General features: G+C 55.4%; 56 protein-coding genes and 1 other RNA gene (2 of these 57 only partly in view). 28 read left to right on the forward strand and 29 right to left on the reverse strand.

Going from position 1 to position 56,072, the window contains the following annotated elements:
• The 3 genes in view from dxs to xseB are tightly spaced (at most 19 nt apart) and all read right to left on the reverse strand, a layout consistent with a single transcriptional unit that may run on beyond the window.
• Positions 1-1,441, reverse strand: the 5' portion of a protein-coding gene (gene dxs / locus SB719_RS12065; RefSeq protein ID WP_304236269.1) for a 1-deoxy-D-xylulose-5-phosphate synthase. The gene continues 425 nt to the left of window position 1, outside the view; the window shows 1,441 of its 1,866 coding nt (coding positions 1-1,441); its start codon is at positions 1,439-1,441; its stop codon lies beyond the left edge, outside the window.
• Between the two features lie 19 nt (positions 1,442-1,460).
• The gene (gene ispA / locus SB719_RS12070) at positions 1,461-2,360 is read right to left on the reverse strand and encodes a (2E,6E)-farnesyl diphosphate synthase (protein WP_304236267.1); all 900 of its coding nucleotides are present in this window, start codon (positions 2,358-2,360) and stop codon (positions 1,461-1,463) included.
• A complete protein-coding gene (gene xseB / locus SB719_RS12075) occupies positions 2,360-2,602 on the reverse strand; it encodes an exodeoxyribonuclease VII small subunit (protein WP_039382972.1) in 243 nt (80 codons plus the stop codon). Before xseB ends, ispA begins: the two co-directional genes overlap by 1 nt.
• Positions 2,603-2,836: 234 nt before the next feature.
• Here xseB and thiI point away from each other — a divergent pair, with 234 nt between their 5' ends.
• Entirely contained in the window at positions 2,837-4,285 is a 1,449-nt protein-coding gene (gene thiI / locus SB719_RS12080) for a tRNA uracil 4-sulfurtransferase ThiI (protein ID WP_293004883.1), read from the forward strand.
• A 252-nt stretch (positions 4,286-4,537) separates the two neighbouring features.
• Here thiI and yajL read toward each other — a convergent pair whose 3' ends face one another.
• Together yajL and panE are read right to left on the reverse strand one after the other, a co-directional pair.
• Positions 4,538-5,149 (reverse strand): protein deglycase YajL, encoded by a 612-nt coding sequence (gene yajL, locus SB719_RS12085; protein ID WP_065649958.1) that lies wholly within the window; start codon positions 5,147-5,149, stop codon positions 4,538-4,540.
• Complete coding sequence (gene panE / locus SB719_RS12090; RefSeq protein WP_065649957.1) at positions 5,103-6,023, reverse strand: 2-dehydropantoate 2-reductase; 921 nt, start codon at positions 6,021-6,023, stop codon at positions 5,103-5,105. The genes yajL and panE overlap by 47 nt, the downstream gene beginning before the upstream one ends.
• A gap of 124 nt (positions 6,024-6,147) precedes the next feature.
• On the opposite strand from panE, the gene SB719_RS12095 reads away from it, so the two are divergent.
• A complete protein-coding gene (locus tag SB719_RS12095) occupies positions 6,148-6,639 on the forward strand; it encodes a YajQ family cyclic di-GMP-binding protein (RefSeq protein ID WP_039382976.1) in 492 nt (163 codons plus the stop codon).
• On the opposite strand, the gene SB719_RS12100 is transcribed toward SB719_RS12095, so the two are convergent.
• On the reverse strand, positions 6,636-8,405 hold the full coding sequence (locus SB719_RS12100; protein ID WP_292969431.1) for a sigma-54-dependent Fis family transcriptional regulator: 1,770 nt from the start codon (positions 8,403-8,405) through the stop codon (positions 6,636-6,638). The genes SB719_RS12095 and SB719_RS12100 overlap by 4 nt on opposite strands.
• A gap of 249 nt (positions 8,406-8,654) precedes the next feature.
• On the opposite strand from SB719_RS12100, the gene SB719_RS12105 reads away from it, so the two are divergent.
• Together SB719_RS12105 and adhP are read left to right on the forward strand one after the other, a co-directional pair.
• Positions 8,655-10,175: an aldehyde dehydrogenase family protein gene (locus SB719_RS12105; RefSeq protein WP_304236260.1), complete on the forward strand. Its 1,521-nt coding sequence runs from the start codon at positions 8,655-8,657 to the stop codon at positions 10,173-10,175.
• Between the two features lie 29 nt (positions 10,176-10,204).
• On the forward strand, positions 10,205-11,245 hold the full coding sequence (gene adhP, locus SB719_RS12110; protein WP_304236258.1) for an alcohol dehydrogenase AdhP: 1,041 nt from the start codon (positions 10,205-10,207) through the stop codon (positions 11,243-11,245).
• Between the two features lie 33 nt (positions 11,246-11,278).
• Here the strand turns inward: adhP and SB719_RS12115 are convergent, their stop codons facing one another.
• The 8 genes from SB719_RS12115 to SB719_RS12150 form a co-directional block, all read right to left on the reverse strand.
• Positions 11,279-12,643 carry an MFS transporter gene (locus tag SB719_RS12115; protein ID WP_412159260.1) on the reverse strand — a complete coding sequence of 455 codons (1,365 nt, stop codon included), beginning with the start codon at positions 12,641-12,643 and terminating at the stop codon, positions 11,279-11,281.
• Between the two features lie 202 nt (positions 12,644-12,845).
• The gene (cyoE, locus tag SB719_RS12120) at positions 12,846-13,733 is read right to left on the reverse strand and encodes a heme o synthase (RefSeq protein ID WP_039382978.1); all 888 of its coding nucleotides are present in this window, start codon (positions 13,731-13,733) and stop codon (positions 12,846-12,848) included.
• A gap of 13 nt (positions 13,734-13,746) precedes the next feature.
• Positions 13,747-14,076 (reverse strand): cytochrome o ubiquinol oxidase subunit IV, encoded by a 330-nt coding sequence (locus SB719_RS12125; protein ID WP_039382979.1) that lies wholly within the window; start codon positions 14,074-14,076, stop codon positions 13,747-13,749.
• Positions 14,076-14,690 carry a cytochrome o ubiquinol oxidase subunit III gene (locus SB719_RS12130; RefSeq protein WP_039382980.1) on the reverse strand — a complete coding sequence of 205 codons (615 nt, stop codon included), beginning with the start codon at positions 14,688-14,690 and terminating at the stop codon, positions 14,076-14,078. The genes SB719_RS12125 and SB719_RS12130 overlap by 1 nt, the downstream gene beginning before the upstream one ends.
• Positions 14,690-16,672 (reverse strand): cytochrome o ubiquinol oxidase subunit I, encoded by a 1,983-nt coding sequence (gene cyoB, locus SB719_RS12135; protein WP_314688916.1) that lies wholly within the window; start codon positions 16,670-16,672, stop codon positions 14,690-14,692. The genes SB719_RS12130 and cyoB overlap by 1 nt, the downstream gene beginning before the upstream one ends.
• A 4-nt stretch (positions 16,673-16,676) precedes the next feature.
• Positions 16,677-17,600, reverse strand: a complete 924-nt coding sequence (cyoA, locus tag SB719_RS12140; RefSeq protein WP_039382982.1) for a cytochrome o ubiquinol oxidase subunit II — start codon at positions 17,598-17,600, stop codon at positions 16,677-16,679.
• A 436-nt stretch (positions 17,601-18,036) separates the two neighbouring features.
• Positions 18,037-19,524, reverse strand: a complete 1,488-nt coding sequence (gene ampG / locus SB719_RS12145) for a muropeptide MFS transporter AmpG (protein WP_314689725.1) — start codon at positions 19,522-19,524, stop codon at positions 18,037-18,039.
• Positions 19,525-19,580: 56 nt separating this feature from the next.
• On the reverse strand, positions 19,581-20,159 hold the full coding sequence (locus tag SB719_RS12150; protein WP_039382984.1) for a lipoprotein: 579 nt from the start codon (positions 20,157-20,159) through the stop codon (positions 19,581-19,583).
• Positions 20,160-20,424: 265 nt separating this feature from the next.
• On the opposite strand from SB719_RS12150, the gene bolA reads away from it, so the two are divergent.
• From bolA to SB719_RS12195, 9 genes are all read left to right on the forward strand, one after another.
• On the forward strand, positions 20,425-20,739 hold the full coding sequence (gene bolA / locus SB719_RS12155; RefSeq protein WP_039382985.1) for a transcriptional regulator BolA: 315 nt from the start codon (positions 20,425-20,427) through the stop codon (positions 20,737-20,739).
• 301 nt (positions 20,740-21,040) lie between these two features.
• Positions 21,041-22,345: a trigger factor gene (tig, locus tag SB719_RS12160; RefSeq protein WP_412159261.1), complete on the forward strand. Its 1,305-nt coding sequence runs from the start codon at positions 21,041-21,043 to the stop codon at positions 22,343-22,345.
• A 335-nt stretch (positions 22,346-22,680) separates the two neighbouring features.
• The gene (gene clpP / locus SB719_RS12165) at positions 22,681-23,304 is read left to right on the forward strand and encodes an ATP-dependent Clp endopeptidase proteolytic subunit ClpP (protein WP_065649947.1); all 624 of its coding nucleotides are present in this window, start codon (positions 22,681-22,683) and stop codon (positions 23,302-23,304) included.
• Between the two features lie 127 nt (positions 23,305-23,431).
• Positions 23,432-24,703, forward strand: coding sequence for an ATP-dependent protease ATP-binding subunit ClpX (clpX, locus tag SB719_RS12170; protein ID WP_039382987.1), 1,272 nt, complete (start codon positions 23,432-23,434; stop codon positions 24,701-24,703).
• Between the two features lie 189 nt (positions 24,704-24,892).
• A complete protein-coding gene (gene lon, locus SB719_RS12175; RefSeq protein ID WP_065649946.1) occupies positions 24,893-27,247 on the forward strand; it encodes an endopeptidase La in 2,355 nt (784 codons plus the stop codon).
• A 211-nt stretch (positions 27,248-27,458) separates the two neighbouring features.
• Positions 27,459-27,731 (forward strand): nucleoid-associated protein HU-beta, encoded by a 273-nt coding sequence (hupB, locus tag SB719_RS12180; RefSeq protein WP_065649945.1) that lies wholly within the window; start codon positions 27,459-27,461, stop codon positions 27,729-27,731.
• A gap of 235 nt (positions 27,732-27,966) precedes the next feature.
• Positions 27,967-29,835, forward strand: a complete 1,869-nt coding sequence (gene ppiD, locus SB719_RS12185) for a peptidylprolyl isomerase (protein WP_304232077.1) — start codon at positions 27,967-27,969, stop codon at positions 29,833-29,835.
• A gap of 139 nt (positions 29,836-29,974) precedes the next feature.
• The gene (locus tag SB719_RS12190) at positions 29,975-30,295 is read left to right on the forward strand and encodes a helix-hairpin-helix domain-containing protein (RefSeq protein ID WP_412159262.1); all 321 of its coding nucleotides are present in this window, start codon (positions 29,975-29,977) and stop codon (positions 30,293-30,295) included.
• A gap of 101 nt (positions 30,296-30,396) precedes the next feature.
• The gene (locus tag SB719_RS12195) at positions 30,397-30,801 is read left to right on the forward strand and encodes an acyl-CoA thioesterase (protein ID WP_412159263.1); all 405 of its coding nucleotides are present in this window, start codon (positions 30,397-30,399) and stop codon (positions 30,799-30,801) included.
• A gap of 42 nt (positions 30,802-30,843) precedes the next feature.
• Here the strand turns inward: SB719_RS12195 and queC are convergent, their stop codons facing one another.
• Both queC and SB719_RS12205 read right to left on the reverse strand, forming a co-directional pair.
• The gene (gene queC, locus SB719_RS12200; RefSeq protein ID WP_412159264.1) at positions 30,844-31,539 is read right to left on the reverse strand and encodes a 7-cyano-7-deazaguanine synthase QueC; all 696 of its coding nucleotides are present in this window, start codon (positions 31,537-31,539) and stop codon (positions 30,844-30,846) included.
• Between the two features lie 27 nt (positions 31,540-31,566).
• Positions 31,567-33,276 (reverse strand): SgrR family transcriptional regulator, encoded by a 1,710-nt coding sequence (locus tag SB719_RS12205; protein WP_412159265.1) that lies wholly within the window; start codon positions 33,274-33,276, stop codon positions 31,567-31,569.
• A gap of 93 nt (positions 33,277-33,369) precedes the next feature.
• On the opposite strand from SB719_RS12205, the gene cof reads away from it, so the two are divergent.
• Positions 33,370-34,191, forward strand: coding sequence for an HMP-PP phosphatase (gene cof / locus SB719_RS12210; RefSeq protein ID WP_412159266.1), 822 nt, complete (start codon positions 33,370-33,372; stop codon positions 34,189-34,191).
• A 35-nt stretch (positions 34,192-34,226) separates the two neighbouring features.
• Here the strand turns inward: cof and SB719_RS12215 are convergent, their stop codons facing one another.
• Positions 34,227-35,261, reverse strand: coding sequence for a PLP-dependent cysteine synthase family protein (locus tag SB719_RS12215; protein ID WP_065649939.1), 1,035 nt, complete (start codon positions 35,259-35,261; stop codon positions 34,227-34,229).
• A gap of 115 nt (positions 35,262-35,376) precedes the next feature.
• Between SB719_RS12215 and SB719_RS12220 the strand changes: the two genes are divergently transcribed.
• The 5 genes from SB719_RS12220 to amtB all read left to right on the forward strand — a co-directional run bounded on the left by SB719_RS12220 (position 35,377) and on the right by amtB (position 41,296).
• The gene (locus tag SB719_RS12220; protein WP_065649938.1) at positions 35,377-35,838 is read left to right on the forward strand and encodes an Lrp/AsnC family transcriptional regulator; all 462 of its coding nucleotides are present in this window, start codon (positions 35,377-35,379) and stop codon (positions 35,836-35,838) included.
• 22 nt (positions 35,839-35,860) lie between these two features.
• On the forward strand, positions 35,861-37,648 hold the full coding sequence (locus SB719_RS12225) for a SmdA family multidrug ABC transporter permease/ATP-binding protein (RefSeq protein WP_314687972.1): 1,788 nt from the start codon (positions 35,861-35,863) through the stop codon (positions 37,646-37,648).
• Positions 37,641-39,404 carry a SmdB family multidrug efflux ABC transporter permease/ATP-binding protein gene (locus SB719_RS12230; RefSeq protein ID WP_412159267.1) on the forward strand — a complete coding sequence of 588 codons (1,764 nt, stop codon included), beginning with the start codon at positions 37,641-37,643 and terminating at the stop codon, positions 39,402-39,404. Before SB719_RS12225 ends, SB719_RS12230 begins: the two co-directional genes overlap by 8 nt.
• 231 nt (positions 39,405-39,635) lie before the next feature.
• Positions 39,636-39,974, forward strand: coding sequence for a P-II family nitrogen regulator (gene glnK / locus SB719_RS12235; RefSeq protein ID WP_003850469.1), 339 nt, complete (start codon positions 39,636-39,638; stop codon positions 39,972-39,974).
• A gap of 32 nt (positions 39,975-40,006) precedes the next feature.
• The gene (amtB, locus tag SB719_RS12240; protein ID WP_065649935.1) at positions 40,007-41,296 is read left to right on the forward strand and encodes an ammonium transporter AmtB; all 1,290 of its coding nucleotides are present in this window, start codon (positions 40,007-40,009) and stop codon (positions 41,294-41,296) included.
• A 41-nt stretch (positions 41,297-41,337) separates the two neighbouring features.
• Here amtB and tesB read toward each other — a convergent pair whose 3' ends face one another.
• Positions 41,338-42,201 carry an acyl-CoA thioesterase II gene (gene tesB / locus SB719_RS12245; protein ID WP_304232098.1) on the reverse strand — a complete coding sequence of 288 codons (864 nt, stop codon included), beginning with the start codon at positions 42,199-42,201 and terminating at the stop codon, positions 41,338-41,340.
• Positions 42,202-42,404: 203 nt separating this feature from the next.
• Here tesB and SB719_RS12250 point away from each other — a divergent pair, with 203 nt between their 5' ends.
• Complete coding sequence (locus SB719_RS12250; protein WP_065649933.1) at positions 42,405-42,962, forward strand: YbaY family lipoprotein; 558 nt, start codon at positions 42,405-42,407, stop codon at positions 42,960-42,962.
• Between the two features lie 36 nt (positions 42,963-42,998).
• Here SB719_RS12250 and SB719_RS12255 read toward each other — a convergent pair whose 3' ends face one another.
• Positions 42,999-43,310, reverse strand: coding sequence for an MGMT family protein (locus SB719_RS12255; RefSeq protein WP_304232100.1), 312 nt, complete (start codon positions 43,308-43,310; stop codon positions 42,999-43,001).
• 153 nt (positions 43,311-43,463) lie between these two features.
• Between SB719_RS12255 and ffs the strand changes: the two genes are divergently transcribed.
• Positions 43,464-43,560: signal recognition particle sRNA small type (gene ffs / locus SB719_RS12260), an RNA gene on the forward strand.
• Positions 43,561-43,664: 104 nt separating this feature from the next.
• On the opposite strand, the gene SB719_RS12265 is transcribed toward ffs, so the two are convergent.
• The 3 genes from SB719_RS12265 to SB719_RS12275 form a co-directional block, all read right to left on the reverse strand.
• Entirely contained in the window at positions 43,665-43,883 is a 219-nt protein-coding gene (locus SB719_RS12265; protein ID WP_065649931.1) for an HHA domain-containing protein, read from the reverse strand.
• A 24-nt stretch (positions 43,884-43,907) separates the two neighbouring features.
• A complete protein-coding gene (tomB, locus tag SB719_RS12270) occupies positions 43,908-44,285 on the reverse strand; it encodes an Hha toxicity modulator TomB (protein WP_039383003.1) in 378 nt (125 codons plus the stop codon).
• A gap of 145 nt (positions 44,286-44,430) precedes the next feature.
• A complete protein-coding gene (locus tag SB719_RS12275) occupies positions 44,431-44,784 on the reverse strand; it encodes a hypothetical protein (RefSeq protein ID WP_293006400.1) in 354 nt (117 codons plus the stop codon).
• A gap of 327 nt (positions 44,785-45,111) precedes the next feature.
• On the opposite strand from SB719_RS12275, the gene SB719_RS12280 reads away from it, so the two are divergent.
• Genes SB719_RS12280 through SB719_RS12290 form a run of 3 tightly spaced genes read left to right on the forward strand, consistent with a single transcriptional unit; the run spans position 45,112 to position 47,489 of the window.
• On the forward strand, positions 45,112-45,753 hold the full coding sequence (locus SB719_RS12280; protein ID WP_065649929.1) for a metal ABC transporter ATP-binding protein: 642 nt from the start codon (positions 45,112-45,114) through the stop codon (positions 45,751-45,753).
• Positions 45,750-46,589, forward strand: a complete 840-nt coding sequence (locus SB719_RS12285) for a metal ABC transporter permease (RefSeq protein ID WP_065649928.1) — start codon at positions 45,750-45,752, stop codon at positions 46,587-46,589. Before SB719_RS12280 ends, SB719_RS12285 begins: the two co-directional genes overlap by 4 nt.
• A 21-nt stretch (positions 46,590-46,610) precedes the next feature.
• Positions 46,611-47,489, forward strand: coding sequence for a metal ABC transporter substrate-binding protein (locus SB719_RS12290; protein WP_304232108.1), 879 nt, complete (start codon positions 46,611-46,613; stop codon positions 47,487-47,489).
• A gap of 39 nt (positions 47,490-47,528) precedes the next feature.
• On the opposite strand, the gene ykgO is transcribed toward SB719_RS12290, so the two are convergent.
• The 4 genes from ykgO to SB719_RS12310 all read right to left on the reverse strand — a co-directional run bounded on the left by ykgO (position 47,529) and on the right by SB719_RS12310 (position 52,431).
• Positions 47,529-47,669, reverse strand: a complete 141-nt coding sequence (ykgO, locus tag SB719_RS12295; protein ID WP_071668939.1) for a type B 50S ribosomal protein L36 — start codon at positions 47,667-47,669, stop codon at positions 47,529-47,531.
• A gap of 12 nt (positions 47,670-47,681) precedes the next feature.
• A complete protein-coding gene (locus tag SB719_RS12300) occupies positions 47,682-47,939 on the reverse strand; it encodes a type B 50S ribosomal protein L31 (RefSeq protein ID WP_039383008.1) in 258 nt (85 codons plus the stop codon).
• A gap of 123 nt (positions 47,940-48,062) precedes the next feature.
• Positions 48,063-51,218 (reverse strand): multidrug efflux RND transporter permease subunit AcrB, encoded by a 3,156-nt coding sequence (locus tag SB719_RS12305; protein ID WP_065649926.1) that lies wholly within the window; start codon positions 51,216-51,218, stop codon positions 48,063-48,065.
• 16 nt (positions 51,219-51,234) lie between these two features.
• A complete protein-coding gene (locus tag SB719_RS12310; protein WP_412159268.1) occupies positions 51,235-52,431 on the reverse strand; it encodes an efflux RND transporter periplasmic adaptor subunit in 1,197 nt (398 codons plus the stop codon).
• A gap of 143 nt (positions 52,432-52,574) precedes the next feature.
• Between SB719_RS12310 and acrR the strand changes: the two genes are divergently transcribed.
• Positions 52,575-53,210 carry a multidrug efflux transporter transcriptional repressor AcrR gene (gene acrR, locus SB719_RS12315; protein ID WP_065649924.1) on the forward strand — a complete coding sequence of 212 codons (636 nt, stop codon included), beginning with the start codon at positions 52,575-52,577 and terminating at the stop codon, positions 53,208-53,210.
• On the opposite strand, the gene rsmS is transcribed toward acrR, so the two are convergent.
• The 3 genes from rsmS to priC are packed head-to-tail and all read right to left on the reverse strand — an operon-like array spanning position 53,207 to position 54,175.
• The gene (rsmS, locus tag SB719_RS12320) at positions 53,207-53,362 is read right to left on the reverse strand and encodes a pleiotropic regulatory protein RsmS (RefSeq protein ID WP_065649923.1); all 156 of its coding nucleotides are present in this window, start codon (positions 53,360-53,362) and stop codon (positions 53,207-53,209) included. The genes acrR and rsmS overlap by 4 nt on opposite strands.
• 10 nt (positions 53,363-53,372) lie before the next feature.
• Entirely contained in the window at positions 53,373-53,609 is a 237-nt protein-coding gene (locus SB719_RS12325) for a hypothetical protein (protein ID WP_313066865.1), read from the reverse strand.
• Positions 53,610-53,662: 53 nt separating this feature from the next.
• Positions 53,663-54,175 (reverse strand): primosomal replication protein PriC, encoded by a 513-nt coding sequence (gene priC / locus SB719_RS12330; RefSeq protein ID WP_065649921.1) that lies wholly within the window; start codon positions 54,173-54,175, stop codon positions 53,663-53,665.
• Positions 54,176-54,227: 52 nt separating this feature from the next.
• Here priC and SB719_RS12335 point away from each other — a divergent pair, with 52 nt between their 5' ends.
• The 3 genes from SB719_RS12335 to dnaX all read left to right on the forward strand — a co-directional run.
• Complete coding sequence (locus SB719_RS12335) at positions 54,228-54,605, forward strand: DUF454 family protein (protein ID WP_065649920.1); 378 nt, start codon at positions 54,228-54,230, stop codon at positions 54,603-54,605.
• Between the two features lie 153 nt (positions 54,606-54,758).
• Positions 54,759-55,310 carry an adenine phosphoribosyltransferase gene (gene apt, locus SB719_RS12340; RefSeq protein ID WP_065650499.1) on the forward strand — a complete coding sequence of 184 codons (552 nt, stop codon included), beginning with the start codon at positions 54,759-54,761 and terminating at the stop codon, positions 55,308-55,310.
• A gap of 228 nt (positions 55,311-55,538) precedes the next feature.
• Positions 55,539-56,072: the 5' end (the start) of a DNA polymerase III subunit gamma/tau gene (gene dnaX / locus SB719_RS12345; protein ID WP_314688928.1), read on the forward strand. The gene runs 1,458 nt beyond the window's last position; the window shows 534 of its 1,992 coding nt (coding positions 1-534); its start codon is at positions 55,539-55,541; its stop codon lies off the right edge, out of view.

The following is a 56,072-nucleotide window of genomic DNA, read 5'->3' on the forward strand; positions in this document are numbered from 1 at the left end:
CGGTACCGCGCGGATAGCGCACCGCGCTCGGGCCCGCCTGATAGTGATAACCGGTGTAGAGCATCAGGCGACATTCGTTCTCGTCGCTTGGTGTCATGATCACCATGCCAGGCACGCAGCGCAGATAGGCGATATCAAACGCCCCCTGATGCGTCTGACCATCCGCCCCGACAATACCGCCGCGGTCGATAGCAAACAGCACCGGCAGCTGCTGAATGGCCACATCATGGATCACCTGGTCATAAGCGCGCTGCAGGAAGGTGGAGTAAATTGCTACCACCGGCTTGTAACCGCCAATCGCCATGCCGGCAGCAAAGGTGACGGCGTGCTGTTCGGCAATCGCTACATCAAAATATTGCTGCGGATAGGCGCGTGAGTAGCTCACCATGCCCGATCCTTCACGCATCGCCGGCGTAACCGCCATCATGCGCGAATCGTCAGCGGCAATCTCGCTCAGCCAGTCGCCAAAAATTTTCGAGTAGCTCGGCAGACCGGGTACGCTTTTCGGCAGTGCGCCGCTGGCCGGGTCAAACTTCGGCACGGCATGCCAGGCGATAGGATCCTGCTCTGCAGGCGCATAGCCTTTGCCTTTTTTGGTCATGATATGCAGGAACTGCGGACCTTTAAGATCGCGCATGTTCTTCAGCGTGCTGACCAGCGTCAGGACATCGTGCCCGTCAACCGGACCGATATAGTTAAAGCCCAGCTCCTCGAACAGCGTGCCGGGTACCACCATGCCTTTCAGATGCTCTTCGGTGCGCTTTACCAGCTCTTTAATTGGCGGCAGGCCGTCCAGTACGCGCTTGCTGCCTTCGCGCAGGCGCGAATAGGTTTTACCTGAGAGGATCTGCGCCAGACGGTTATTCAGCGCGCCAACGTTTTCCGAAATCGACATCTCGTTGTCGTTGAGGATCACCAGCATGTCGGGTTTGATATCGCCCGCATGGTTCATCGCCTCAAACGCCATCCCGGCGGTAATCGCGCCGTCGCCAATGATACAGGCGGTACGACGACCTTTGCCTTCCCGCTCGGCGGCTACCGCCATGCCGAGACCGGCGCTGATGGAGGTGGAGGAGTGTCCGACGCTCAGCACGTCATATTCGCTCTCACCGCGCCACGGAAACGGATGCAGGCCGTTTTTCTGCCGGATCGTACCGATGCGATCGCGGCGTCCGGTCAGGATCTTATGCGGATAAGCCTGATGGCCTACGTCCCAGACCAGGTGGTCAAACGGGGTGTTGTAGACGTAATGCAATGCGACGGTCAGTTCGACGACGCCCAGACCCGACGCAAAGTGGCCGGATGAGCGGCTGACGCTATCCAGCAGATACTGACGCAGCTCGTCGCACAGGGCCGGAAGTTTCTCTTTCGGCAGTAAACGTAATTCCTGCACCGTGCCTGCTAACGCCAGTGTCGGGTATTTTGCAATATCAAAACTCATCAGAGACTCATTATGAAAGTTATTTATCGCGTTCAATTATGAAGCTTGCCAGCGCTTGTAATACGCTTGTGTCATAGCCCTGGCCGGCGAGGATCTCCAGCGCCCCCAGAGCTTCCTGATAGAGCGCCTGCGCTTTTGCGCGCGCGCCCTCAAGTCCTAACAGGGCCGGATAGGTGCTTTTGCCCAGCGCCTGATCGGCGCCCTGCATTTTACCCAGCACAGCGGTATCGCCGGTGACATCCAGAATGTCATCCTGCACCTGAAACGCCAGGCCAATAGCATCAGCATAGGTGTCCAGCAGCGGCAGCGCCAGGCGAGCCGGTTCCCCTGCGGCCAGGGCACCAAGACGCACGGCAAGGCGGATTAGCGCGCCGGTTTTGTGGCGATGGATCTGCTCAAGCTGCGCCAGATCGATCTGCCGGCCTTCGGCAGCTAAATCCAGCGCCTGGCCGCCGCACATGCCGGCAACGCCGCTGGCCTGTGCCAGTTCAGAGATCATTTTTACGCGCGTCGCCGCGCTGACGCCCGGCATCGGTTCATCGGCCAGAATAGAGAAAGCCAGCGTTTGCAGCGCATCGCCCGCCAGAATGGCCGTATCTTCACCGTAACGAATATGACAGGTAGGCTGTCCGCGGCGCAGCGCGTCATCGTCCATCGCCGGCAGATCGTCATGTATCAGCGAATAGGCGTGAATGCACTCTGTGGCGGCGGCAGGCGCATCAAGGCTGGCTGCGTCGGCATTAAGCATTTCACCGGTGGCATAGACCAGAAAAGGACGCAGGCGCTTGCCACCTAATAGTGCCCCATAATGCATGGCATTCACCAGCGGGGAACTCTGAAAAGGCAGTGGATCGATTAAACGTGTCAGCGCCTGATTTACGCGCTCATGATAGGTTTGCTGTAGCTGGACAAAATCCATTAGTCGTTATCCGGCGTAAAAGGGGTAAGGTCGGCCGTTTTATCATCGCTCAACAGGATCTGTACGCGCTGTTCAGCCTGCTGCAGCGTCTGCTGACCGCTGCGCGCCAGCTGCACACCGCGCTCAAACTCATTCAGCGCCTCTTCAAGCGGCAGCTCGCCGCTTTCCAGCCGGCTGACAATCTGTTCCAGCTGCTGCAGGGCGGTTTCAAAACTCACAGGCGCTTCGGCTTTTTTCGGCATAATCAGTGTCGACTCACAGTTGGGGACATCTTCGTGCAATCGGTCATGGTAGCCGACGGGGAATAATAAGCAAAATGTTGAATGTGATTGCGGTAGCAGAAGCAGTCACGCAGTAAAGGTGGTATACTTTTGCGCCTCGGATGCGGACGCTCTCGCGATCCCCGCAATATTATGATCTTACCAGCTAAGTGCTGATGATTTTAGCACTTATTTGCCCAACGAAGCTGTGTCGCCATGAAGTTTATCATCAAGCTCTTCCCTGAAATCACCATCAAAAGTCAGTCGGTGCGGCTGCGCTTTATCAAAATTCTTACCGGCAATATCCGCAATACCCTGCGTTCTCTGAATGAGGATATCAAGGTGGTGCGCCACTGGGATCACATTGAAGTGCGCGCCAAAAACGAAGCGCTGCGTGAAACCATTGTGGATGAGCTGACGCGCATTCCTGGTATCCACCACGTGCTTGCCGTTGAAGATCGTGCTTACACGGATATGCACGATATCTTTGAGCAGACGCTGGCACTGAACCGTGAACGCCTGGAAAATAAAAGCTTCAGCGTGCGCGTAAAACGTCGCGGCACCCACAGCTTCAGTTCACAGGATGTGGAACGCTATGTAGGCGGCGGGCTGAATCAGCATATCGCCAGCGCGCGCGTACAGCTGAAGCAGCCGGATGAGACGGTTAATCTGGAGATTGAAGACGATCGTCTGCTGCTAATTACCGGCCGCTTTGAAGGGCTGGGCGGTTTTCCAATCGGCACGCAGGAAGATGTGATGTCGCTGATCTCCGGTGGTTTTGACTCCGGTGTGTCGAGCTATATGCTGATGCGACGCGGCTGCCGCGTGCACTACTGCTTCTTTAATCTTGGTGGCGCGGCGCATGAGATTGGCGTGCGTCAGGTAGCACACTATCTGTGGAACCGTTTTGGTCGCTCACACCGCGTGCGCTTTGTCGCGATCAATTTTGAGCCGGTCGTGGGTGAAATTCTGGAAAACGTCGATGACGGGCAGATGGGCGTGGTGCTGAAGCGGATGATGGTGCGTGCCGCGTCAATGATTGCCGAGCGCTACGGCGTACAGGCGCTGGTGACCGGCGAAGCGCTGGGACAGGTATCGAGCCAGACGCTGACTAATCTGCGCCTGATCGATAACGCATCTGACACGCTGATCCTGCGTCCGCTGATCTCACACGATAAAGAGCACATTATTAATGTGGCGCGGCAGATCGGTACGGAAGATTTTGCGCGTACCATGCCGGAATACTGCGGCGTGATCTCAAAAAGCCCGACGGTTAAAGCGGTGAAAGCCAAAATCGAAGCGGAAGAGCAGAATTTCAATTTTGATATTCTCAACCGCGTGGTACAGGAAGCGACCAACCTCGATATCCGCGAGATTGCTGAACAGACGGAAGAAGAAGTGGTTGAAGTAGAGACCGTGGACTCGTTTGGGACTAACGATGTCGTGCTGGATATTCGTGCCGCAGACGAGCAGGACGCCTCTCCGCTGGATCTCAGCGGTGTAGAGGTGAAGTCACTGCCGTTCTATAAGCTCAGCACGCAGTTTGGCGATCTGGATCAGAACCGGACCTGGCTGCTCTATTGCGATCGTGGCGTGATGAGCAAACTGCAGGCGCTCTATCTGCATGAGCAGGGTTTTACGAACGTGAAAGTTTACCGCCCATAGCACGTCAGGGACGCCACCGGGATCCCCTGGGGCGTCACCGGAATTTGTCGGGGCGCCATTTATGGCGCCCGTTTTATGTGCGGTACCCGATTCGACCCAGGGGCGCGCTTCCTGCGTCTGTCTCGGTAGGGGCGCCATTTATGGCGCCCGTTTTATGTGCGGTAACCGATTCGACCCAGGGGCGCATTAATGCGCCCCCTACGGTGACACCGGGATCAATTGCGCGCGCAACGCAATTCGCAGGGGCGTCCTTTATTCGCGTTCGTCAAATTCCTGATAATTATAAATGCCCGCTGCCAGCACCAGCTGTGAGGCAACTTCGCGTGCGGTCTCTTTATCCTGCAGCAGATCCACCAGCTTCAACGCAAAATCAAACGCCGTGCCCGGCCCCTGGCTGGTGAGCAGGTTTACGCGCGGATCCCATACCACGCGGCGCTCCATCCATTTCGCATCCGGAATGGTCTCTTTGAGTCCCGGAAAGCCGGTCATATTGCCAACCGGAAAGAGATCGTGCGGCACCAGAACCGTGCCGGGCGCCGCGCAGATTGCTGCCACAATTTTGCCTGTCAGATGAAACTGACGCACCGTTTCCACCAGCAACGGGCTGTCGCGGAACGTCTCCGCGCCTTTCAGCCCGCCGGGCAGAACAACGGCGTCAAAGTCGTTATCTGCCACTTCTGCCAGTGGCGCATCAGCCAGCAGGCGCACGCCGCGTGAGCATATAATTTCCCGCGAGCCGTCACTCTCTGCGCTGGCAGTGGTGACAGTAATGCCGCCGCGCACCAGCACGTCGATAGTGGTGACCGCTTCGGTCTCTTCACTGCCATGAGCGAGGCATACCAGTACGGATGGGCTGGCGTTCATATTGTGACTCCTTGCGTTTTACCAGATCATAAAGGCGGCTATTCTCCGGCAACGTGATGCCCTGACTGCGCGCGCGGCGCAGCAGGTAGCCGGTAATGTAATCAATTTCAGTTTGTCGCTGCGTACGAATATCCTGCAGCATAGAAGAGACGTTGCCGGCAGTGCTGTCGATGACGTCATAAATAATGGCGCGTAGCGTCTCCACGTCCATATGCTGGCCTTCACGCGTCAGCAGCAGCGCCAGCTCGTCGCACAGCGTATTGATCTGCTCCGGCCAGGCGCGCAATGCACCGTTCTGGCACTCATGCTCCACCGTCAGCGGATTAATAACGCAGTTCACTGCCAGCTTGCGCCAGCAGGCGGAGGCGATATCATCATGCCAGGCTACATCGGGCAGCGCCTGATGCAGCAGATCCGCAAGATGGCTTAACGATGCGGCGTCACGGCTGACCGGCCCGATATGCGTAATGCCTGCCGCCACGTGGCGGATCACCGTCCCGTCATGCATCGCCGCATGCGTGGTGATCCCGCGCAGCAGCGGCTGCGTCAAATCGCGCAGCTCCTCCAGCGTACCCATGCCGTTATGCAGCAGCAGGACCGGCATGTCCGCACGCAGCACGCTCTGAAGATTTTTGATCGCCGGCGATACCTGCGGCGCTTTCAGGGTAACCAGCAGCAGATCGCTGCGCGCCAGAAACAGCGGATCGTTGGCGATAAAGGTGTGATTGCTCACCTCGCCCTGCAGATCGGTGACGTTAACGGAACAGTAGGGCTGCGGCACGCGCAGCCAGCCCTGTACGTCGTGACCCTGACGAGCCAGCGCGGTCAGCCAGACCTGCCCCAGCGCGCCACAACCCAGCACGGTAATTTTCATTCTGCCTCCTGCTGGCGGGGTGTTTTCACATCACATACTCAGTATAGCTTTGAGCTGCCGCGTGTTTTATTAGCGCATCAAGACGCGTATTATGCATGTCACTTTAGTATCAGGAGAAGAAAAGATGCCATCTTTCGATATCGTTTCCGAAGTCGAGCTGCAGGAAGTCCGCAACGCGGTAGAAAATACCAACCGTGAGCTCTCAACCCGCTTCGATTTTCGCAATGTGACCGCCAGCGTTGAGCTGAATGAAAAGAACGAGACGATCAAAATCACCACTGAGTCCGATTTTCAGGTGAAGCAGATCGTTGATATTCTGCGTGAAAAGCTGCTGAAGCGCGGCATTGAAAACGCCGCGATTGAGGTGCCGGAAGAGATTGAACACAGCGGTAAAAGCTGGAGCGTTGAGGCCAAACTGAAAAAAGGCATTGAAAGCGACGTTGCTAAAAAGCTGGTGAAACTGATTAAAGACAGCAAACTCAAAGTACAGACGCAGATTCAGGGTGACGAGCTGCGCGTGACCGGCAAATCGCGTGACGATCTGCAGGGCGCCATGGCGCTGGTGCGCGGTGGCAACCTTGGCCAGCCGTTCCAGTTCAAAAACTTCCGCGACTAACGTACTCTGGCGCGTGCTGCGCGGCGGTAGAGCGTACTGCGCGCCACCCCCAGCGCTGCGGCCGCTTTGGTGATATTGCCATCAAAGCGCTGCAGCGTTTCGTTCAGCAGCTGGTCATCATGACGCTGACGTTCACCGCCTGGTAAATCAGCAGGATGCTGATAGTCAGCTGGCAGCTGCGCCTGCGTAACGGGTTCGCCATCCTCAGCCAGTGCCAGCAATACCCGCAGCAGGCTGCGCAACTGGCGAACGTTACCCGGCCAGGCGTGCTGTGCCAGTATCGTCACCACGTCATTCGACAGGGTAACCTTACGCTCCGCGGCTCCCAGCTCGTGCCATAGCTGGCAAATGAACCCCGGCAGATTGGGCCATGCACGCAGCGGCGGCAGTGTCAGAGAGAACTCCTGTAGCCGGTAAAGCAGATCCTCACGAAAGCGGCCCGCAGCAACCTGCTGTTTCAAATCACGATGGGTGGCGCAGATAACCGCAAAGTTCACCGGGTAGCTGCGGCTGGACCCCAGCGGTGCCACCTCTTTCTCCTGCAGTACCCGCAGCAGACGGCTCTGCAGCGCCAGTGGCATATCACCAATTTCATCCAGAAACAGGATGCCGCCGTCAGCCTCACGAATTTTGCCCGCATAGCCCTGTTTGCTGGCGCCGGTAAAGGCGCCAGGCTGATAGCCAAACAGCTCCGATTCAATCAATGATTCCGGGATCGCCGCACAGTTTATTGCAACAAAATTGCCGCTGTGCCAGCGGCTCTGCTGATGCAGGGCCCGGCTGACAAACTCTTTACCGCTGCCGGTTTCTCCCTGCAGGCAGAGTGACACACCGGCATTCAGCAGGCGCACCAGCTTATCCCTGTCGTGCGGTGCGGATGTAGCGTGCGGCGCAGCGGAGGCGGCCACGCTTACCAGCCGGCGCTGCGGCGCACGTAAACGAAAGTAGTAGCGCTGGCCGTGGTACATCAGCGGCGCTGTCAGGCAGCTGTTTTGCTGTCGCAGCGCCGGAAATAGCGCTGCAAACGTCAGGCTGCTGAGCTGTTCAGGGCGTACCGCCAGCGTCTCCAGCGCCAGCCGGTTTGCGGCTGTCAGTACGTCGTCAGAAAATATCAGCAGCATTTCATCACCGCTGTCGATGCCCTGAGGATCAGCGTGCAGGCTCATCAGCCACTGCTGAGGATGCAGACTCTGCTTGACCCACAGATACTCTATCTGCCGCGCCGCATCGCGTACCTGCTGCAGCGAATGCGCATGAGAATAGTGCGCCGGGCCGGAAATATCGATAACGCCTGCCAGCTGGCCATTAGGCATCTGCAGCGGCATCGCGGCACAGTACAGCCCCTGGTTGCGCGTCAGAAAGTGCTGCTCACCGGCGATTTCGCAGCCGTTGTTGATCGCCAGCGCCGTGCCAATAGCGTTGGTGCCACGTCCGCACTCGCTCCAGAGATTGCCTGGCGCCAGAGCAAAACGCTGTGCACGCGCCAGCGCCTGCATATCTCCGCAGGTATTCAGAACCAGACCGCTGGCATCAGAAAGGATCACCACCGCCTGTTTTTCTGCCATCTGCTGCGCCAGCTGGTCGATAGCCGGCCTGGCAAACGGCTGCCAGCTGGCGTTGCTGGCGATGACATCGGCCAGTTCTCCCTGGCGCAGCCGCGGAAAATCGTCTGCGGTCGGATCAAGGCCATAGAGCTGGCTGCGCATCCAGGAGTCGCTGAGAAGCGGTGTGGCGTCAGCGGTCGAAGCGGCGGAAAATCCCTGCATGGGTAACCTCATGCCTGTGCAAAGTGTTGCGCCAGTGTAGCGTGCAGGTTTTCCAGGTGTTGCGATATGCAACACAGATAGGGAGATTACTGCGTATCTTGCCGGGAAGCCGATTGTATCATCTTGTTTTTACGTATTTTAATGATGCTGTTAAACCTGGCATGCCGGCTGCAAAGCACATCCTGTCGCGGCGTCATACAGGCGTAGCGCCCGGTAATACTATCTGACCCCTACATCAAGGAGTTTGCGATGCGTTATGCACATCCCGGCACGCCAGGCGCGCTGGTCTCGTTCCAGGCAACCTACGGCAACTATATAGCAGGCAACTTCACGGAGCCGCTTAGCGGCCAATACTTCATGAATACCTCGCCGGTTGACGGCAGTGAGATTGCGCAGTTTCCCCGCTCAGACGCGCGGGATATCGAGCTGGCGCTGGATGCTGCACATCAGGCGGCCGACGCCTGGGGAAAAACCAGCGTTCAGCAGCGCGCCGCATTGCTGCTGCAGGTGGCCGATCGTATTGAGGCGAATCTGGAGAAGCTTGCGGTAGCGGAGAGCTGGGATAACGGTAAGCCGATTCGCGAAACGCTCAATGCTGACCTGCCGCTGGCAGCCGATCATTTTCGCTATTTCGCCGGCTGCCTGCGCGCGCAGGAAGGGAGTACCGCGGAGATCGATGAAACCACGGTGGCCTACCATTTTCATGAGCCGCTGGGCGTGGTGGGGCAGATTATCCCGTGGAACTTCCCGCTGCTGATGGCGGCATGGAAACTGGCACCGGCGCTGGCCGCAGGCAACTGCGTGGTACTGAAACCTGCCGAGCAGACGCCACTGGGCATCACGCTGCTGATGGAGATCGTGGGCGATCTTTTCCCGGCTGGCGTGATCAACGTGGTACAGGGGTTTGGCCGCGAAGCGGGCGAGGCGCTGGCCACCAGCAAGCGTATTGCCAAAATCGCGTTTACCGGCTCAACGCCGGTGGGGCGTCATATCATGGCCTGCGCCGCAGAAAATATTATTCCCTGCACGGTCGAGCTGGGCGGTAAGTCGCCAAACATCTACTTTGCAGATGTGATGGAGGGTGAAGCGGACTTCATCGATAAAGCGGTTGAAGGGCTGGTGCTCGGCTTCTTTAATCAGGGGGAAGTCTGTACCTGTCCGTCACGCGCGCTGGTGCATGAATCAATCTATGAGCCGTTTATGGCACGGGTACTGGAGAAGGTCGCCGCTATCCGGCACGGCGATCCGCTGGATACCGATACAATGATTGGTGCTCAGGCTTCACGACAGCAGTTCGACAAAATTCTCTCCTATATCACTATTGCGCGTGATGAAGGCGGCGACATTCTTACCGGTGGCGATAAGGCGGCAATAAGCGCTGAACTCAGCAACGGTTTCTATATTCAGCCAACGCTGATTAAAGGCAGTAACCAGATGCGCTGTTTCCAGGAGGAGATATTTGGCCCGGTGATCGGCGTAACCACCTTTAAAGATGAGGCTGAAGCGCTGGCCATCGCCAACGAAACGCAGTTTGGTCTGGGCGCTGGCGTCTGGACGCGTGATACCAATCTCGCGTATCGCATGGGGCGGGGTATCAAAGCGGGCCGGGTCTGGACGAACTGCTACCACATCTATCCGGCGCATGCGGCGTTTGGCGGTTACAAGCAGTCCGGTGTCGGGCGCGAGACGCACAAAATGGCGCTGAGTGCCTATCAGCAAACCAAAAATCTGCTGGTCAGCTACAGCACGGCGCCGCTGGGTCTGTTCTGATCGCGCCTTTACGCAATAGGAGAAGCAGAATGACAATGCACATTAAAAGCACGATGAAAGCGGCAGTGGTTAAGGCGTTTGGTGAACCGCTGGTGATTGAAGAGGTGCCGGTGCCGGCCGTCGGGCCAGGTCAGGTGCTGGTAAAAATTGCCGCCACCGGGGTCTGTCATACCGATCTGCACGCGGCGGAAGGCGACTGGCCGGTGAAGCCGGTGCCACCTTTCATTCCCGGTCACGAAGGGGTAGGGCAGGTTGTGGCGCTGGGGGAAGGGGTAAAACACCTGAAGCTGGGCGATCGCGTAGGTGTGCCGTGGCTTTACTCCGCCTGCGGTCATTGCGAACACTGTCTCGATAGCTGGGAGACGCTGTGTCACGAGCAGAAAAATGCGGGTTATTCGGTGAACGGCAGTTTTGCCGAGTATTGCCTGGCTGACGCGAACTATGTCGGTATCATTCCGGACAATCTCCCCTTTAATGAAGTGGCACCGGTGCTGTGTGCCGGCGTAACGGTCTATAAAGGCCTGAAAATGACCGATACCAAACCGGGTGACTGGGTGGTGATTTCCGGCATTGGCGGGCTGGGGCATATGGCGATCCAGTATGCGGTTGCCATGGGACTCAACGTAGCGGCAGTGGATATTGATGACGCCAAGCTCGATTTTGCCCGTCGTCTGGGTGCCAGCGTGGTGGCAAACGCGAAGGAGGTCGATCCGGCACGCGTGTTTCACGAGCATTTCGGTGGCGCACAGGGCGTTCTGGTTACCGCTGTGTCGCCGAAAGCCTTTGAGCAGGCGATCGGGACGCTGCGGCGTGGCGGTACAATGGTGCTGAACGGCCTGCCGCCGGGCAAATTTGACCTGTCGATTTTTGATATGGTGCTGGACGGCATTACGGTACGCGGCTCGATTGTCGGCACGCGCAAAGATCTGCAGGAAGCGCTCGATTTTGCCGGACGTAATAAGGTAAAAGCCAGCGTAGCAGTGGAACCGCTGAGCAACATCAACGATATATTTGCGCGCATGCACGCCGGCAAAATTGAAGGGCGCATTGTGGTGGATATGTCGCTGTAAAAAAAAGCCCGACGCAGCGGTCGGGCTTCTGATTCAGCAGCTGGCAAGCAGCGCTTCTATCTCAACGCGGCTCGTTACTTTACTGTCGATTTTGATATAGGCGCTTTTCTCTTCCGGCACGATAAACACGGATGCCACACCGGGCTGAGCCTTCAGACGTTTTTCCAGATTCGGCACGGCCAGTACGGCGTCGCTCAGCACCAGCCGCAGGCTGCTGACGTAAGGCGGCTCCTGCATCGACATGGCAACAAACAGCCAGCTAGCGGCGATAATCGCTCCGATGAGAAATACCGTCTGCGCATCGATATGACCAAAGATCCAGCCGCCGAGGCTGCCGCCAATGGCTACCCCAAGAAACTGGCTGGTGGAGTAAATACCCATTGCAGTGCCTTTATAACCGGCCGGCGACTCTTTGCTGATCAGGGAAGGCAGAATGGCTTCCATCACATTAAAGGCGAGGAAAAAGAGCTGTACGCCCGCCACCAGCGTCCAGAAGTGACCTTCAGCGCCCCAGAGCACAATTTCCGCAATGATGATCAGCGCCACGCAGCTGACAAAAACCCGCTTCATGCGGCGTTTTACTTCGGCATAGATAATGACCGGCACCACGGCAACAAAAGCCACCAGCATGGTCACCAGATAGATCTTCCAGTGCTCCGCTGCCGGCAGGCCTGCCAGTTCGAACTGGCCGGGCAGGGCGACAAAGCTCGACATCAGCAGCACGTGCAGACAGAGAATGCCGATATTAAGCTTCAGCAGTCTGGGATTCGCCAGAACGGCGCGAATGCTGCCTTTTACCATTCCGGACTCGCGGTTCAGCACATGACCGCGCGCGTTTGGCACCACCAGCAGCGTAATAATGATACCCAGCGTTGCCAGCAGCGCGATCATCCAGAACAGCGCATGCAGCCCCAGCGCATGCGTGACAATTGGCCCGGCCACCATAGCAATCGCAAAGGTCACGCCAAAACTGATGCCGATAAACGCCATCGCTTTGGTGCGGTTCTGCTCACGGGTGAGATCGGACAGCAGCGCCATTACGGCAGCGGCAATCGCGCCTGAGCCCTGCAGCGCGCGACCAAGAATAATGCCCCAGATTGAGGTGGTGGTGGCGGCAATCACGCTGCCAAGGACAAACAGCAGCAGGCCGCCGACAATCAGCGGCTTACGTCCGATGCGGTCAGAGAGCAGCCCGAACGGGATCTGAAAAATTGCCTGTGCCAGACCATAAATACCAATTGCCAGACCAATCAGGGTTTCGCTGGCACCCTGTAACGCCATGCCGTACGTCGTCAGCACCGGCAGAACCATAAACATTCCGAGCATACGCAGGGAAAAAACGGTACCTAAACCCCATGTAGCGCGCAGCTCTACCGGCGTCATTTTATTGTCGTTCATTCCAACCTCTGTAAGTGTCTGCCTGTCATGCACCATGCTGCAGCAGCCAGTGACACCGTGTTGCTGCAAATCGATTTATTTCGGGCATTTAGCACCCATTTTAGGGAGCAGGGGAGGGCGGGTAAAACATTTGTTTTTAAGCAGTGGTAACAAAAAGAAAGGGCGCGAAAATCGCGCCCTTTCTCAGAGTGACGGTGCCCGCTTACCAGACGTAAGTGAGCAGGTCTTTAGAGGCCGGGGCCATAAAGTCAACCGACATCATGACGCTCAGCGCGGTGATGGCGATGATAGAGAACACAAACAGTTTACGCGCCCAGACTTTATCGTTTGAGGTTTTGTAACCTGAGAGTGCCATACCCAGCCACCAGACGCTGACAGCCGCAGCCACGATCAGATATTTGTAGCCCGCATAACCGCCCAGTGAGAGCATCAGCGTGGCAATCATGAACGCCAGAATGTAGAGCGTAATATGATTTTTAGCCACGGAGATGCCTTTCACAACCGGCAGAACCGGAATGTTAGCGGCCTGGTAATCTTTAAAGCGGAAGATGGCAATCGCGTAGGAGTGCGGCATCTGCCACAGGCTAAAGATAGCCAGTAAAATCAATGCGCCTGCATCAAACTCGTTAGTGACTGCGCAGTAGCCAATCACCGGTGGCGCAGCACCGGAGAGGCTGCCGATCAGCGTTCCATAGACCGAATGACGCTTCATATAGAGGCTGTAAACGCCAACATAGACCACGAAGCCCATGACCGCCAGCCACATGGCCAGCGGGTTGGCGCCGAAATACAGCAACGCAAAGCCAGCAATACCCAACGCAGTGGCATAAACCAGGCTTACTTTCGCCGAGATCAGGCCTTTGACCAGAACCCGGTTCCGCGTTCTCTCCATTTTGATGTCGATATCGCGGTCAATCACATTGTTGAATACACAACCCGATGCGACCACCAGCGATACGCCAGCCAGCGCGGTGAGAAACAGGGGATAATCGATGCTGCCTTTCGAGGCCAGCAGAAATCCACCGATGACAGAAATTAAATTTCCGAAAATAATTCCTGGTTTTGTTACTTGCAGGTATTGCTTAATCATTACGTGTGACTCTTTAGTGGGCCATCATGTTGTAGTTGAGGTTCCACATAATCCACAGTGAACCGATCACAACAATCAGAATGATGATTGCTGAGAAGACAATGGCCACCATGTTCCAGCCACCCTCTGATTTGCTGTCCAGATGCAGGAAGTAGACCAGGTGCACCAGCACCTGAACCACTGCACACACCAGAACCACACCCAGGATGGTGCCGTGTGAGGCACTGCCATCCATTACCATCCAGAACGGGATCGCCGTCAGGATGATAGAGAGGATGAAGCCGATCATGTAAGACTTCACGCTACCGTGTGATGCACCATGTTCGTTTACAGAATGACTCATTACATGGCCCCCATCAGATAGACAACGGTGAATACGCAGATCCACACCACATCCAGGAAGTGCCAGAACAGGCTCAGGCACATGATACGGGTGCGGTTGCTCTCAGTCAGACCCCGTTTAGCGATCTGGAACATCAGAACCGCCATCCAGATCAGACCAGAGGTCACGTGCAGACCGTGCGTACCAACCAGCGTAAAGAAGCCAGAAAGGAAGCCGCTACGGTTTGGACCGAAGCCTTCTGCGATCAGGTGATGGAATTCATAGATCTCCATCCCGATAAATCCGGCACCGAACAGGAAGGTCAGGGCCAGCCAGCCGATGACCGAACCTTTGTTCTGGTTGTTCATCGCAATCACTGCCATTCCATAAGTAATGGAGCTCAGCAGCAGCAGCGCGGTTTCAACCAGCACAAACGGCAGTTCGAAAATATCTTTACCTGCCGGGCCACCGGCAGTGTTGTTGACCATTACTGCATAAGTCGCAAACAGCGTTGCGAAGATAATGCAGTCACTCATCAGGTAGATCCAGAAGCCAAAGACTTTATTGGCTCCTGCATCGTGATGCCCATGCTCCGCATGGGCGTCGTGGTGGTGTTTTACGGTTTGAGTCGACATTATTTCAGACCTGCTTTGCTGATGTCATCAAAGTGCTTCTTCTCGATCTGCTCGATTTCAGCAACCGGAACGTAGTAATCCACGTCCTCATCGAAGCTCTTCACGATCCAGGTCACGATAGTGCCCAGGAAAGTGAGACCCGCCAGCCACCAGATATGCCAGATCATGGCGAAACCGAAGACTGTTACGAATGCAGCGATAACAATGGCCGCGCCGCTGTTTTTCGGCATATGAATTTCTTCATATTTTTCTGGCTGCTTGTACGCTTCGCCTTTCTCTTTCATTTCCCAGAACGCATCACGCTCGTGGATATGAGGGATAACAGCAAAGTTGTAGAACGGTGGTGGTGAAGAGGTTGCCCACTCCAGCGTACGACCGCCCCACGGGTCACCAGTCAGATCGCGGTTCTGATCGCGGTCACGTACCGATACCCAGAACTGAACCAGCTGGCACAGAATACCGCAGGCAATCAGCGCCGCACCGACAGCTGCAACAACCAGCAGCGAGTGGAACTGTGGATCGATATCCTGGCTCAGACGGCGGGTCATACCCATGAAGCCCAGTGCGTACAGCGGCATAAAGGCAACAAAGAAGCCGATGATCCAGAACCAGAAGGCGCGTTTACCCCAGGTTTCGTTCAGCGTGAAGCCAAATGCTTTCGGGAACCAGTAGGTCACACCAGCCATACAACCGAACACAACACCACCGATAATAACGTTGTGGAAGTGTGCAATCAGGAACAGGCTGTTGTGCAGGACAAAGTCTGCACCCGGTACTGCCAGCAGTACGCCAGTCATACCACCCACTGAGAAGGTCACCAGGAAGCCGATGGTCCACAGCATCGCTGAGTTAAACTCGATGCGACCCTGATACATGGTGAACAGCCAGTTAAAGATTTTCACCCCGGTCGGAATCGCGATGATCATCGTCATGATACCGAAGAAGGCGTTAACGTTGGCGCCCGCACCCATGGTGAAGAAGTGGTGCAGCCAGACGATGAACGACAGTACGGTAATGGCGATGGTCGCCCACACCAGTGAGGTGTAACCAAACAGACGTTTTTTCGAGAAGGTCGCGGTAACTTCAGAGAAGACACCAAAGACCGGCAGAACAAGGATGTACACTTCCGGGTGACCCCAGACCCAGATCAGGTTGACGTACATCATCATGTTACCGCCCATATCATTAGTAAAGAAATGGAAGTCGAGGTAACGATCAAGCGTCAACAGTGCCAGCGTCACGGTCAGAACCGGGAACGCAGCGATGATCAGGACGTTGGTGCAGAGTGATGCCCAGGTAAAGACCGGCATTTTGAACAGGTCCATGCCCGGCGCACGCATCTTCAGAATGGTCACGAAGAAGTTGATACCGGTCAGCGTGGTCCCGATCCCTGAGAGCTGGAGACTCCAGATCCAGTAGTCGACCCCGACGCCAGGACTATACTCCGCGCCAGAAAGCGGCGGATAAGCCAGCCAGCCAGTCTGTGCGAACTCGCCCACACCCAGAGAGATGTTCACCAGGATCACACCGACCGCGGTAAACCAGAAGCTCAGGTTGTTCAGGAACGGGAACGCAACGTCACGGGCACCGATTTGCAGCGGAACCGCGATGTTCATCAGACCTACAACAAATGGCATTGCCACGAAGAAGATCATAATCACGCCGTGGGCGGTGAAGATCTGATCGTAGTGGTGCGGAGGTAAAATACCCGCCTCACCGGCAGAAGCCATAACCTGTTGGGTACGCATCATTACGGCATCGGCAAAGCCGCGCAGCAGCATGACGAATGCCATGATGATATACATGATACCCAGTTTTTTGTGGTCAACGGAGGTAAGCCATTCTGACCACAGATACTTCCACTTACCAAAATAGGTGAGAGCGGCAACCAGCGCCAGACCACCGATGATGATAGCGGCGACCGTAACCATGATAATAGGCTCATGGTACGGCACTGCATCCAGTGTTAATTTTCCGAACATCGTATTATTCCCCGGTTCCCGCAGCAGCGGCGTGATTCATGTCCATGCCTTCGTGTGACATGTCCATTTTCCCGTGGCTCATCTTGAACTTATCAATAATTTGCTTGAAGAGTTCAGGATTCGCAGTTGAGAAATATTCCACCGGATGATTCTCACTTGGCGAAGCCAGTTTCTCAAACTCATCCATGGTGGTCAGCGTGTTAGGTGCCGCTTTAACTTTGGCAACCCACTGCTGGAATTCCGCATCATCTTTAGTTGCAATGGCCTTGAACTTCATGCCAGAGAAACCGCGACCACTGAAGTTTGATGAGATACCGTCAAACGTTCCTGGCTCATTGGCGATCAGGTGCAGTTTGGTCTGCATGCCCGCCATGGCGTAGATCTGGCTGCCGAGCGTAGGAATGAAGAACGAGTTCATCACGGAGTTAGAGGTGATTTTGAAGTTAACTGGTGTATTTGCCGGGAAGGCAATCTGGTTAACGGTGGCAATACCCTGTTCCGGGTAAATGAACAGCCATTTCCAGTCCAGCGCAACCACATCGATCTCAACAGGCTTGACGTCAGAGACCAGCGGTTTAGCCGGCTCCAGCGCATGCGTTGATTTCCAGGTCAGCACGCCGAGGAAGATGATGATCAGGATCGGAATGGTCCAGACCACGGCTTCCACTTTGTTGGAGTGTGACCAGTTAGGGCTGTACTTCGCTTCGGTATTGGTCGCCCGATATTTCCAGGCAAACACAACAGCCATTAAGACTGCCGGAATAACGACAATCATCATCAAGCCAAAGGCTGTCAGAATCAGTGAACGTTGCTCCATTGCAATCTGTCCCTTGGGATTTAACAACGCACTATCGCAGCCGCTGAGTAATACAGCGCCTGCGATTAATGACAAAATCCCCAAACATTTATTGTATTTCATGAGTCTCATTTAACGACCTCAATGACAAGGGCTCTATTGTCGTTTAAGTGTGCGCGCATTTTACGGTAAGGTTTATGCAGTGTAAACCAGCTTAAGGATGTGTCAGAAGGGTGTTGACACCTTTTGCTAAGGGAGTCACAGATGTTACGCAGAGTGACAAATTATTAACCGCGACAAGCAGTTGGCGTCAATATAACAAAAAGCAATGACAGAAACCGCAGAAAAAACAGGGAAAGCATAAACCGTACTTTTAATGCTCACTAATTTAACAATTATGCATCATTTGAGCGATAATTTTCCCACAAACTGATTGCTCACCGGATTTAAATATCGCCTGATGTTGTTAAATTAATGTTTTTATTTCGCGATGAAAAAAATGCTATTTGCGCTAATTCGCAGGCGCTATTTTTAAACAAATTAAATACCGCCTGCAAATAGCGTCTGTCTATCGTTCAGCGAGCCGGCTGGTTTTTCTTAGCGCCAGGCAGTCGAGTATCACACCCAGCATGACGGCCAGAATGGCAACGCCGAGCCCTGTCTCAAAGAGCGGCGTTAGCAGTCCGGCCAGCTGGGCTGCCCCGGCAGCATGTAACGCCAGCATCAGCAGCCAGCAACCCAGCAAAGCGCAGCCTGCGGTAAACAGGCGGACAATCCAGCGATAGCCTGCAGGCCAGCAGGTACGCGTAATAAACGTGCCGCTTTGCTGCATCTGAAGAAGCGTTGTACGGCTAAGCCACAGCAGCAGCAGTCCCGGCAGCGCTGCCACCACGGTAAACGCATAGAAAGCGGACCAGCCCCACAGCTCAACCAGCCAGCCAGCGGCGGGACCCACGTAAACGCGGCCAACAGCCGCCAGCGCCGAGAGCAGAGCGAACTGGGTGGCAGAGAACGCTTTATTGCACATGGTCATCAGCAGCGCTACAAACGCTGCCGTCCCCATGCCGCCGCACAGGTTTTCGATAAATACCGCGCTGGCCATGCTCCAGAGGTGAGGCGGAGTGACTGCCAGTAGCCAGTAAGCGGCGTTCGATACGGCCTGCAGAATGCCAAACAGCATCAGCGCACGAAACAGGCTCAGACGCTGCATCAGTACGCCGCCATAGAGCGCGCCGATAATGGTGGCCATCAGCCCCAGCGTTTTATTGACCAGGCCAACATCACCTGCGCTGAATCCTACGCCGCGGATAAGGAAAGTCGTCGTCAGCGACGCCGCGAAAGCATCCCCCAGCTTATAAAGGATAATCAGGGTGATCAGCAGCCAGGCATTATTACGCTGAAAAAAGTCCGCCAGGGGAAAGGTAACGGCCTGGCGCAGCGTGTGCGGTTCACGTTTGGCAGCGGCAGGCTCACGGGCCAGCAGGGTGGCAATCAGCCCCGGGATCATCAGCAGCGCCATCAGCCAGTAAGTTGCGCGCCAGCCCAGATAGCGATCGGCCAGCCAGAGTGCCAGTCCGCCGGAGATAAGCATGGCCAGACGATAGCCCAGCACCGTAATGGCTGCGCCGCTGCCGCGTTCTTCCGGCGGCAGGATATCGGTTTTCCACGCGTCGAAGACGATATCCTGAGAGGCTGAACAGAATGCGACCAGTACCGCAATAGCGGCCAGTAGCGTTAAATCCTGAGCCGGATGCATAAAGCCGAGGGCGACAATGCCGGCAATCAGCGCCAGCTGAGTCAGCAGCAACCAGCCGCGGCGACGTCCCAGAAACGGCGGCGTGTAGCGGTCCATCACCGGCGACCAGAGAAACTTGAAAACGTAAGCCTGTCCTACCAGAGAAAAGAAACCAATGGTTTTAAGGTCGACATTCTCTACGGTCATCCATGCCTGCAGCGTGCCCGCGGTCAGCGCCAGCGGTAAGCCGGAGGCAAAGCCAAGCAGCAGCAGTACCGCAGCGTTACGTTGGGTAAATATTCGCAGATAGTGAGAGGTCATAGCCAGCCTGAGGTAGTGCCCGGCGCCAGACGGCCGGGCAGATGACAGCGGAGCGGTTAGCGTGCGTTCTGTTTGATGAAGTTGTTTACGCTGGTATCCTGCGCCATATCGGCGATCACATCGCTCAGCGTCGCATTAACAGCGTTGGTGATTTTGTCATTGGTGGCATTGAAAGCGCCTTCAATGCTGTAGGTCTGACGGTAGTTTTTCACCTGCTTATTGCCGTTTTTCGCCGTGGCAATAATAGAGATATCCGCTTTTGTTGTGATGCTGTAGCGCACGTTGCCCTGCGTGACGTCAGCGTACAGGCCATTCACCACAATTTGCAGATCGACTGCGCCGTTCGGGCCAATCATATAACCACGGGAAGTCATCTGCTTCTCCAGCACTTCCTGCAGCAGAAAACGCAGGTCGCGTGACGGCGTCAGCGTAACCAGCTGTCCATCGCGGTTAACTTTTGCCAGCGCCTGATCGCTGCGCTGATCGGCACCGTTTACGCTAACGGTCACGCCCATCAGGCTCGGATCCTGCTGCGGCAGCTGGATTTTTGGTTGAATGTTCAGGGTTGTACTGTTGCTGGCACAGCCGGCTAAAACAAAAGCAGCCAGCAGAGGGAATAACAGTTTTTTCAACATACTCATTCTCATTAGCGTTAGGTTGGGAGATAAATCCGGCGTCATCATAGCATTGCAGCGAGGTGAAAAAAGCCCCACCCGCCGGGAAATTGATTGTAAAGGCTTTTTTCAGACCAGAGAAAAACCAGCAGGTTGACCTGCCCGGATTGCCGGTTATGATGCGCTGCAGAGCGGGAATATTTTCTGATTTTTACCGGGCAGTAATGCAAAACCTACTAATATTTAAACAGATGGGGCACAGCGCTCGCCGGAGAGGGTGTAAACAATGATTCGCGAACAAATAGAAGAAAAGCTGCGCAACGCTTTCACACCTGCACACCTCGAAGTGCATGATGAAAGCTATCGTCATAACGTGCCTGCCGGTTCTGAAAGTCACTTTAAAGTGGTGATTGTCAGCGATCATTTCACCGGCCAGCGTTTTTTACAGCGGCATCGCGCTATCTATGGTGAGCTGTCTGCTGAGCTGGCTGGCAGCGTACATGCGCTGGCACTGCATACCTACACGCAAAAAGAGTGGCACGGGTTACAGGATACCGTTCTGGCTTCGCCTAACTGCCGGGGAGCCGGTACGCTTGCCTGATACCTGCATCTTTACTGTTTCCTGAAACGGCCTGCGGGCCGTTTTTTCGTTTCTCAGGCGCTAAACGCGATCTGCGGCGCAAAAAAGCAGCAAAGTCGTTAAAAAGTGGTGAGTTTGCAGCCTCGACTCATTCCGGTGATGCCGCTATAATGCGGCGTCTATTTTTCCGGAATGTCTTCGGGACGCTTCTGGTGACAGGGATGTGGTTCTGCCCGCAGAGGCCGTCCCGGTTATTGGATACGGCGCATTAATTGTGTGGTGTCTGAAGTTGACCGAGCACGTGATTTTTTGAGGTAACAAAATGACAGTTTCAGTAGAAACCACCCAGGGTCTGGGCCGCCGCATTTCGATTACTATTCCAGCTGACAGCATTGACGCTGCAGTTAAGAAAGAACTGATTGAAGTGGCTAAGAAAGTCCGTATCGATGGTTTCCGTAAAGGTAAAGTACCATCGCACATTATCAATCAGCGCTACGGCGCCTCTGTTCGCCAGGATGTGCTGGGTGAGCTGATGACGCGTAACTTCGTTGACGCCATCATCAAAGAGAAAATTAACCCAGCAGGCGCGCCTGACTACGTGCCGGGTGAGTACAAAGAAGGCGAAGACTTTACCTATGCGGTTGAGTTTGAAGTCTATCCGGAAGTGGAATTACAGGGTCTGGACGCAATCGAAGTTGAAAAACCGGTTGTTGAAGTGACCGATGCAGACGTTGATGCGATGCTGGATACCCTGCAGAAGCAGCAGGCTACCTGGAAAGAGACTGACGCAGCAGCTACCGCTGAAGATCGCGCTACCATCGATTTCAACGGTTCTGTAGATGGCGAAGAGTTCGAGGGCGGTAAAGCGTCTGACTTCGTCCTGGCGATGGGCCAGGGTCGTATGATCCCTGGTTTTGAAGAGGGCATCACCGGTAAGAAAGCGGGTGACACCTTTACTATCGACGTTAAATTCCCGGACGATTACCACGCAGAAAACCTGAAAGGGAAAGATGCGAAGTTTGATATCGTTCTGAAGAAAGTTGAAACCCGTGAGCTGCCAGAACTGACTGCTGATTTCATCAAACGTTTCGGCGTGGAAGATGGTTCAGTTGATGGCCTGCGTGCAGAAGTGCGTAAAAACATGGAGCGTGAGCTCAAAGGCGCTATTCGTAACCGCGTGAAGTCTCAGGTTCTGGATGGTCTGGTTGATGCTAACAACATTGACGTTCCGGCTGCTCTGATTGACAGCGAAATCGACGTGCTGCGTCGTCAGGCTGCTCAGCGCTTTGGTGGTAACGAGAAGCAGGCGCTGGAACTGCCACGTGAGCTGTTCGAAGAGCAGGCCAAACGTCGCGTTGTTGTAGGTCTGCTGCTGGGCGAAGTGATCCGCATCAACGAGCTGAAAGCAGACGAAGATCGCGTTAAAACGCTGATCGAAGAGATGGCTTCTGCGTACGAAGATCCACAGGAAGTTATCGAGTTCTACAGCAAAAACAATGAGCTGATGAACAACATGCGCAACGTTGCGCTGGAAGAGCAGGCGGTTGAAGCGCTGCTGGCGAAAGCCAAAGTGACCGACAAAACGACCTCTTTCCAGGAGCTGATGAACCAGACCTCTGCGGCCTGATTAATCACTTAACGGAATGTGCTCAGCCCGCGACCTCTGTCGTGGGCTTTTTTTTTATTTATGATAAAAAACCGCTTCCTTTACGTCTATTTGACTAATTAAGCGGCAAATTATTCGCTATGCTCTTTTTCCAGGTTAGCGAATAGAGAAAAGGTTGTTATGCTTGAAACAACCGGGCAGCATCCCCAGATAGAGGAAGAATGCGAGAGAACCGTGAGGCTGGCTGATTAACCGTCCTGAAATGTCGGAACGAGGCGGCTGTGCATAGTTTTCACAGCGCGTCTCACGTAGAATCGGTACAGAATGTTGCCAATGAAATTTATCAGGAGACGGTAATGTCATACAGTGGCGATCGTGAATTTACTGCACCAACTAATGCGCTGGTGCCAATGGTGGTCGAACAAACCTCGCGCGGCGAGCGTTCTTACGACATCTATTCCCGCCTGCTTAAAGAGCGCGTTATCTTTCTGACTGGTCAGGTTGAAGATCACATGGCGAACCTGATTGTGGCGCAGATGCTGTTTCTGGAAGCAGAGAATCCGGAAAAAGATATCTATCTCTACATCAATTCACCAGGTGGCGTGATCACGGCGGGTATGTCGATCTACGACACCATGAAATTTATTAAGCCGGACGTCAGCACCATCTGTATGGGTCAGGCGTGCTCAATGGGCGCATTTCTGCTGACGGCAGGAACCAAAGGTAAACGCTTCTGCCTGCCTAACTCCCGCGTGATGATTCACCAGCCGCTGGGCGGCTATCAGGGACAGGCAACGGATATCGAGATCCATGCGCGTGAAATTCTGAAAGTAAAACAGCGCATGAATGAACTGATGGCTGAGCATACCGGCAAAACGCTGGAGCAGATTGAGCGCGACACCGAACGCGATCGTTTCCTCTCTGCCAGCGAAGCGGTAGAGTATGGCCTGGTTGACTCTATCCTGACACACCGTCAATAAGACGCATCTGCTGGCCCTTACGCTATAGTTAACGGGGGCAGGCAGATGAGTTGCATGCATACCGGCCGTTGTTGTACGGCCAGTGCCGTACACCAGAGTAGGTCTGAGAACGAAAAGAGGTTAGCTGATGACAGATAAGCGCAAAGACGGTTCAGGTAAGTTGCTGTACTGCTCTTTCTGCGGCAAAAGCCAGCATGAAGTCCGTAAGCTGATTGCCGGGCCGTCAGTCTATATTTGCGACGAATGTGTTGATTTATGTAATGACATCATTCGTGAAGAGATTAAAGAGGTTGCGCCGCATCGCGAGCGTAGCGCTCTGCCAACACCGCATGAAATTCGTCACCACCTTGATGACTATGTCATTGGTCAGGAAAAGGCGAAAAAAGTGCTGGCGGTTGCCGTTTATAACCACTACAAACGTCTGCGCAATGGCGATACCAGCAACGGTATTGAACTGGGCAAGAGTAACATTCTGCTGATCGGTCCTACCGGTAGCGGTAAGACGCTGCTGGCAGAAACGCTGGCGCGCCTGCTGGATGTGCCTTTTACCATGGCAGATGCCACCACGCTGACTGAAGCGGGTTATGTGGGTGAAGATGTAGAAAACATCATCCAGAAGCTGCTGCAGAAGTGCGACTATGATGTGCAAAAGGCACAGCGCGGTATCGTCTATATCGATGAGATTGATAAAATCTCCCGTAAGTCAGATAACCCTTCTATTACCCGTGATGTATCGGGCGAGGGTGTACAGCAGGCGCTGCTGAAGCTGATTGAAGGCACCGTTGCAGCTGTACCGCCACAGGGCGGTCGCAAGCATCCGCAGCAGGAGTTCCTGCAGGTTGATACGTCGAAAATCCTGTTTATCTGCGGCGGCGCATTTGCTGGTCTCGATAAAGTCATTTCACAGCGTGTGGAAACCGGCTCGGGTATTGGATTTGGCGCGACGGTGAAAGGCAAATCGCAAAAAGCCAGCGAAGGCGAACTGCTCTCGCAGGTTGAGCCGGAAGATTTGATCAAGTTTGGTCTGATCCCGGAGTTTATCGGTCGTCTGCCGGTTGTCGCCACGCTCAATGAGCTGAGCGAAGAAGCGCTGATCCAGATCCTGCGTGAGCCGAAAAATGCGCTCACCAAACAGTATCAGGCGCTGTTTAACCTTGAAGGCGTTGAGCTGGAGTTTCGCGACGAAGCGCTGACAGCTATCGCTAAAAAGGCGATGTCACGCAAAACCGGTGCGCGTGGTCTGCGTTCTATCGTTGAGGCGGCACTGCTGGAAACCATGTATGACCTGCCTTCAATGGAAGATGTCGAGAAAGTGGTTATCGATGATTCGGTGATTGATGGCGAGTCCGATCCAATGCTGATTTATGGTAAACATGAAGCGCAAGCTTCTGGCGAATAAATAAGCAGCCAAATCACGTTGTTATCTTAAAAAAGGGGAATTTTATTCCCCTTTTACTTTTCTCACCGCTGTGACATTGAATGTCGGACAAGCATCCCCATATACTCATAATCCTGTGGGTTTAACTGCATACAGCCTGTATTACGCGGTACCCATCACCTGGCGGACATTAAACTAAGAGAGAGCTCTATGAATCCTGAGCGTTCTGAACGCATTGAAATCCCCGTGTTGCCGCTGCGCGACGTGGTGGTTTATCCGCACATGGTAATTCCGTTGTTTGTTGGTCGGGAAAAATCGATTCGTTGCCTGGAAGCGGCAATGGATCATGACAAGAAGATCATGCTGGTTGCCCAGAAAGAGGCTTCAACGGATGAACCTGGAATTAACGATCTCTTTGCCGTAGGGACAGTGGCGTCCGTACTGCAGATGTTAAAGCTGCCTGATGGCACGGTTAAGGTGCTGGTGGAAGGCCTGCAGCGTGCCCGCATTACCACACTGTCTGACAATGGCGATCACTTTGTCGCACAGGCTGAATATCTGACCTCGCCAGAAATTGAAGAGCGCGAGCAGGAAGTGCTGGTACGCACCGCGATTAATCAGTTTGAAGGCTATATCAAGCTGAACAAAAAGATCCCGCCTGAAGTGCTGACCTCACTGAACAGCATTGATGATGCGGCACGTCTGGCCGATACCGTAGCGGCACATATGCCGCTTAAGCTGGCGGATAAGCAGTCTGTGCTGGAGATGTCCGACGTGAACGAGCGTCTGGAATATCTGATGGCGATGATGGAATCGGAAATCGACCTGTTACAGGTTGAGAAACGCATTCGCAATCGTGTCAAAAAGCAGATGGAAAAAAGCCAGCGCGAATATTATCTGAACGAACAAATGAAGGCGATTCAGAAAGAGCTGGGCGAGATGGATGACGCGCCAGACGAGTATGAAGCGCTGAAGCGTAAAATCGACGCGGCTAAAATGCCGGCTGAAGCGCGTGAAAAAGCGGAAGCTGAGCTGCAGAAGCTGAAAATGATGTCGCCTATGTCTGCAGAAGCGACGGTGGTACGCGGCTATATTGACTGGATGGTTCAGGTTCCGTGGAACGCGCGCAGCAAGGTGAAGAAAGATCTGCGCAAAGCGCAGGAGACGCTCGATACCGATCACTTTGGTCTTGAACGCGTCAAAGATCGCATCCTTGAGTATCTTGCAGTGCAGAGTCGCGTCAGCAAAATCAAAGGCCCGATCCTCTGTCTGGTTGGCCCGCCGGGCGTGGGTAAAACCTCTCTGGGACAGTCGATTGCGAAGGCAACCGGACGCAAATATGTGCGTATGGCGCTGGGTGGCGTGCGTGATGAAGCAGAAATTCGCGGACACCGTCGCACCTATATTGGTTCGATGCCAGGCAAGCTGATCCAGAAAATGGCAAAAGTGGGCGTGAAAAACCCGCTGTTCCTGCTGGATGAAATTGACAAAATGTCGTCTGACATGCGGGGCGATCCTGCTTCGGCGCTGCTGGAAGTGCTGGATCCGGAACAGAATATCGCGTTTAACGATCACTATCTGGAAGTTGACTACGACCTCTCTGATGTGATGTTTGTCGCGACATCTAACTCCATGAACATTCCGGCACCGCTGCTGGATCGTATGGAAGTGATCCGCCTGTCTGGCTACACCGAAGATGAAAAACTCAATATTGCGAAGCAGCACCTGCTGCCTAAACAGATTGAGCGTAATGCGCTGAAAGAGAAAGAGATCAGCGTTGATGATAGCGCAATCATTGGCATCATCCGTTATTACACGCGTGAGGCAGGCGTGCGTAGCCTTGAACGTGAACTCTCTAAGTTATGTCGTAAAGCGGTCAAAGCGCTGCTGATGGATAAAACGCAAAAGAGCATCACCATTGATGGCGACAACCTGAAAGATTTCCTCGGCGTACAGCGTTTTGATTACGGTCGCGCTGATAGTGAAAACCGCGTAGGGCAGGTCACTGGCCTGGCGTGGACAGAAGTGGGCGGCGATCTGCTGACCATTGAAACCGCTTGTGTGCCGGGTAAAGGCAAACTGACCTATACCGGCTCTCTTGGTGAGGTGATGCAGGAGTCAATTCAGGCTGCATTAACCGTGGTTCGCGCCCGGGCGGAAAAACTGGGTATTAACGGTGACTTCTATGAGAAGCGTGATATCCACGTGCACGTGCCGGAAGGGGCTACGCCGAAGGATGGTCCGAGTGCCGGTATTGCCATGTGTACGGCGCTGGTCTCCTGTCTGACGGGTAACCCGGTCCGCTCTGATGTGGCCATGACCGGCGAGATCACGCTGCGCGGTCAGGTACTGCCTATCGGCGGTCTGAAAGAGAAGCTGCTGGCAGCACACCGTGGCGGGATTAAAACCGTACTGATCCCGGATGAAAACAAGCGCGATCTGGAAGATATTCCGGCAAATGTGATTGCTGACCTCAGCATTCATCCGGTTAAACGCATTGAAGAGGTGCTGAATCTGGCCCTGGAAAATGCGCCATCCGGTATGCAGGTCGTGACGGCGAAATAGCGCCAGGCAGTCAATGCGGCTAAAAAGCGAAGCTGGCAGGCTACATCAGGCTTGCCAGCTTTTTTTTGCCTGCTAAGTTAGAGGGCGGCTGGATCTGCGATTAAGATGAATACCGTTGTTTCAGCATCATGAGCTTGTTATAACTGGCTGCGCGTTTGCCCTGGCGAAAAGAGACGGGGCAAAGTGAATAATAAAAGAGGGGATGAAGAGAGTGAATAAGTCACAGTTGATCGACAAAATTGCTGCAGAAGCAGACATTTCTAAAGCAGCAGCCGGACGTGTACTGGAGGCGTTTACCGAATCTGTTTCGGACGCGCTGAAAAGCGGCGATGAAGTAGCCCTGGTGGGTTTCGGTACGTTCTCTGTGCGCGAGCGCGCTGAGCGTGCTGGCCGTAATCCGCAAACCGGTAAAGAGATCACGATCCCGGCTGGCAAGGTACCGGGATTCCGTGCCGGTAAAGCGCTGAAAGACGCCGTTAATTAAGTCGGTCTGGATTAACCAGTGAAGCATTTTCTTCTCTGGATTGAGGACGAAAAAGCCGTTCTCATGTAACATACGGGCACATCATTACTGATGTGCCTTTTTTATTTAATGCGTAGCTTGAGCCAGTGGCTTCAGTCTCCGCATGGTTGCCAGCTGCCAGCCTGAACTGCAGCTGCACGATGATGGCATCGTGTCTGAGCTTTACATTCACACTACAGCGGAGTGTTGTCATACCATGATGGACAATTTACGCGCGGCGTCGAATCATGTCGTGCTCAAGGTTATTCTGGGATTGATTATCCTGTCCTTTGTGCTTACCGGGGTGGGCAACTACCTGATCGGTGGCAATGGCGATTACGCGGCGAAAGTTAACGGCCACGAAATCAGCCGTGCTGAGCTGGAGCAGGCGTTTAACAGCGAGCGCAATCGTCAGCAGCAGATGCTGGGCGATCAGTTCTCACAGCTGGCGAGCAATGATGGCTATATCCAGCAGATGCGCCAGCAGGCGCTGTCACAGCTGGTGGATCAGGCGCTGCTGGATCAGTACATCAGCGATCTGCATCTTGGTATCAGTGATGAGCAGGTAAAGCAGGCAATTTTCAATCAGAAAGCGTTTCAGACCAACGGTAAATTTGATAATGCCAAATATAATGGTTTGATCACCAGTATGGGCTTCTCAGCCGATCAATATGCGGAAGCGCTGCGCAAGCAGTTGCTTAACCAGCAGCTGATCAACGCCATCGCTAACACTGATTTTATGCTGAAAGATGAAACCACGAAGCTGACAGATTTAGTCTCGCAGCAGCGGGAAATCCGTCAGGCGGTGATTGACGTTAACGCGCTGGCAGCAAAGCAGACGGTGACTGACGACGAAATCGCGCAGTATTATCAGCAGCATCAGAACAGCTTCATGGCACCAGAGCAGTTCCGCGTCAGCTATATCAAAATGGATGCAGCAGCGATGCAGCAGCCGGTCAGCGAAGCGGATATTCAGAGCTGGTACGATCAACACAAAGCGGACTACTCACAGCCGCAGCGCAGCCGTTACAGCATCATTCAGACCAAAACTGAGGCAGAAGCCCGGTCAGTACTGGATGCACTGAAGCAGGGCGGCGATTTTGCCAGCCTGGCGAAAAGCAAATCTGCCGATCCTATCTCCGCACGTAAAGGCGGCGACATGGGCTGGCTGGAACCTGCCACCACGCCGGATGAGCTGAAAAATGCCAGCCTGACGCAGAAAGGCCAGCTTTCAGACGTGATTAAATCCTCAGTGGGTTTCCTGGTAGTGCGTCTGGACGATATCCAGCCGGAGCAGGTGAAGCCGCTGGCGCAGGTGCATGACGTCATTGCGGACAAAGTTAAGCAGGAGAAAGCGCTCGACGCATTCTATAAGCTGCAGCAGAAGGTCAGCGAAGCCGCCAGCAACGATAATGAATCGCTGGCTGGTGCGGCACAGGCATCGGGTCTTAACGTCAGTGAAACCGGCTGGTTCACCCGTGATGATGTGCCTGCTGACCTCGACTTTGACGCGGTTAAACAGGCGGTCTTCAGCGGTGGCCTGACCGGGCAGAACGGTGCGCCGGGCAACAACTCCGATATTATCAGCGTGGATGGCGATCGCGCGTTTGTGCTGCGCATCAGCGAACACAAACCGGAAGCGGTTAAACCGCTTGACCAGGTAAAAGCGCAGGTTACCGATCGCATCAAACACGATAAGGCGACACAGCAGGCTAAAGCGCAGGCAGATAAACTGCTTGCTGAGCTGAAAGCAGGCAAAAGTGAAGCGCTGAGCGCGGCAGGCCTGACGCTGAGCAGCAGCAAAGTGGTTGATCGCAACGCACAGGATCCAATTGCACAGACCGCATTTTCGCTGCCGCAGCCGGCAGACAATAAACCGTCCTGGGGCACAGGCGAAGATATGCAGGGCAATGTTGTGCTGGTTGCGCTGGATAAAGTCTCTGCCGGCAGCCTGCCGCAGAATCAGGTTGATGAGATGATTAAAGGCGTTACGCAGAATAATGCACAGATCGCGTTTGAAGCGCTGCTGGAGAATCTGCGTAAAGAGGCGAAGATCAAATACGGTGCAGCGGCGCAAGCCCAGTAAGCCTCACAAAAACAGGTAATGTTCTGCAACAATCAAAGGCCGCTTCTGCGGCCTTTTCCATCTTTCCGTTTCGCCTTTTGCGGCTTTTTCTCTGCTGTGACACGCTGCTGATGCTGTCAAACACAAGGAGAAAAACAGCATGAACAAATCCACTTTTCACGCATTTTGTCTGACACTGGCGCTGGGCGGCGCACTCTATAGCGGCAGCCTCGCGGCGGCAGAACCGCCGGCAGTACAGGCAAAGCCGCTGGCGGCACTGATGGCCGGACCGGTCAGCATCAACGATGCCACAGCCGAGCAGCTGGCGACCGCCATGAATGGTATCGGGCTGAAAAAAGCGCAGGCGATTGTTAGCTATCGCGAAGAGTATGGTCGCTTCACTGCGCTGGAGCAGCTCAAAGAGGTACCCGGTATCGGCAGTGCGCTGGTAGAACGCAACAGCGATCGACTCAAACTGTGAAGCACTTCGCGATGCTGAAGTATCAGTAAGTCCTGGCAACAGGCTGTGCTATGCTCAACAGGTCCAACCAGTTAGCAGTTTCAGCCTGTTCAGGAGTGTTGATGCAAACCACCATAAAAGTGCGCGGCTATCATCTTGATGTTTACCAGCATGTTAACAATGCGCGTTACCTGGAGTTCCTGGAGGAGGCGCGCTGGCAGTGGCTGGAAGAAGCAGACGCCTTTAACTGGCTGATAGCGCAAAAACTGGCGTTTGTGGTAGTGAACATCAATATCAACTATCGCCGGCCTGCGGTTCTGGGAGATCGCCTGATAATTGAAAGCGAGGTGTCACAGCTTAGCGGCCGCAGCGGCATTATTGCACAGCGTGTACTGCTTGCAGAGGATGGCACTCTGGTGGCTGACGCCATGCTGACGTTTGTCTGTATCGATTTGCGAACGCAAAAGGCGATTCCGCTGGAGGGAGAACTGCGCGAACGCCTGGCGGCTCTGATGAACGGGCGTTAAACCGTGGCGTCACTGCTGACGCCACGCCGGCTGCGGGCTGATTCAGCACAGGCCGCTTTTTTGCTTCATTGCCGTCATTACCGCTGCGGCATTATCCTGATACTCTGCCAGTCCGCGTGCACGTAAATGACAGGCGGCGCAGGTTCCGCAGCCATCACCTTTGATGCCGTTATAGCAGGTCAGCGTCTCTGACCGTACCAGCGGCAGCTGTTGCCAGTAATCAGCCAGCGCCCAGGTCTCTGCTTTATTCAGCCACATCAGCGGTGTCTCAAAACGTATTTCGCGGGCCATACCAAGGCTGACCGCGTGGTTTAACGCTTTAACAAACTCATCGCGGCAGTCGGGATAGCCGGAAAAATCGGTCTCACACACGCCGGTGATAACGGCTTCAGCTTCTACCTGATACGCGTAGACAGAGGCGAGCGTCAGAAACAGAATATTACGGCCGGGTACAAACGTGCTGGGTAATCCGCTGGCATCAGCCTCATAGGCCGGTACCGGGATATTGTCACGCGTCAGGCTGCTTACCGCCAGCTCGTTCAGCAGGGTAACATCCAGTACTTTATGCGCGCGCGCACCCAGCTTATGTGCCAGCTCTGCTGCCACCTCAATCTCTTCGCGGTGGCGCTGTCCATAATCGAAAGTAACGCAGTGAACTTCATCATAGTGCTGCAGGGCCTGAATCAGGCAGGTGGTGGAATCTTGTCCACCACTAAAAACGACAACGGCGCGTTTCATTAACTCTTATCTCCTGGTGTGGTGTCTTTATGGTACTGCGTCAGGGGCGGACTGAACAGGGCAGGGGACAGGCGGCGGGATCCAGGCTCGCGTAAAGTCAAACCAGCCCAGCGCGGTCAGGTGTACACCCTCCACGCCCGGTGGCGCCAGTACCTGATAACGGTAGTTAAACAGCGGCAGCAGATAACCTTCGCTCATCAGCGTATGAAAAAGTTGCTGAACGGCAGACGAACGCACGCCATCATCTGGCTCACAGGCGATTTGCTGAAGCGACTGGCGGAAGCTGTCACGCAGCGGCTGCCACAGCCGGTCCTGCTCCAGCCAGTTCAGCAGGGTGAACTGCGGCGCGTCACCAATCAGACGATCGCCCATGACAATATCCGCTGCCGTAAGATCCTGCTCGCTGTTCCAGCTTTTTACCTCATGAAATACGCAGGTCAGCTCACAGCCGTGTGAGGCCAGCAGCCTAACCAGCGCCTCCGCCATTACGTGCAGCTCAACCGGCAGGTGGTAATGCAGGGTCAGGCGCGCAGGCAGGGCAACGGGTTCCGTCCCGGTCTGCGGAACCGGCCAGCCGGGCAGCAGCCACTGACTTGGCGTAATTAATCCTTCTGCCAGCGGCAGCTGGCGGATCACATCGCTGCGCTGGATCAGCGCAATCAGCGTCCGGGCCTGAGCCGCGCTGAAACGCAGTGAAGGGTGGGTGGCCAGATAGCAGAAGCCGCGGCTGATACTGCGATCTACCGGCCGCAGCTGCTGCAGCTCGTCAGCATTACCAATCGCAATCTGTACCGGATGACGGCAGCTGTTGCCCTGTTCCGGCATAAACAGGGTGGGCGTGATCCAGTATTCAATACGCTGGATCAGCGCGCGCTGCAGATGCCAGCGCGCATAGCTCTCCAGCCGCAGCAGCGTCGGGGTAAATTGAATCAGTTGCCAGGGGCCGCTGCCAGTTTGCGGGCTGTCGGGATGCGGCAGCAGACAGAACTGGTGAGCCAGCCGCTGCGGCAGCCAGTAGTCGGGCTGATGCAGCCGGATACGCAGCGTGAGCGGATGCGGGGCGTCAATCTGCGCAACGCTGGCAAGCAGCACGCGTCCGCTGGCGCTCCGGATAATCTGCTGCAGTACCGCTGCCAGCTGTGCGGCATACATCGGGTCGCCGTTATGCCAGCTAAGCTGCGGACGCAGCCAGAAGCTCCAGTTCAGTCCGCTGCTGTCGTGCTGCCAGTGATGCGCCAGGTCGCCACTGACGCGGTTGTTTTCAACGCGCGTCAGGCCGGAGAAAATCTGCCGGGCCAGATGCTGCTCCGCGCGACCGAGAGGCTGCAGAGGTGCCGGGAAGGCGAGCGTGCGGTAATAAGGAATGCGCAGTACCGGCGTACGATCCTGCCAGTGCCCGCCCATCAGTGGCTGCAGCAGCTGCAGCAGACGTTCCGGCGGCAGGTCAAGCGTCTGCAGCATCTGAACCGGTTCGCCCGCCAGCAGCTGGCGGTTAAGCAGCTGCTGGCGTAGCGCCTCAGGTGTGATCAGAAACTGCAGCTCTCCCTGCTTACCGCGCCCCGGCTGGCTTTCCCAGCGGATCCAGCCCGCCTGCTGCCATTTTTTCAGCAGGGTACGCGCATGACGTTCGCTGCAGAAACAGCGCTGAGCCAGCATGGCAACGCTTAAGCGCTGCGTCTCCCCCTGGCTGGCGTGCCACAGCCGCTGAAACTGGCTGACACGATGAAGTTCGCGCATAGTTAAACCCGGAACAGTTTTCAAAAAGTATTCACTATTCGTTCCGTAATTACCAGGCGATAGTAAAAGGCATCCCCCGACAGGAGTACAGGCATGGCTCGTCTTGCAGCATTTGATATGGACGGCACGCTGTTGCTGCCCACGCATCAGTTAGGTAAAGAGACGCTGGAAACCCTGCACGCGCTGCAGCAGCGCAATGTGATTCTGGCCTTTGCCACCGGCCGTCACCTGCTGGATATGCAGGTGATCCGTACACAGATCACGCTGCCTGCCTGGCTGATAACCGGTAACGGCACGCGTATTCATGACCCGCAAGGTAATCAGCTTTATGGCTGCGATCTGCCAGCAGAGGTCGCAGAACAGGTCATGAGAACCCCCTGGAAAACACCCGCCTCCATTCATCTGTTTACCGATGAGGGCTGGTTCACTGATAAGCCGCTGCCCGGCGCGCTGGAGGCGCACTCGCTGAGCGGGTTTAGCTATCAGCTGTGCGATCTGCAGCAGATGTCCGGAGACAACATCACCAAAATCTGCTTTATCGCACCCCATGAGATGTTACTGGCGCTGCAGGAAGAGCTGCAGCAGGCGCTGGGCGCACGTGCCAGTATCTGTTTTTCTGCCTGGGACTGTCTTGAGGTTCTGCCGACAGGCTGCCATAAAGGCGCGGCGCTGACGCGGTTGTGCGAACACCTCGATCTGCCGCTGGCGGAGTGTATGGCCTTCGGGGATGCGATGAACGATCGCGAGATGCTGGAGCGGGCAGGTAAAGGTTTTGTTATGGGCAACGCCATGCATCAGCTTAAAGCCGCGCTGCCGCATTTGCCGGTTATCGGCCATTGCGAGACACAGGCGGTGTCTCATTATTTAAATCACTGGCTGACAACGCCCCACCTTGATTACTCCCCCCAGGGCTGAGTCTTGCCGTGAACCGGACCGGAAGTCCGGTTTTTTTATTGCAGCGCCTGCAGCCAGGGCTGAATATCGCCAATCTGCGCCGCGACCCACGCCGGATTGTAATAGGTGTCGGGATAGCGCTCACCGCTGTCGCAGAGCAGCGTCACCAGCGCACCCCGTTCACCGCTGGCACGCATGCGCTTCGCGACCTGCATCATACCCCAGAAGTTGGTCCCCGTTGAGGCGCCGGGCCGCCGCCCGAGGATCTGTTCCAGTCGCAGCATGGCTGCCAGCGTTGCGCCATCGGGGACTTTGAGCATTTCATCGATCACGTCGGGCAGAAAAGAGGGTTCAACGCGCGGGCGACCAATGCCCTCAATCAGGCTGCCGCGCGCATTGCGCAGGCTGCTGTCACGGCTGTGCCAGTAGTCAAAAAACACGGAGTGCTGCGGATCAGTGACCAGCAGACGGGTGGGGTAGCCCTGATAACGAATATAGCGTCCCAGCGTGGCAGAGGTACCGCCGGTGCCGGCGCTCATGATCAGCGTATGGGGCACCGGAAACGGCTCATGTGCCATCTGACGAAAAATACTTTCTGCAATATTATTATTGCCGCGCCAGTCCGTCGCACGTTCAGCATAGGTAAATTGATCCATAAAGTGACCGTTCAGTTCACGCGCCAGGCGCTCCGATTCTGCGTAGAGCTGGCACGGATCGGCAACAAAATGGCATTCGCCTCCATAGAAGCGAATCATCTCAATTTTACGCTTTGCGGTGCTGGCCGGCATAACCGCGATAAACGGCAGGCCGAGCAGCCGGGCAAAGTAGGCTTCCGATACCGCGGTGCTGCCGGATGACGCTTCGATAATCGGGGTTTTTTCACCGATCCAGCCATTCGCCAGTCCATACAGGAACAGCGAACGCGCCAGGCGATGTTTCAGGCTGCCGCTGGGGTGCGTGCTCTCATCCTTAAGATAGAAAAAGATGCCCGGGAAATCGTCCAGCGTAAAGCGGATCAGGTGTGTGTCAGCCGAGCGCTGGATATCAGCGTTAATCTCATTAATGGCGTGGCGGATCCAGGGCGTTTGCATGACAATTCTCTCCGGTTTTTATTGCCGCCAGTGTACGGCACGGGCAGGAAAAAGAGGTTGCTAAAACCAGGGTATAATCAGCGGTTCAGAGAAAATTTTTCTCCGGTGAGGCGTGATGATAGATAAAATTGACCGTAAGCTGCTGGCCCTTCTGCAGAAGGATTGCACGCTCTCGCTGCAGGCGCTGGCGGAGGCCGTGAATCTGACCACCACGCCCTGCTGGAAGCGCCTGAAAAAACTTGAAGATGATGGCATCATCCGGGCGCGCGTGGCGCTGCTGGATGGTGAAAAACTTGGTCTGTCACTGACCGCGTTTATGCTGATCAAAACCCAGCAGCACAGCAGCGACTGGTTCAGGCAGTTTGTCGCCGTGGTGGAGCCAATGCCGGAAGTCATGGCCTTCTACCGTATGGCCGGCGAGTATGACTATCTGCTGCGAATACAGGTTGCGGATATGAAGAGCTACGACGCGTTTTATAAGCGGCTGGTGAATGGCGTGCCGGGCCTGATCGATGTCACCTCCAGCTTTGCGATGGAAGAGATTAAATATTCAACCGCGCTGCCCGTTGTGCCCTGAAGCGTAAATAAAGAGAGAGATTGTGCGATTATTCAGCCAGCTTAGTTGGTATTTCCTGCGTGAGTGGCGCCGCTATGCCGGTGCTGTTTGCCTGCTTATTATTATCGCGTTACTGCAGCTGATCCCGCCGCACCTGGTGGGCGTTATTGTGGATGGCGTCACGCAGCAGCAGCTCTCTGCCAGGCAGATTATGCTATGGATCGGCGTCATGCTGCTCACCGCGGTTATTGTTTATCTGCTGCGCTATGTCTGGCGCGTGCTGCTGTTTGGCGCCTCGTATCAGCTGGCGGTTGAACTGCGCGAGGATTTTTATCGTCAGCTGAGCCGGCAGCATCCTGCGTTCTATCTGCGTCATCGCACAGGCGATCTCATCGCACGCGCCACCAATGATGTGGACCGCGTGGTGTTTGCGGCGGGGGAAGGGGTGCTGACGCTGGTGGACTCACTGGTCATGGGGCTGGTGGTACTGGCGGTAATGAGTACGCAGATAAGCTGGCAGCTTACGCTGCTGGCGCTGATCCCGATGCCCTTTATGGCGCTGGCGATCCAGAAAGATGGTTCGCGACTGCATCAGCGCTTTAAAGTCGCGCAGGCGGCGTTCTCAAGCCTGAACGATCAGACGCAGGAGAGCCTGACCAGTATCCGTATGATCAAAGCGTTTGGCCTGGAAGATCATCAGTCGCAGCAGTTTGCTGACATCGCCAGCGATACCGGACGTAAAAATCTGCATGTGGCGCGGGTGGACGCGCGATTCGATCCCATTATCTATGTGGCCGTTGGGTTCTCTAATCTGCTGGCGATCGCCGGCGGCGGCTGGATGGTATGGCACGGTACTCTGACGCTGGGCCAGCTCACCAGCTTTGTGATGTATCTCGGACTGATGATCTGGCCGATGCTGGCGCTGGCGTGGATGATCAATATCGTGGAGCGCGGCAGTGCGGCCTGGAGCCGTATTCGTGCGCTGCTGGCTGAAGCGCCGGCCGTGGTTGATGGCACTCTGGCGTTACCGCCTGAGCCGGCTGCGCTGCAGCTCGCCATTGACGCCTTTCACTACCCGGGTACAGAAAATGCCGTACTGCAGAATATTCATGCGCAGCTGCAGCCGGGGCAGATGCTGGGATTATGCGGCCCCACCGGCTGCGGCAAAAGTACGCTGCTCAGTCTCATTCAGCGCCACTTCGATGTCGATCGGGGCGGGATCTGCTACGGCGAGCTGCCGCTGGTGCAGCTGCAGCTTGACAGCTGGCGCAGCCGCCTGGCAGTCGTCAGCCAGACGCCGTTTCTGTTTTCTGACAGCGTGGCAAACAATCTGGCGCTGGGACGCCCCGACGCCACGCAGCAGCAGATTGAGCAGGCAGCAAAAATGGCCTGCGTGCATGAGGATATTCTGCGTCTGCCGCAAGGCTATGAGACAGAAGTCGGAGAGCGCGGCGTTATGCTTTCGGGCGGACAGAAGCAGCGTATTGCGATTGCCCGGGCGCTGCTGCTGGAGGCGGAGATCCTGATTCTGGATGATGCGCTTTCTGCGGTAGATGGGCGTACTGAACATGACATTCTGCATAACCTGCGTATCTGGGGGCAGAACCGCACGGTGATTATCAGCGCGCACCGCCTCTCAGCGCTAACCGAAGCGAGTGAAATTCTGGTACTGCAGCAGGGGCGCATTGCGCAGCGTGGCGATCATGACCAGCTGGCGGCGCAGCCGGGCTGGTATCGCGATATGTACCGCTATCAGCAGCTGGAAGCGGCGCTGGATGATGATGAGAGTGAAAGCAAAGATGAAACCGCAACAGGAGCGCAGCATGGCTAAGTCGCAGCGGCTGTGGCCGACGCTGAAACGGCTGCTGGCCTACGGAAAACCCTGGCGCCGTTCACTGTGGCTGGCAACCGGCATGCTCTGGCTGGCCGCCGCCGCCGAGGTGACCGGCCCGGTGCTGGTCAGCTATTTTATCGATCACCTGATTGCCAGACATCAGATGCCGTGGGGCATTGTGGCGGGATTACTGGTGAGCTTTATTATGCTGCAGCTGATGGCAGCGGCGCTGCACTATTTTCAGGCGCTGCTGTTTAACCGGGCGGCAATCGGGGTGGTGCAGCAGCTGCGCGTTGATGTCATGAACGCGGCGCTGCGCCAGCCGCTGAGCGCATTCGATACCCAGCCGGTAGGGCAGATTATTTCGCGCGTCACTAATGACACCGAGGTGATCAAAGATCTCTATGTCACTGTGGTTGCCACCGTGCTGCGCAGTGCCGCGCTGATTGGCACGATGCTGGTCGCCATGTTTTCGCTCGACTGGCGTATGGCGCTGGTGGCGCTGGTTATTTTCCCACTGGTGCTGACCGTGATGCTGATCTATCAGCGTTACAGTACGCCGATTGCCCGCCGGGTTCGCAGCTATCTGGCGGATATCAACAACGGCTTTAATGAAGTGATCAACGGCATGAGCGTGATCCAGCAGTTTCGGCAGCAGGCGCGCTTTGGTGCACGGATGAGCGAGGCGAGTCGTGCCCACTATATGGCGCGCATGCAGACGCTGCGACTGGACGGATTTTTGCTGCGTCCGCTGCTTAGCCTCTTTTCTGCACTGATTTTGTGCGGTCTGCTACTGCTGTTCAGCTTTGCTTCCCCCGGCGCCTTTGAGGTCGGCGTGCTTTACGCCTTCATCACCTATCTGGGCCGGCTGAATGAGCCGCTGATCGAACTGACCACGCAGCAGTCGATGCTGCAGCAGGCGGTGGTATCGGGTGAGCGCATATTTGAACTGGTTGATGCGCATCAGCAGGGGTATGGCAGTGAGAGTGCCCCGCTGCGCTCCGGAGACATTGCGCTGCGCGACGTCAGTTTCGCCTACCGCGATGACCGCGACGTGCTGAGCAACATCACCTTCAGCGTGCCGTCGCGCGGCTTTGTGGCGCTGGTCGGACATACCGGCAGTGGCAAAAGCACGCTGGCAAACCTGCTGATGGGTTACTACCCGTTAAAACACGGAATAATCGAGCTGGACGGTCGTCCGGTTTCTTCGCTCTCGCACGACGCACTGCGCAACGGCATTGCTATGGTACAGCAGGATCCGGTCGTGCTGGCCGATACGCTGCTGGCTAATGTGCAGCTGGGGCGTGCGATCCCTGAAGCCCGGGTATGGCAGGTGCTGGAGAGCGTGCAGCTTGCTGCGCTGGCCCGTGCGCTGCCGGACGGTATTCATACCCGGCTGGGGGAGCAGGGCAATACGCTGTCAGTGGGACAGAAACAGCTGCTGGCGCTGGCCCGCGTGCTGGTCGCGCCGCCGCAGATCCTGATCCTCGATGAAGCCACCGCGAACATCGATTCCGGCACTGAGCAGGCCATTCAGCAGGCGCTGCGCACCCTGCGCCAGCACAGCACGCTGGTGGTCATTGCGCACCGGCTCTCGACGATTATGGAGGCGGAGCAGATTCTGGTGTTGCATCGTGGCCATATCGCGGAGCGCGGGACGCATGCAGAGCTGCTGGCGCAGCAGGGCCGCTACTGGCAGATGTATCAGCTGCAGCAGGCAGGTGAACAGCTGGCGGCGGGCGCACCTGCCTGAATTGCACCTTTTTTGTTCATGCTGACCCGCTCCTCCTTCACTTCTGCACCGCTTTAATGCCCTGAGCACCAAAGAGGTGCAGGCTCCGCACCCTTCATTCAGCCCGGCAGTATTGCGCCGGGCTGAACCTGCACCGCCAGCGCAATAACAGGCGTTTTGCATTTCTGGCACACCCTTTGCTTCAACCACTGCGTATACATCGTGCAGTTGTGTTTAATCCGGAGGGGACGTATGAAGCTGGTTACCGTGGTAATCAAACCATTCAAGCTGGAGGATGTCCGCGAGGCGCTATCCTCCATCGGCATTCAGGGACTGACGGTATCTGAAGTTAAAGGTTTTGGCCGCCAGAAAGGGCATGCCGAACTCTATCGCGGGGCTGAGTACAGCGTTAACTTCCTGCCAAAAGTAAAAATTGATATTGCGATTGCAGATGACCAGCTGGATGAAGTGGTTGATGTCATCAGTAAAGCGGCCTACACCGGCAAAATTGGCGACGGCAAAATCTTCGTCGCTGAGCTGCAGCGGGTGATACGTATCCGTACCGGTGAAACTGACGAAGCGGCGCTCTGATCCGGGTTCTGACTTGAGATGGGATGAAAAGAATGAAAAAAATGATGATGAAACTGGGCCTTGCCAGCCTGGCGCTGTTACCCACTCTGACGCTGGCTGCTGCCCCTGCGGTCGCGGATAAAGCGGACAACGCCTTTATGATGATTTGTACCGCGCTGGTACTTTTTATGACGATCCCCGGCATCGCGCTGTTTTATGGCGGCCTGATCCGCGGCAAAAACGTCTTATCCATGCTCACACAGGTTGCCGTTACCTTTGCCCTGGTCTGCGTATTATGGGTTGTGTATGGCTACTCGCTGGCGTTCAGTGAGGGCAACGCCTTTTTCGGTAACTTCCAGTGGGTGATGCTGAAAAACATTGAGCTGAAAGCCGTGATGGGCAGCTTTTATCAATATATTCACGTCGCGTTTCAGGCTTCATTTGCCTGTATTACCGTCGGGTTGATCGTAGGCGCACTGGCAGAGCGTATTCGCTTCTCAGCGGTGCTGATTTTTGTCGGTGTCTGGCTGACGCTCTCTTATCTGCCGATTGCGCATATGGTCTGGGGCGGCGGTTATCTGGCGCAGGATGGCGCGCTGGATTTTGCCGGCGGCACTGTAGTGCATATCAACGCCGCTGTTGCGGGTCTGGTGGGCGCTTATCTGGTGGGTAAACGTGCAGGTTTTGGCAAAGAAGCGTTCAAACCGCATAACCTGCCCATGGTGTTTCTTGGCACGGCCATTCTCTACGTCGGCTGGTTTGGTTTTAACGCCGGTTCTGCTTCATCAGCTAATGAAATTGCTGCGCTGGCGTTTGTGAACACCGTCGTTGCCACCGCAGGTGCCGTACTCTCCTGGGTCTTTGGTGAATGGGCGCTGCGCGGTAAGCCCTCGCTGCTGGGTGCCTGCTCGGGCTTTATCGCCGGCCTGGTTGCCATTACGCCAGCCTGTGGCTACGTGGGCGTCGGTGGCGCACTGATCATTGGTCTGGCGGGCGGGCTCGCGGGCATCTGGGGCGTCACGACGCTGAAAAGATGGCTGCGCGTTGATGACCCCTGCGATGTCTTTGGCGTGCACGGCGTGTGCGGCATCCTCGGCTGCATTCTGACCGGCGTCTTCGCCTCCGGCTCACTGGGTGGCGTTGGCTATGCGGAAGGCGTCACTATGGGGCATCAGGTCTGGGTCCAGATCTTCAGCTGTATCGTGACCGTAGTCTGGTCCGGTGTGGTGGCCTTTATCGGCTTCAAGCTGGCGGATGTGATTGTCGGCCTGCGGGTACCGGAAGAGCAGGAGCGTGAGGGTCTGGATGTAAACAGCCACGGCGAAAACGCGTATAACCAGTAAGCTGAAACCGAAGAAAAGGGGCGTTCGGATCGCCCCTTTTTTTATGCGTCGCGCTGACGCATGACGCCTTCCTGCACCGTGGTTGCCACCAGCGTGCCGTCCTGCGTATAGAACTCGCCGCGTACAAAGCCACGTGCGCCAGAGGCAGACGTGCTCACCACGCTGTAAAGCAGCCATTCTGAGAGATCAAACGGGCGGTGAAACCACATAGAGTGATCGATCGTGGCCACCTGCATATCGGCTTCCAGAAACCCTTTGCCATGCGGCTGCAGCGCCACCGGCAAAAAATTGAGATCGGAGGCGTAGCCCAGTACATATTGATGTATGCGAAGATCGTCGGGCATCTGACCATTGGCGCGCAGCCAGACCTGGCGCACCGGCTCAGCTACGTGGCCCTTTAACGGGTTGTGGATCTGCACCGGACGAATATCCAGTGGCCGCTCAGCAAGAAATTTCTCTTTCAGCTTCAGCGGCAAATGCGCGGCAAGTTTTTGTGCCAGATCGCGTTCGGAAGGCAGTTCGTCCGGTCCGGGTACTGCAGGCATGCTGTTCTGATGCTCAAACCCGGTTTCAGGGGCCTGAAATGAGGCAGTCATATAGAAAATAGGCTGGCCATTCTGTACTGCACTGACGCGGCGCGCGCTGAAGCTTTTGCCGTCGCGCAGCGTTTCAACATCATAAATAATCGCTTTATGGCTGTCGCCGGGACGCAAAAAATAGCTATGAAATGAATGGATAATGCGATCTTCCGGCACCGTCTGTTTGGCGGCATAGAGCGCCTGGCCCACAACCTGACCGCCAAACACCTGACGCAGACCGAGATCTTCACTCTGCCCGCGGAACAGGCCCTCTTCCAGTTTTTCCAGATTTAACAGCGTAAGCAGGTTAGTCAGCGCCTGACTCATAGTCATGTCCTCATCAGCAGATATGGCGCAAGTGTGAAAGATCCGACCAGTTTGCGCAACGGGTTTGCGCTGATTTCTGGTGACGGGCGACGGGTCAGGCGCAATGCGGATTTCTGTGCCAGAATTAAGAGCAATCGGCGGTTGAAATACCCGTTAAACAATTAACCGCCGACAATCATAGTGTTCATAAGGAGACGACATCGATGAAACTCTGGCAGGTTATTAGCGGTATGACACTGGCTGCGGCTATTACAGGGTGTGCTGACCACAGCAAACCGGTTCCGACACCTACGCTCGGCTCGGCGGTTGCCGGCCAGCAGTCGGCTATCAAGCAGCCTAACGTAAGTGGTTCTGTTTATATCCGTCAGCGCATTGCGCTGCCGCCGGATGCGGTACTGACTGTGACGCTGGCAGACGCGTCGCTGGCAGATGCGCCTTCTAAAGTGCTGGCACAGCGTGCCGTACGTACCGAAGGCAAACAGTCACCTTTCCAGTTTATTCTGCCCTTTAATCCGGCAGACATTCAGCCAGATGCACGCATTTTGCTGAGCGCAGCTATCACCATGGATGGCAAACTGGCGTTTGTAACCGATACGGTGAAGCCGGTTATCACCCAGGGCGGTACCAAAGCTGAACTGCTGCTGGTGCCGGTAGCCAATCGCGCGATGCCAACCCAGCCGGGTGCCGCTACCACGGTTCCGTCGACATCACCCACTCAGGTAACGCCATCCGCTTCAGTGCCGGCTCCGACCAGCCTGTAACCTGCAGTATCAGCGGGCCTGTCCTGGGCCTGCTGATCAAATTTTCCAGCGATAACGTGCCATATCAATCTCACCCTCCTCACTGACGTTTACCCCTTCTGCCTCCAGCGCCTCACGCTGACGCCGCAGGTCGTCGCCCTGCAGAGAAATATGTCCGTGTCGGTTAACAACGCGATGCCAGGGCAGCGTGCTCCCGGGCGGCAGACGGCGCAATACGCCCCCAACCTGACGAGCCGCCCGCGGCGAACCCGCCAGTAAGGCAATGTCACCATAGGTGGTCACCTGACCACGCGGTATCGCTGCCACAATGTGCCAGACGCGCGCGGGAAAATTTAGCGAATCATTCATCATTCAGTGTAATAAAAAAGAAAGCGGAAGCAGGGGAGTGAACAGCGGCTGCCTGTTCAAGAAAACAACGGTTGTCTGGCTTACCCTTGCAATTGCACAGGCGTTCGCTGATAATGCCCCCGCTCCCGATAAGGGGGCACTCAATGGAGGCCCTGTTGGTTCTCCCGCAACGCTAACTTGTGAACTCGGTCAGGTCCGGAAGGAAGCAGCCGCAGCAGGCGACGCGTGTGCCGGGATGTAGCTGGCAGGGCCTCCACCCATTTCAGGCCATCAAATAGCCACGCCTGCCCAGGGCATTCCGGCACTCCTTTGCCTTATTCCGGTTTTACTGCCCGGCAACAGAAGCAGCGTCACCTAACGAACATATTTCCACACAGAACCTGGTACTTTATCGTAAAGTTTGTTCATGGTCAGTTCAGCAAGACGATGATCGGCCGCTGAATAGAATACTGCCAGTTCACTGTCCGGTAATTCATACTTATTTTTTTCGATGACCCGCTCAAGGGTGTCAATTGAACGACAACGACGCAGGCGCATCAAATAGTCGGTCTTGGTCAGGATTTGATTGCTCATGAAAAAAATATTCTCACTCTGATGCTAAAAGGAATGGCTCGGTTGCTGAAGATAAGCACACTCTTCGGCAAAAATATTAAATAAGCGCTTAGCGGAGCGCTGCCAGCGCTGAAGATCCTTTGCATTGATACTGTAACTGCTAAAAAGCATAAAGGTATCATCAAGATATTCGTCAATTTGTGAAATCAGCGACTCATCTTCCGTATGCTTAATTTTGTAATTCATGGTGAAAGAAGCAATATGCTCAATAAAATCGTTGAGCTGTAAATTAGCTGAAGAAGCAGGATCGTTCACCCAGTCGCGATGATTTTCGCTCAGGGTAGCCATGCTCTCGTCATACAGGTTTTCACACAAGAATTTAAGCTGGGCAATATCATGCCGTTTCGGTGAGTATTCGTCCATCTTTTTCCCTCCATAGCGAGCACAGGAGCCGCAGCGCGGCGAGTTTTAAAAGAGCTACCAGGGAGCGATCACGAATAAAAATAATTCAGCGACCTGTTAAATGTAATCCACAATCATTAGTTTTGCTCACCTCAATTACTAAATATTACAATTCATCAGCAGGCGAGAGACGCGAATTGTCAATCACATCAAACACCAGTGCTCCGGGCTTTACATGGAATCTGACTTCTTCATGTCGGGTAAAGGTTTCGTTCAAATCCAGACAGGGGTTAAATAGATCCCAGGAAAATTCATAAAGCATTTTAAAACTATCTGAATTAACAGCTTTAATAGAAATGACCTGAAAACTTTCGGGAACTAATTGGGCATTCTGCGAATACCAGCCTAACTCACCGGCCAGTGCTTCCGCTATTTTAAGAATATTCCCCTGAATGATGCTGCGAAGTTTGTCACAGTCATGTTCACCTGTCGCAACGTTCGCATTAATAATAGCCTGCATAGCGTATCCCGTAAAAAAGATCGTAACGCTATCATTGAGTCTTGCTGGTGGTAATGCAAGCAGGTCGTTAATGTTAACGGCGATTATTGCAATGGGCCGTATCATCAGCTCATCTGCCCGATGAAGCCACTTTCAGCAGCGATCAATTTTTGAAACACTTCTTTGTACATTCTTTGCCGGTAAACCCGTTACCATATTGTTATGTTATAACGTAATGGTAAAGGCTATGCGTAACAGCGGTATATTACTTTCCGTCGGCAGACGTCTGATGGTTGTCATGATGCTCATCACTGTGCTGGCGCTCTGTCTCCTCTGGGGGATCAGAGCATGATTCATTTTAATCAGCTGCATGTCGGATACCGCGGGCAGGCGATAACAGCAATTCCCGACGGAGAACTGACTGCGGGCAGCATGACAGCACTGACCGGCGCAAACGGCAGCGGAAAATCAACGCTGCTGAAGACGCTGGCGGGTGTGATAGCACCCGTTTCCGGCTCCTGCCTGATCAGCGTGCCTGCCAGCGCCATTGGCTGGCTGCCACAGCGCAGTGAGCTGGAAATACGTTTTCCGCTTACGGTGTATGAACTGGTGGCTACCGGCTGCTGGCCACGCTGCGGCTGGTTTGGCGGCCTTAACCGGGCGCTGCGCAAAGAGATTGACGCTGCGCTGGACGCCGTACAGATGCGGGCATTTGCTGATGCGCAGCCTGCCATGCTATCTGGCGGCCAGCTGCAGCGGATCCTGTTTGCCCGGCTTCTGATGCAGCAGAGCCGGGTCTGGCTGCTGGATGAGCCTTTCAGCGCTATTGATGCATCTACCGTTACCCTGCTGATGGCCCTGCTCCGGCAGCAGCAGCAGCAGGGCACGACGCTGCTGGTGGTCCTGCACGACAGACCGCTGGTCAGCCGTTACTTCAGCGCAGAGTTATCGCTGGACCGCACGACGACGAGCGCGCAGGTGACATCATGACGCTGCTGCAGCCTTTCATTGAATTTGGCTTTATGCGTCGGGCGCTGGTGGCCTGTATTGCGCTGGCGCTGAGCGCTACTCCACTGGGCGTGTTTCTGTCGCTGCGCCGTATGAGCCTGATAGGCGATGCGTTATCACATGCGATATTACCCGGTGCGGCGATAGGCTATCTGCTCTCAGGTCTGTCGCTGGTGGCGATGGGCGCAGGCGGACTGCTGGCGGGGCTGATCGTGGCACTGCTCTCCGGTGCCGTCAGTCGCTACACCCCGTTAAAAGAGGATGCCAGCTTTTCCGGATTCTATCTTGGCTCGCTGGCGCTGGGTGTCACGCTGGTTTCGCTGCGCGGCTCCAGCGTGGATCTGCTGCACGTGCTGTTTGGTTCGCTGCTGGCGGTGGACAGTCATGCACTTATTCTGGTAGCCGCTATCGCCGCGTTCACGCTTCTGACGCTGGCGCTGATTTTCCGGCCGCTGGTGATTGACGCCTTTGATCCCGATTTCCTGCGGGTGCAGAACCGCTGGAGCGCACCGCTGGTACAGGGACTGTTTCTGCTGCTGGTTGTACTCAACCTGGTCGCTGGCTTTCAAATTCTGGGCACGCTGATGTCAGTCGGGCTAATGATGCTGCCCGCTATCAGCGCCCGCTTCTGGAGCCGGCGGCTCACTCCGCTGCTGTTTATCGCTGTGCTGCTGGCCATCGCTGCTGCATTAAGCGGGCTGATGCTCTCCTGGTACTACTCGCTGCCTGCCGGTCCAGCCGTGGTGCTGAGTGCGGCCGGGCTGTTTCTGCTCTCTGTTCTGACAGGGCCATGCGGCGGCGTGCTGCGCCGTCGTTAATACAATGATAAGGGGATACACATGAAGTTTGTTGCACTGAGTCTGTTAACCAGCGCGATGCTGGTTAGTCCGTTCACGCAGGCCAATACTATCAATACCGTAGCCAGTTTTACCGTGCTGGCCGATATCGTAAAGCAGGTTGGCGGCGATCATGTGCGAGTTACTTCGCTGGTCGGGCCGGATGGCGACCCGCACACCTTTGAGCCTTCGCCACAGGATAGTCAGGCGCTGGCGCAGGCCAGCGTGGTATTTGTCAGCGGTCTGGGTCTGGAAGGGTGGATGGATCGTCTGATCACGGCTTCAGGCTACCGCGGCGATGTGGTCGTGGCATCCAGCGGCATCAGCACGCGTACGATGGAAGAGGAGGGCAGCACCGTCACCGATCCGCACGCCTGGAACAGTCTGCAGAACGGTGAAATTTATGCGCGCAACGTGATGCAGGCGCTAATGAAAGCCGATCCGCAGGACGCCGCAGACATTCAGCGCAGCGGCGAGCGCTATATCCAGCAGCTGCAGCAGCTCGACAGCTGGGCTAAATCCGCGTTTGACGCCGTACCGCGCAGCGCGCGCAAAGTTCTGACCAGCCACGATGCGTTTGGCTACTTCGGACAGCGTTATGGCGTTACCTTTCTGGCACCGGTGGGCTTCTCCACGGAAGCAGAGGCCAGCGCCAGCGACGTCGCGCAGATTGTTCAGCAGCTCAGGCGTGAACATATCCGTCGCTACTTTATTGAAAACCAGACCGATCCGCGCCTGGTTAAACAGATTGCTCGCGAATCAGGCGCAGAGCCCGGCGGCGAACTCTATCCGGAGGCGCTCTCTGCTGCCGGTGGTCCGGCTGCGACCTATACGGCAGCGTTCAGGCATAACGCAGAAGCAATGCTGAAAAGCATGCAATAAAAAAGCCGGGGAGCATCCCGGCCAAACTCTCACAACACATCAGCGCTTTTTCTTTCTTCCCTGAACCGCTTTGAAACGTGGGTTGGATTTGCAAATCACATAGATACGGCCTTTACGTCGTACCACTTTGCAATCCCGGTGGCGGGTTTTAGCCGACCGAAGTGAACTCACGACCTGCATCGTCTTACTCCTTTATTTCGTGCGCGTCAGGAAGCTGCCAAAACGCTTATTGAAGCGCGCCGCGCTGCCCTCTTTGGCAAACTCTTTTTGTTTACCGGTATAGTAAACGTGCGATTTTGAGGAGACATCCAGCGTCACGTAGGGCAGAACTTCGCCTTCAAACTCTATGGTACGTTCAGTCTTGATGGTTGATCCCACTTTAAAATACTCATCAGCGGTGGTGTCATGGAACAGTACCGGACGGTAGTGCGGATGGATATCAGGCTTCATGTGAAAGCTCCTATGTAATGTTATAATATAACAATATTATGCGCCCGTTATCGCACGATTGCAACCCGCATCAGGCAGCATAAAAAAAGGCCGCATCTGCGGCCTTTTTCATTAAGGAGTCACTCAGTGTTTCGCTTGTTCCGCTGGATGATGCCCCTCTTCCAGATCTGCTTTATGCTTGCTGAAGCGGCGACGCACCACCACGAAGAAGACCGGCACAAAGAAGATTGCCAGCGCGGTAGCGGTAACCATGCCGCCCATTACGCCGGTACCGACTGCGTTCTGCGCACCGGAGCCGGCACCGCTGCTGATTGCCAGCGGCAGTACGCCGAGGATAAACGCCAGTGAGGTCATCAGAATCGGGCGCAGACGCATACGTACCGCTTCCAGCGTCGCTTCCACCAGACCTTTGCCCTCTTTATCCATCAAATCTTTCGCAAATTCGACGATCAGAATGGCGTTCTTGGCGGAAAGACCTATCGTGGTCAGCAGTCCGACCACAAAGTAGACGTCGTTACTGAGTCCGCGCAGGGTGGTGAAGATCAGCGCACCAATGACACCGAGCGGCACGACCAGCATGACCGAGAACGGAATAGACCAGCTCTCATAGAGTGCCGCCAGACAGAGGAAGACCACAATTAGCGAGATAGCATAGAGCGCCGGAGCCTGATTACCTGACAGACGTTCCTGATAGGACATGCCGGTCCAGTCGTAGCCAATACCGGTTGGCAGCTTCGACGCCAGCTCCTCCATCATATCCATCGCATCACCCGAACTCTTGCCCGGTGCAGCCTGACCAAGGATCTCCATGGAAGGCAGACCGTTATAACGCTCCAGACGCGGCGAGCCATACTGCCATTTTGCAGAGGAGAAGGCGGAGAAAGGCACCATATTGCCGGCGCTGTTACGCACATACCATTTGCCAATGTCATCCGGCAGCATACGCGCATCCGCTTTACCCATAACGTACACTTTCTTCACGCGACCGCGATCGATGAAGTCATTGACGTAGGATCCCCCCCAGGCGGCACCCAGCGTAGTGTTGATATCAGAGAGCGATACCCCCAGCGCCTGCGCTTTTTCCTGATCGATAATCAGCTTGTACTGCGGCGTATCTTCCAGGCCATTCGGACGTACGCCAACCAGCGTATCTGAATGCTGGGCAATCATGCCAAACAGCTGGTTTCGCGCTTCGGTCAGCTTTTCATGGCCCAGGTTGCCCTGGTCAATCAGCTGGAAGTCAAAACCGGTAGCGTTACCCAGTTCGATAATAGCCGGCAGGTTGAACGGGAAGACCATGGCATCTTTAATCTGACCCAGCGCACCCATGGCACGCCCGGCAATGGCCGGTACTTTCAGATCGGCGCTGCCACGCTCATCCCACGGCTTCAGGCTGACAAACGCGATACCGGTGTTCTGGCCACGGCCGGCAAAGCCAAAGCCGTTGACGGTGAACACGGAATTTACGCTATCTTTCTCTTTAGTGAGGAAGTAATCGGTCACCTGATCCAGCACTTTCTGGGTGCGTTCCTGGGTCGCACCGGCTGGAAGCTGCGCCTGTGCCAGTAACAGTCCCTGATCTTCTTCCGGCAGGAAGGAGGTTGGCAGCTTCAGGAACAGCCACGCCATGCCAAGAACAATGACCAGATAGATCACCAGATAGCGGCCGGTACTGCGGATAATATGGCTGACGCTATCGACATAGTGATTGGTACTTTTGTCGAACATGCGGTTAAACCAGCCGAAGAAGCCGGTGGTTTTACCATGCTCACCTTTTTTAATCGGTTTCAGCATGGTGGCACAGAGGGCAGGGGTGAGGATCAGCGCGACCAGAACCGACAGCGCCATCGCCGAAACGATAGTAATCGAGAACTGACGGTAGATAACCCCGGTCGAGCCACCAAAGAACGCCATGGGAATAAACACGGCAGAGAGCACCAGCGCGATACCAACCAGCGCGCCCTGAATCTGCTCCATGGAGCGTTTGGTCGCCTCTTTCGGCGGCAGTCCCTCTTCCGCCATCACGCGCTCAACGTTCTCGACCACCACGATGGCGTCATCCACCAGCAGGCCGATAGCGAGCACCATACCAAACATCGTGAGCGTGTTAATGGAGTAGCCAAAGGCGCTGATGATAGCGAAGGTACCCAGCAGCACCACCGGTACGGCGATGGTCGGGATTAGCGTGGCGCGGAAGTTCTGCAGGAACAGATACATTACCAGGAACACCAGCACAATCGCTTCAAACAGCGTTTTAACCACTTCGAAGATCGAGATTTTTACAAACGGCGTGGTGTCATACGGATAGACAGTCTTCATGCCTGACGGGAAGAACGGCTCCAGCTTACCCAGCTCGGCTTTCACCGCTTCTGCCGTATCCAGAGCGTTAGCCCCGGTAGCCAGCTTGATACCGATACCGGATGCAGGCTTGCCGTTATAGCGGGCAATAACCTCGTAGTTTTCACCACCCAGTTCAATTTTTGCCACGTCGCGCAGGCGCACCTGCGAACCATCCTGGTTCACCTTGAGCATGATGTTGCCAAACTCATCGGTTGAGGTCAGACGGGTCTGGGCAATGATAGAAGCGTTGAGCTGCTGGCCAGGTACCGGCGGCGTACCACCGAGCTGACCGGCGGCAACCTGGGTGTTCTGCGTCTGCAGTGCGCTGATCACGTCAACCGGCGTCAGCTGGTAATTGTTCAGCTTATGCGGATCGAGCCAGATGCGCATTGCATACTGCGCACCAAACACCTGGGTATCACCTACACCGGTGGTACGGCTGATAGGATCTTTGATGTTAGACGCAACATAGTCCGCAATATCGTTCTGCGTCATGCTGCCATCATCACTGACAAAACCCGCTACCATCAGGAAGCTGCTGGAGGATTTTTTAACCTGAATCCCCTGTTGCTGTACTTCCTGCGGCAGCAGCGGCATCGCCAGCTGCAGCTTGTTCTGCACCTGCACCTGCGCGATATCCGCGTCGGTGCCGGACTGGAAGGTCAGCGTCAGCGTCAGCGTACCGGATGAGTCACTGCTCGAGGACATATACATCAGCCCGTCGATGCCGTTCATATTCTGTTCAATAACCTGCGTAACAGAATCCTGCAGCGTTTTTGCATCCGCACCCGGATAAGAGGCCTGGATCTCAACCGCCGGTGGCGCAACATTGGGATATTGCTCAATCGGCAGGCTGATGATCGACAGCGCACCCGCCATCATAATAATGATGGCAAGCACCCAGGCAAAAATGGGGCGATCGATAAAGAACTTAGCCATGTATCAACGGCTCCTGTTATGACGATGATTTGGCAGACTGAGATTCCTGGGCTGCCTTAGCATCATCTGAGACCTCTTTTGGCGTAACCTGCGCACCCGCTTTAGCACGCTGAATACCGACGGTAATCACGCGGTCGCCCTCTTTCAGACCATCGGTAACCAGCCATTTGTCACCAAATGCCTGATTTGCAGTGATCTTACGTACTTCTACTTTGTTGTCTGCGCCGACGACCATCGCGCTGGCATCGCCGGTTGGCGTACGGGTCACGCCGGTTTGCGGCACCAGCAGTGCAGTAGGGTTCACGCCTTCATCCAGACGGGCACGCACAAACATACCCGGCAGCAGACGGTTATCCGGATTCGGGAAGATGGCACGCAGCGTAATCGAACCGGTGGTTTCATCGACGGTGACATCGGAAAACTCCAGCGTCCCTTGCTGTTTGTAAGGGCTACCATCCTGCATCAGCAGAGTGACGTTAGCTTTACCATCGGTCTGTTTCAGCTGACCCGCTTCCAGTTCGGCACGCAGGCGCAGAAAGTCGTCGCTGGACTGCGTCACATCTACGTACATAGGATCCAGCTGCTGCACGGTCGCGAGCGCGTTAGTCTGACCATTGGAGACCAGGGCACCTTCCGTGACGGACGATTTGCCGATACGACCGCTGATAGGTGACGTCACTTTGGTGTAGGCAAGATTAATACGGGCGGTTTCAACGTTAGCCTGAGCAGCCTGCACGGCAGCAGCCGTCTGCGCGGCAGTTGCCGCAGCGTTATCATAATCCTGCTGACTGATATATTTGGTGCCGAGCAGCGGCTTGTAACGTTTAATGGTGAGCTGTGCTACGCGGGCATTTGCCTGCGCCTGAGCTAAATCGCCTTTGGCACTGTCGTAAGCCGCCTGATAGGTAGCAGGATCGATCTGATACAGCGACTGGCCCGCTTTAATATCACTGCCTTCAACAAAATTACGCTTCAGAATGATACCCGACACCTGAGGACGGACTTCTGCAACGCGAAACGCAGAAGTGCGTCCGGGCAGTTCAGTAGTGACCTTCAGGGGTTCAGCTTTTAAGGTGACCACCCCGACTTCCGGCGGCTGCTGCTGTTGCTGGCCGGCTTGCTGAGATTTATCACCATCACATCCTGTTAACAAAAAGCTGCCTGAAAGCATCATGGCGGCCGCCAGAGGCACTAACCCTCTGTTTTTATTCATAAATAAAACCTCTAGTGTCCGATATCAAATGATCAATGGATCACAAACCGATAAACCCATTGCTGCGTTAAAACACGGGTCATGCTATGGTACATACATTCACAAATGTATGTAAACTTGCCAGTTTGTAAAAACAGCTCCCTATGGCACGAAAAACCAAAGCGCAAGCACTTGAAACGCGTAATCAAATTCTTGATGCCGCATTAGCACACTTTTCTGAACAGGGTGTTGCCGCCACGTCGCTGGCTGATATCGCCGCAGCGGCTGGCGTCACGCGCGGTGCCATTTACTGGCACTTTAAAAATAAAGCCGATCTGTTACAGGAAATCTGGCTGCGCTGCGACGCCGGGCTGGACGATGTGGAACTTGAGTATCAGACAAAATATCCGGACGATCCACTTTCTGTGATGCGTTCGATGCTGATCTATATCCTTGACGCCACGGCAAAGGATGCACAAAGACGCGCACTTATGGAGATTATCTTCCATAAATGCGAGTTTGTGGGTGAAATGTCAACGCTGGTGGCGATGCAGCAGGGCTTGCTGCAGGCGTGTTATGATCGCATTGAAACCGTGCTGCGCAGCTGTATTGAGGCCGGACAGCTGCCCGGTGCGCTGAATACCCGTCAGGCAGCCCTGCTGATGCGCGGCTATATCAATGGCATGATGGAGAGCTGGCTGTTTAACCCGGAGAGCTTTGACCTGGCAGCGGAAGCGCCGCAGATTGTTGACGCGTTTCTCGATATGCTGCGGCTGAGCCCGACGCTGAGCACGCGTTAATCTGCGTGCGCGGCGGCCAGCTTCTGTTCATAGTCGCGCCGGACGATCGCCAGTGCGGCCAGCACGGTTGCAGGCGGCACCTGGTTCTCCTCCAGCAGCTGAATCAAATCTACCGCAAGCTTAATCTCATCCGGTGCGCGCTCAAGCGACATACTCTCTCTCCTATATCCGTAGTTTTATGACGACCAGCAGCATCAGCACTGCGCCAGCCAGGGCGGCAGCCACGCTGGCGACATGCAGCGTGCCGATCCCGCCATTCATAAAGTAGGTGGCAATGTAACCGCCTATCAGCGCGCCTATCGCTGCCAGAACCAGTCCGGGGATCATCCCGCCGGCCCTGCCGGGCAGCAGCAGGTACCTGAGCCAGCCCACGACTAGGCCCGTCACAATCCAGATCATCAGCGTCACCGGTTCCTCCTTCTGACGTATGCGTTAAGTATAGAAGCGCGACGCTACGCCTGCGCAGCGGGCAGATCGAGCTGATAAAGCGCAGCGCGACAGCGGTTTAACCGCGCCTGCAGCTGCTCTACTTCCCGCATCAGCTGCTGCTGTACGCTCAGGGTTTCTGCCTGCGCAAGATGCGCCTCGCGCTGCCGCAGCATGGCCAGTAGCCGCGTTTCGTACCCCAGATACTCGGTGCGTTTCTGCTGGCGCGCATCATGACGCGGTCGCTCCCGCCACGGCCGCAGCTGCTGGCTTTCGCATTCGCGCTGAAGCGCTGCCAGCTGATCCAGCACACGCTGCGCCAGCCACTGCTGCTGCACTGCGCCGTGCTGTTTTTGCTGCAGATGCTGCAGATTCTGCTCCAGCTCCTGCAAATAATCCCTCAGGCGGGTGCCTTTCGTATGAAACAGCGCGGTATCAAAGCGCGGCACTCTGCAGGCCCCGTCCGGCTGCTGTGCTATACGCTGGCGCAGCGTTTCAACAATTTTTTGCAGTCGCTCAGGCGCGGAAAGAAGAGGCATCACTTTGGTTCCATGGTAACGTAAAGGCATATTGAGTATTCAGGCATCTGGCATGCAGCGTTTTTTACTGTTAAGCCTCGGCTGGCTGGCGATAGTGCTGGGCACGCTGGGCATTGTATTACCTTTACTCCCGACAACGCCATTTGTGTTACTGGCGGCCTGGTGTTTTGCCCGTTCATCGCCGCGCTTTCACCACTGGCTGCTGTGGCGTTCACCTTTTGGCCGCTATCTGCGCCACTGGCAGCGTCACCGCGCTATGCCGCCAGGCGCTAAAGGACGGGCAATCCTGCTGATTGTCATCACCTTTGCATTTTCTCTCTGGCTGGTGAAGCTGTTGTGGTTGCGTCTGCTGCTGCTGGTGTTATTAGCGATACTGCTGCTCTTTATGTGGCGTATTCCGGTCGTGGCAGAAGAGACAACGCAACATTAACCGCGTCAGGGTTGCATTTAGGCCGCCGTTTGCATAGATTTGGGCATCTTCGTGCGTAGCTTCCCTCTGTGAAACGACTTCGCTTAACCCGGTCTCCGGGTATTGGCGCTGTTAAAGCTGCGCGTTTTAGATATTTTTCCAGGCGTAACCTTTATGACCGCAACTGCGCAGCAGCTTGAACTGATCAAAAACAGCATCAAAAGTATTCACGACTATCCGAAGCCGGGCATTCTGTTCCGCGACGTTACCAGTCTTATGGAAGATCCGCAGGCCTATGCTGCGGCGATCTCAATTCTGGTGGAGCGTTATCGTGACAAAGGCATCACCAAAGTGGTGGGTACAGAAGCGCGCGGCTTCCTGTTTGGTGCGCCCGTGGCGCTGGGGCTGGGCGTCGGATTTATACCGGTGCGTAAACCGGGCAAGCTGCCGCGTGAAACCTGGCAGGAGCGCTATGAGCTGGAGTATGGTACTGATGCGCTGGAACTGCACAAAGATGCCATCAAGCCCGGCGACGTTGTGCTGGTGATTGACGATCTGCTGGCCACCGGCGGCACGATTGAAGCAACGGTAAAACTGATCCGCCGTGCAGGTGGTGAAGTCAGCGACGCCGCGTTTGTGATTAACCTGTTCGATCTCAGCGGCGAAGCGCGCCTGACAGCGCTGGGCGTTAACTGCTACAGCCTCGTCAGCTTCCCCGGCCACTAAGGCCTGCTGCGCTCTGCTGTTTCGCGGAGCGCAGTGCTTATCCTCGCTCACTCCTTTGCCGCCTGCGCCTGCCGACACGGCTATAGGCATATTTCGCTGTGGCTGGTAAACTACTGCCCAAATACACAGGGTTTGCGAAGCTGCATTTTTTCCCTTTTTCTGACGGTGGCTGCCGGCTGATGGCCGCGCTGCTGTGCCAACTCAATACAATCCAGTGACCACATCCACATGAGCTATCAGGTACTTGCGCGAAAATGGCGTCCCCAGGCCTTCGCAGACGTAGTGGGTCAGGAACATGTGCTGACTGCGCTCGCCAACGGGTTATCACTGGGACGTATTCATCATGCCTATCTCTTCTCCGGCACCCGCGGCGTAGGGAAAACCTCTATTGCCCGTCTGCTGGCAAAAGGATTGAACTGCGAAACCGGTATTACCGCCACGCCCTGCGGGAAGTGCGATAACTGCCGGGAAATTGAGCAGGGCCGCTTTGTTGATTTAATCGAAATCGACGCCGCTTCCCGTACCAAAGTAGAGGACACGCGCGATCTGCTGGACAACGTGCAGTACGCGCCGGCACGCGGTCGCTTCAAGGTCTATCTGATCGACGAAGTACATATGCTGTCGCGCCACAGCTTTAATGCGTTGCTGAAAACGCTGGAAGAGCCGCCGTCCCACGTTAAATTTTTACTGGCCACTACCGATCCGCAGAAGCTGCCAATCACTATTTTGTCGCGCTGCCTGCAGTTTCATCTGAAAGCGCTG

This window comes from Pantoea sp. SIMBA_079 (assembly GCF_046940275.1).
GTDB lineage: Bacteria > Pseudomonadota > Gammaproteobacteria > Enterobacterales > Enterobacteriaceae > Pantoea > Pantoea borealis.

Excerpts from the sequence above, each read along its gene's own strand:
- ispA (WP_304236267.1), bottom strand. The coding sequence starts at position 2,360 with ATGGATTTTGTCCAGCTACAGCAAACCTATCATGAGCGCGTAAATCAG.
- xseB (WP_039382972.1), bottom strand. The coding sequence starts at position 2,602 with ATGCCGAAAAAAGCCGAAGCGCCTGTGAGTTTTGAAACCGCCCTGCAG.
- thiI (WP_293004883.1), top strand. The coding sequence starts at position 2,837 with ATGAAGTTTATCATCAAGCTCTTCCCTGAAATCACCATCAAAAGTCAG.
- yajL (WP_065649958.1), bottom strand. The coding sequence starts at position 5,149 with ATGAACGCCAGCCCATCCGTACTGGTATGCCTCGCTCATGGCAGTGAA.
- panE (WP_065649957.1), bottom strand. The coding sequence starts at position 6,023 with ATGAAAATTACCGTGCTGGGTTGTGGCGCGCTGGGGCAGGTCTGGCTG.
- SB719_RS12095 (WP_039382976.1), top strand. The coding sequence starts at position 6,148 with ATGCCATCTTTCGATATCGTTTCCGAAGTCGAGCTGCAGGAAGTCCGC.
- SB719_RS12100 (WP_292969431.1), bottom strand. The coding sequence starts at position 8,405 with ATGCAGGGATTTTCCGCCGCTTCGACCGCTGACGCCACACCGCTTCTC.
- SB719_RS12105 (WP_304236260.1), top strand. The coding sequence starts at position 8,655 with ATGCGTTATGCACATCCCGGCACGCCAGGCGCGCTGGTCTCGTTCCAG.
- adhP (WP_304236258.1), top strand. The coding sequence starts at position 10,205 with ATGACAATGCACATTAAAAGCACGATGAAAGCGGCAGTGGTTAAGGCG.
- SB719_RS12115 (WP_412159260.1), bottom strand. The coding sequence starts at position 12,643 with ATGAACGACAATAAAATGACGCCGGTAGAGCTGCGCGCTACATGGGGT.
- cyoE (WP_039382978.1), bottom strand. The coding sequence starts at position 13,733 with ATGATTAAGCAATACCTGCAAGTAACAAAACCAGGAATTATTTTCGGA.
- SB719_RS12125 (WP_039382979.1), bottom strand. The coding sequence starts at position 14,076 with ATGAGTCATTCTGTAAACGAACATGGTGCATCACACGGTAGCGTGAAG.
- SB719_RS12130 (WP_039382980.1), bottom strand. The coding sequence starts at position 14,690 with ATGTCGACTCAAACCGTAAAACACCACCACGACGCCCATGCGGAGCAT.
- cyoB (WP_314688916.1), bottom strand. The coding sequence starts at position 16,672 with ATGTTCGGAAAATTAACACTGGATGCAGTGCCGTACCATGAGCCTATT.
- cyoA (WP_039382982.1), bottom strand. The coding sequence starts at position 17,600 with ATGAGACTCATGAAATACAATAAATGTTTGGGGATTTTGTCATTAATC.
- ampG (WP_314689725.1), bottom strand. The coding sequence starts at position 19,524 with ATGACCTCTCACTATCTGCGAATATTTACCCAACGTAACGCTGCGGTA.
- SB719_RS12150 (WP_039382984.1), bottom strand. The coding sequence starts at position 20,159 with ATGTTGAAAAAACTGTTATTCCCTCTGCTGGCTGCTTTTGTTTTAGCC.
- bolA (WP_039382985.1), top strand. The coding sequence starts at position 20,425 with ATGATTCGCGAACAAATAGAAGAAAAGCTGCGCAACGCTTTCACACCT.
- tig (WP_412159261.1), top strand. The coding sequence starts at position 21,041 with ATGACAGTTTCAGTAGAAACCACCCAGGGTCTGGGCCGCCGCATTTCG.
- clpP (WP_065649947.1), top strand. The coding sequence starts at position 22,681 with ATGTCATACAGTGGCGATCGTGAATTTACTGCACCAACTAATGCGCTG.
- clpX (WP_039382987.1), top strand. The coding sequence starts at position 23,432 with ATGACAGATAAGCGCAAAGACGGTTCAGGTAAGTTGCTGTACTGCTCT.
- lon (WP_065649946.1), top strand. The coding sequence starts at position 24,893 with ATGAATCCTGAGCGTTCTGAACGCATTGAAATCCCCGTGTTGCCGCTG.
- ppiD (WP_304232077.1), top strand. The coding sequence starts at position 27,967 with ATGATGGACAATTTACGCGCGGCGTCGAATCATGTCGTGCTCAAGGTT.
- SB719_RS12190 (WP_412159262.1), top strand. The coding sequence starts at position 29,975 with ATGAACAAATCCACTTTTCACGCATTTTGTCTGACACTGGCGCTGGGC.
- SB719_RS12195 (WP_412159263.1), top strand. The coding sequence starts at position 30,397 with ATGCAAACCACCATAAAAGTGCGCGGCTATCATCTTGATGTTTACCAG.
- queC (WP_412159264.1), bottom strand. The coding sequence starts at position 31,539 with ATGAAACGCGCCGTTGTCGTTTTTAGTGGTGGACAAGATTCCACCACC.
- SB719_RS12205 (WP_412159265.1), bottom strand. The coding sequence starts at position 33,276 with ATGCGCGAACTTCATCGTGTCAGCCAGTTTCAGCGGCTGTGGCACGCC.
- cof (WP_412159266.1), top strand. The coding sequence starts at position 33,370 with ATGGCTCGTCTTGCAGCATTTGATATGGACGGCACGCTGTTGCTGCCC.
- SB719_RS12215 (WP_065649939.1), bottom strand. The coding sequence starts at position 35,261 with ATGCAAACGCCCTGGATCCGCCACGCCATTAATGAGATTAACGCTGAT.
- SB719_RS12220 (WP_065649938.1), top strand. The coding sequence starts at position 35,377 with ATGATAGATAAAATTGACCGTAAGCTGCTGGCCCTTCTGCAGAAGGAT.
- SB719_RS12230 (WP_412159267.1), top strand. The coding sequence starts at position 37,641 with ATGGCTAAGTCGCAGCGGCTGTGGCCGACGCTGAAACGGCTGCTGGCC.
- glnK (WP_003850469.1), top strand. The coding sequence starts at position 39,636 with ATGAAGCTGGTTACCGTGGTAATCAAACCATTCAAGCTGGAGGATGTC.
- amtB (WP_065649935.1), top strand. The coding sequence starts at position 40,007 with ATGAAAAAAATGATGATGAAACTGGGCCTTGCCAGCCTGGCGCTGTTA.
- tesB (WP_304232098.1), bottom strand. The coding sequence starts at position 42,201 with ATGAGTCAGGCGCTGACTAACCTGCTTACGCTGTTAAATCTGGAAAAA.
- SB719_RS12250 (WP_065649933.1), top strand. The coding sequence starts at position 42,405 with ATGAAACTCTGGCAGGTTATTAGCGGTATGACACTGGCTGCGGCTATT.
- SB719_RS12255 (WP_304232100.1), bottom strand. The coding sequence starts at position 43,310 with ATGAATGATTCGCTAAATTTTCCCGCGCGCGTCTGGCACATTGTGGCA.
- SB719_RS12265 (WP_065649931.1), bottom strand. The coding sequence starts at position 43,883 with ATGAGCAATCAAATCCTGACCAAGACCGACTATTTGATGCGCCTGCGT.
- tomB (WP_039383003.1), bottom strand. The coding sequence starts at position 44,285 with ATGGACGAATACTCACCGAAACGGCATGATATTGCCCAGCTTAAATTC.
- SB719_RS12275 (WP_293006400.1), bottom strand. The coding sequence starts at position 44,784 with ATGCAGGCTATTATTAATGCGAACGTTGCGACAGGTGAACATGACTGT.
- SB719_RS12280 (WP_065649929.1), top strand. The coding sequence starts at position 45,112 with ATGATTCATTTTAATCAGCTGCATGTCGGATACCGCGGGCAGGCGATA.
- SB719_RS12285 (WP_065649928.1), top strand. The coding sequence starts at position 45,750 with ATGACGCTGCTGCAGCCTTTCATTGAATTTGGCTTTATGCGTCGGGCG.
- SB719_RS12290 (WP_304232108.1), top strand. The coding sequence starts at position 46,611 with ATGAAGTTTGTTGCACTGAGTCTGTTAACCAGCGCGATGCTGGTTAGT.
- ykgO (WP_071668939.1), bottom strand. The coding sequence starts at position 47,669 with ATGCAGGTCGTGAGTTCACTTCGGTCGGCTAAAACCCGCCACCGGGAT.
- SB719_RS12300 (WP_039383008.1), bottom strand. The coding sequence starts at position 47,939 with ATGAAGCCTGATATCCATCCGCACTACCGTCCGGTACTGTTCCATGAC.
- SB719_RS12305 (WP_065649926.1), bottom strand. The coding sequence starts at position 51,218 with ATGGCTAAGTTCTTTATCGATCGCCCCATTTTTGCCTGGGTGCTTGCC.
- SB719_RS12310 (WP_412159268.1), bottom strand. The coding sequence starts at position 52,431 with ATGAATAAAAACAGAGGGTTAGTGCCTCTGGCGGCCGCCATGATGCTT.
- acrR (WP_065649924.1), top strand. The coding sequence starts at position 52,575 with ATGGCACGAAAAACCAAAGCGCAAGCACTTGAAACGCGTAATCAAATT.
- rsmS (WP_065649923.1), bottom strand. The coding sequence starts at position 53,362 with ATGTCGCTTGAGCGCGCACCGGATGAGATTAAGCTTGCGGTAGATTTG.
- SB719_RS12325 (WP_313066865.1), bottom strand. The coding sequence starts at position 53,609 with ATGATCTGGATTGTGACGGGCCTAGTCGTGGGCTGGCTCAGGTACCTG.
- priC (WP_065649921.1), bottom strand. The coding sequence starts at position 54,175 with ATGCCTCTTCTTTCCGCGCCTGAGCGACTGCAAAAAATTGTTGAAACG.
- SB719_RS12335 (WP_065649920.1), top strand. The coding sequence starts at position 54,228 with ATGCAGCGTTTTTTACTGTTAAGCCTCGGCTGGCTGGCGATAGTGCTG.
- apt (WP_065650499.1), top strand. The coding sequence starts at position 54,759 with ATGACCGCAACTGCGCAGCAGCTTGAACTGATCAAAAACAGCATCAAA.